62 protein-coding genes, 1 pseudogene and 1 riboswitch are annotated in these 54,988 nt (G+C 40.9%); of the genes and pseudogenes, 56 read left to right on the top strand and 7 right to left on the bottom strand.

The window, feature by feature from the left end; genetic code table 11:
• The 8 genes from AB5170_RS14590 to AB5170_RS14555 all read left to right on the top strand — a co-directional run.
• A partial coding sequence (locus AB5170_RS14590; protein WP_368365086.1) for a LysR family transcriptional regulator substrate-binding protein occupies positions 1–618 on the top strand: 618 nt, incomplete at its 5' end.
• A 55-nt stretch (positions 619–673) separates the two neighbouring features.
• The gene (locus tag AB5170_RS14585) at positions 674–1,147 is read left to right on the top strand and encodes a DUF2284 domain-containing protein (RefSeq protein ID WP_118583164.1); all 474 of its coding nucleotides are present in this window, start codon (positions 674–676) and stop codon (positions 1,145–1,147) included.
• Positions 1,148–1,313: 166 nt separating this feature from the next.
• Complete coding sequence (locus AB5170_RS14580) at positions 1,314–2,120, top strand: DUF4866 domain-containing protein (protein WP_173717572.1); 807 nt, start codon at positions 1,314–1,316, stop codon at positions 2,118–2,120.
• 27 nt (positions 2,121–2,147) lie between these two features.
• Positions 2,148–3,479, top strand: a complete 1,332-nt coding sequence (locus AB5170_RS14575; RefSeq protein WP_173770449.1) for a threonine/serine exporter ThrE family protein — start codon at positions 2,148–2,150, stop codon at positions 3,477–3,479.
• 334 nt (positions 3,480–3,813) lie between these two features.
• Positions 3,814–4,125 (top strand): hypothetical protein, encoded by a 312-nt coding sequence (locus AB5170_RS14570; RefSeq protein ID WP_368365085.1) that lies wholly within the window; start codon positions 3,814–3,816, stop codon positions 4,123–4,125.
• An 836-nt stretch (positions 4,126–4,961) separates the two neighbouring features.
• The gene (locus tag AB5170_RS14565; protein WP_195478312.1) at positions 4,962–5,957 is read left to right on the top strand and encodes a LacI family DNA-binding transcriptional regulator; all 996 of its coding nucleotides are present in this window, start codon (positions 4,962–4,964) and stop codon (positions 5,955–5,957) included.
• A gap of 41 nt (positions 5,958–5,998) precedes the next feature.
• Entirely contained in the window at positions 5,999–7,786 is a 1,788-nt protein-coding gene (locus AB5170_RS14560) for a glycoside hydrolase family 13 protein (protein WP_368361969.1), read from the top strand.
• A 3-nt stretch (positions 7,787–7,789) separates the two neighbouring features.
• The gene (locus tag AB5170_RS14555) at positions 7,790–8,143 is read left to right on the top strand and encodes an extracellular solute-binding protein (RefSeq protein ID WP_368361968.1); all 354 of its coding nucleotides are present in this window, start codon (positions 7,790–7,792) and stop codon (positions 8,141–8,143) included.
• Positions 8,144–8,299: 156 nt separating this feature from the next.
• On the opposite strand, the gene AB5170_RS14550 is transcribed toward AB5170_RS14555, so the two are convergent.
• On the bottom strand, positions 8,300–9,580 hold the full coding sequence (locus AB5170_RS14550) for an IS4 family transposase (RefSeq protein WP_055052401.1): 1,281 nt from the start codon (positions 9,578–9,580) through the stop codon (positions 8,300–8,302).
• Between the two features lie 192 nt (positions 9,581–9,772).
• On the opposite strand from AB5170_RS14550, the gene AB5170_RS14545 reads away from it, so the two are divergent.
• The 17 genes from AB5170_RS14545 to AB5170_RS14465 all read left to right on the top strand — a co-directional run bounded on the left by AB5170_RS14545 (position 9,773) and on the right by AB5170_RS14465 (position 22,451).
• A complete protein-coding gene (locus AB5170_RS14545; RefSeq protein WP_368361967.1) occupies positions 9,773–10,681 on the top strand; it encodes an extracellular solute-binding protein in 909 nt (302 codons plus the stop codon).
• A gap of 34 nt (positions 10,682–10,715) precedes the next feature.
• Entirely contained in the window at positions 10,716–11,600 is an 885-nt protein-coding gene (locus tag AB5170_RS14540) for a carbohydrate ABC transporter permease (protein ID WP_368361966.1), read from the top strand.
• A 12-nt stretch (positions 11,601–11,612) separates the two neighbouring features.
• Positions 11,613–12,458 (top strand): carbohydrate ABC transporter permease, encoded by an 846-nt coding sequence (locus AB5170_RS14535; protein ID WP_368361965.1) that lies wholly within the window; start codon positions 11,613–11,615, stop codon positions 12,456–12,458.
• Positions 12,459–12,618: 160 nt separating this feature from the next.
• On the top strand, positions 12,619–12,714 hold the full coding sequence (locus AB5170_RS14530; RefSeq protein ID WP_368361970.1) for a winged helix-turn-helix domain-containing protein: 96 nt from the start codon (positions 12,619–12,621) through the stop codon (positions 12,712–12,714).
• 130 nt (positions 12,715–12,844) lie between these two features.
• Complete coding sequence (locus tag AB5170_RS14525) at positions 12,845–13,528, top strand: response regulator transcription factor (RefSeq protein ID WP_368361964.1); 684 nt, start codon at positions 12,845–12,847, stop codon at positions 13,526–13,528.
• Positions 13,525–14,577, top strand: a complete 1,053-nt coding sequence (locus AB5170_RS14520) for a sensor histidine kinase (protein WP_368361963.1) — start codon at positions 13,525–13,527, stop codon at positions 14,575–14,577. Before AB5170_RS14525 ends, AB5170_RS14520 begins: the two co-directional genes overlap by 4 nt.
• A 118-nt stretch (positions 14,578–14,695) precedes the next feature.
• A complete protein-coding gene (locus tag AB5170_RS14515; RefSeq protein WP_368361962.1) occupies positions 14,696–15,361 on the top strand; it encodes an ABC transporter ATP-binding protein in 666 nt (221 codons plus the stop codon).
• A 13-nt stretch (positions 15,362–15,374) separates the two neighbouring features.
• A complete protein-coding gene (locus AB5170_RS14510; protein WP_368365084.1) occupies positions 15,375–17,891 on the top strand; it encodes an ABC transporter permease in 2,517 nt (838 codons plus the stop codon).
• Positions 17,892–18,289: 398 nt separating this feature from the next.
• On the top strand, positions 18,290–18,529 hold the full coding sequence (locus AB5170_RS14505; protein ID WP_368362017.1) for a hypothetical protein: 240 nt from the start codon (positions 18,290–18,292) through the stop codon (positions 18,527–18,529).
• A gap of 259 nt (positions 18,530–18,788) precedes the next feature.
• The gene (locus AB5170_RS14500) at positions 18,789–19,160 is read left to right on the top strand and encodes a hypothetical protein (protein ID WP_118583137.1); all 372 of its coding nucleotides are present in this window, start codon (positions 18,789–18,791) and stop codon (positions 19,158–19,160) included.
• A gap of 277 nt (positions 19,161–19,437) precedes the next feature.
• Entirely contained in the window at positions 19,438–19,602 is a 165-nt protein-coding gene (gene rd, locus AB5170_RS14495; RefSeq protein ID WP_148463579.1) for a rubredoxin, read from the top strand.
• Between the two features lie 76 nt (positions 19,603–19,678).
• On the top strand, positions 19,679–20,113 hold the full coding sequence (locus AB5170_RS14490) for a bacteriohemerythrin (RefSeq protein WP_019161195.1): 435 nt from the start codon (positions 19,679–19,681) through the stop codon (positions 20,111–20,113).
• 228 nt (positions 20,114–20,341) lie between these two features.
• A complete protein-coding gene (locus AB5170_RS14485) occupies positions 20,342–20,620 on the top strand; it encodes a hypothetical protein (RefSeq protein WP_173718983.1) in 279 nt (92 codons plus the stop codon).
• Positions 20,621–20,799: 179 nt separating this feature from the next.
• Positions 20,800–21,012 (top strand): DUF6219 family protein, encoded by a 213-nt coding sequence (locus AB5170_RS14480; RefSeq protein WP_005421604.1) that lies wholly within the window; start codon positions 20,800–20,802, stop codon positions 21,010–21,012.
• A gap of 3 nt (positions 21,013–21,015) precedes the next feature.
• Positions 21,016–21,471 (top strand): thioredoxin-dependent thiol peroxidase, encoded by a 456-nt coding sequence (gene bcp / locus AB5170_RS14475; protein ID WP_055060581.1) that lies wholly within the window; start codon positions 21,016–21,018, stop codon positions 21,469–21,471.
• A complete protein-coding gene (yaaA, locus tag AB5170_RS14470) occupies positions 21,471–22,217 on the top strand; it encodes a peroxide stress protein YaaA (protein ID WP_118583128.1) in 747 nt (248 codons plus the stop codon). The genes bcp and yaaA overlap by 1 nt, the downstream gene beginning before the upstream one ends.
• A 75-nt stretch (positions 22,218–22,292) precedes the next feature.
• Positions 22,293–22,451 (top strand): rubredoxin, encoded by a 159-nt coding sequence (locus tag AB5170_RS14465; protein WP_005339874.1) that lies wholly within the window; start codon positions 22,293–22,295, stop codon positions 22,449–22,451.
• 93 nt (positions 22,452–22,544) lie between these two features.
• Here the strand turns inward: AB5170_RS14465 and AB5170_RS14460 are convergent, their stop codons facing one another.
• The 3 genes and pseudogenes from AB5170_RS14460 to AB5170_RS14450 all read right to left on the bottom strand — a co-directional run bounded on the left by AB5170_RS14460 (position 22,545) and on the right by AB5170_RS14450 (position 24,295).
• Positions 22,545–22,700, bottom strand: coding sequence for a hypothetical protein (locus AB5170_RS14460; RefSeq protein ID WP_173770323.1), 156 nt, complete (start codon positions 22,698–22,700; stop codon positions 22,545–22,547).
• 13 nt (positions 22,701–22,713) lie between these two features.
• Positions 22,714–23,103 (bottom strand): annotated as a pseudogene (locus AB5170_RS14455) (transposase); the annotation flags it as partial.
• A 103-nt stretch (positions 23,104–23,206) separates the two neighbouring features.
• Positions 23,207–24,295 carry a histidinol-phosphate transaminase gene (locus AB5170_RS14450; RefSeq protein WP_148463575.1) on the bottom strand — a complete coding sequence of 363 codons (1,089 nt, stop codon included), beginning with the start codon at positions 24,293–24,295 and terminating at the stop codon, positions 23,207–23,209.
• Between the two features lie 243 nt (positions 24,296–24,538).
• On the opposite strand from AB5170_RS14450, the gene AB5170_RS14445 reads away from it, so the two are divergent.
• The 7 genes from AB5170_RS14445 to AB5170_RS14415 all read left to right on the top strand — a co-directional run bounded on the left by AB5170_RS14445 (position 24,539) and on the right by AB5170_RS14415 (position 29,506).
• Positions 24,539–24,790: a kinase gene (locus tag AB5170_RS14445; RefSeq protein WP_118583122.1), complete on the top strand. Its 252-nt coding sequence runs from the start codon at positions 24,539–24,541 to the stop codon at positions 24,788–24,790.
• A gap of 13 nt (positions 24,791–24,803) precedes the next feature.
• Positions 24,804–25,364 carry a GNAT family N-acetyltransferase gene (locus tag AB5170_RS14440; protein WP_173716727.1) on the top strand — a complete coding sequence of 187 codons (561 nt, stop codon included), beginning with the start codon at positions 24,804–24,806 and terminating at the stop codon, positions 25,362–25,364.
• Between the two features lie 45 nt (positions 25,365–25,409).
• The gene (locus AB5170_RS14435; RefSeq protein WP_118583172.1) at positions 25,410–26,168 is read left to right on the top strand and encodes a TSUP family transporter; all 759 of its coding nucleotides are present in this window, start codon (positions 25,410–25,412) and stop codon (positions 26,166–26,168) included.
• Between the two features lie 167 nt (positions 26,169–26,335).
• Positions 26,336–27,082 (top strand): SDR family NAD(P)-dependent oxidoreductase, encoded by a 747-nt coding sequence (locus AB5170_RS14430; RefSeq protein WP_173716729.1) that lies wholly within the window; start codon positions 26,336–26,338, stop codon positions 27,080–27,082.
• Positions 27,083–27,174: 92 nt separating this feature from the next.
• Positions 27,175–27,480, top strand: a complete 306-nt coding sequence (gene trxA, locus AB5170_RS14425; protein ID WP_005421612.1) for a thioredoxin — start codon at positions 27,175–27,177, stop codon at positions 27,478–27,480.
• Between the two features lie 12 nt (positions 27,481–27,492).
• Entirely contained in the window at positions 27,493–27,813 is a 321-nt protein-coding gene (locus AB5170_RS14420; RefSeq protein WP_005421613.1) for a rhodanese-like domain-containing protein, read from the top strand.
• A gap of 1 nt (position 27,814) precedes the next feature.
• Positions 27,815–29,506, top strand: coding sequence for an FAD-dependent oxidoreductase (locus tag AB5170_RS14415; RefSeq protein WP_368361960.1), 1,692 nt, complete (start codon positions 27,815–27,817; stop codon positions 29,504–29,506).
• A 120-nt stretch (positions 29,507–29,626) separates the two neighbouring features.
• Here AB5170_RS14415 and AB5170_RS14410 read toward each other — a convergent pair whose 3' ends face one another.
• Complete coding sequence (locus tag AB5170_RS14410; protein WP_368365083.1) at positions 29,627–30,361, bottom strand: Crp/Fnr family transcriptional regulator; 735 nt, start codon at positions 30,359–30,361, stop codon at positions 29,627–29,629.
• A gap of 115 nt (positions 30,362–30,476) precedes the next feature.
• Between AB5170_RS14410 and AB5170_RS14405 the strand changes: the two genes are divergently transcribed.
• The 7 genes from AB5170_RS14405 to AB5170_RS14375 all read left to right on the top strand — a co-directional run bounded on the left by AB5170_RS14405 (position 30,477) and on the right by AB5170_RS14375 (position 34,658).
• Positions 30,477–30,800, top strand: coding sequence for a co-chaperone YbbN (locus AB5170_RS14405; RefSeq protein ID WP_005330449.1), 324 nt, complete (start codon positions 30,477–30,479; stop codon positions 30,798–30,800).
• Between the two features lie 15 nt (positions 30,801–30,815).
• On the top strand, positions 30,816–31,739 hold the full coding sequence (gene trxB / locus AB5170_RS14400; RefSeq protein ID WP_243874054.1) for a thioredoxin-disulfide reductase: 924 nt from the start codon (positions 30,816–30,818) through the stop codon (positions 31,737–31,739).
• A gap of 165 nt (positions 31,740–31,904) precedes the next feature.
• Positions 31,905–32,147 (top strand): hypothetical protein, encoded by a 243-nt coding sequence (locus tag AB5170_RS14395; RefSeq protein WP_173736064.1) that lies wholly within the window; start codon positions 31,905–31,907, stop codon positions 32,145–32,147.
• Between the two features lie 413 nt (positions 32,148–32,560).
• The gene (locus tag AB5170_RS14390) at positions 32,561–32,956 is read left to right on the top strand and encodes a methylglyoxal synthase (protein WP_021926957.1); all 396 of its coding nucleotides are present in this window, start codon (positions 32,561–32,563) and stop codon (positions 32,954–32,956) included.
• Complete coding sequence (rsmD, locus tag AB5170_RS14385) at positions 32,953–33,507, top strand: 16S rRNA (guanine(966)-N(2))-methyltransferase RsmD (protein WP_118583107.1); 555 nt, start codon at positions 32,953–32,955, stop codon at positions 33,505–33,507. Before AB5170_RS14390 ends, rsmD begins: the two co-directional genes overlap by 4 nt.
• Before the next feature lie 9 nt (positions 33,508–33,516).
• Positions 33,517–34,005 (top strand): pantetheine-phosphate adenylyltransferase, encoded by a 489-nt coding sequence (gene coaD, locus AB5170_RS14380; protein WP_118583104.1) that lies wholly within the window; start codon positions 33,517–33,519, stop codon positions 34,003–34,005.
• A gap of 17 nt (positions 34,006–34,022) precedes the next feature.
• A complete protein-coding gene (locus AB5170_RS14375) occupies positions 34,023–34,658 on the top strand; it encodes an ATPase (protein WP_118583101.1) in 636 nt (211 codons plus the stop codon).
• Between the two features lie 87 nt (positions 34,659–34,745).
• Here the strand turns inward: AB5170_RS14375 and AB5170_RS14370 are convergent, their stop codons facing one another.
• A complete protein-coding gene (locus tag AB5170_RS14370) occupies positions 34,746–35,666 on the bottom strand; it encodes a nucleoside recognition domain-containing protein (RefSeq protein ID WP_368361958.1) in 921 nt (306 codons plus the stop codon).
• 171 nt (positions 35,667–35,837) lie between these two features.
• Here AB5170_RS14370 and AB5170_RS14365 point away from each other — a divergent pair, with 171 nt between their 5' ends.
• The 13 genes from AB5170_RS14365 to hisI all read left to right on the top strand — a co-directional run bounded on the left by AB5170_RS14365 (position 35,838) and on the right by hisI (position 48,537).
• Positions 35,838–37,289: an aminoacyl-histidine dipeptidase gene (locus AB5170_RS14365; RefSeq protein WP_195700302.1), complete on the top strand. Its 1,452-nt coding sequence runs from the start codon at positions 35,838–35,840 to the stop codon at positions 37,287–37,289.
• A 253-nt stretch (positions 37,290–37,542) separates the two neighbouring features.
• Positions 37,543–38,376, top strand: a complete 834-nt coding sequence (locus AB5170_RS14360; protein WP_270432397.1) for a M23 family metallopeptidase — start codon at positions 37,543–37,545, stop codon at positions 38,374–38,376.
• Positions 38,377–38,493: 117 nt separating this feature from the next.
• Positions 38,494–39,336 carry a GTP pyrophosphokinase family protein gene (locus tag AB5170_RS14355; protein ID WP_118583092.1) on the top strand — a complete coding sequence of 281 codons (843 nt, stop codon included), beginning with the start codon at positions 38,494–38,496 and terminating at the stop codon, positions 39,334–39,336.
• Positions 39,337–39,427: 91 nt separating this feature from the next.
• Positions 39,428–41,338 carry a YgiQ family radical SAM protein gene (locus AB5170_RS14350; RefSeq protein WP_368361982.1) on the top strand — a complete coding sequence of 637 codons (1,911 nt, stop codon included), beginning with the start codon at positions 39,428–39,430 and terminating at the stop codon, positions 41,336–41,338.
• A 10-nt stretch (positions 41,339–41,348) separates the two neighbouring features.
• Positions 41,349–41,960 carry a hypothetical protein gene (locus AB5170_RS14345; RefSeq protein WP_368361983.1) on the top strand — a complete coding sequence of 204 codons (612 nt, stop codon included), beginning with the start codon at positions 41,349–41,351 and terminating at the stop codon, positions 41,958–41,960.
• Positions 41,961–41,973: 13 nt separating this feature from the next.
• Complete coding sequence (locus AB5170_RS14340; protein WP_368361984.1) at positions 41,974–42,954, top strand: RluA family pseudouridine synthase; 981 nt, start codon at positions 41,974–41,976, stop codon at positions 42,952–42,954.
• 1 nt (position 42,955) lies between these two features.
• Positions 42,956–43,525, top strand: coding sequence for a signal peptidase I (gene lepB / locus AB5170_RS14335; RefSeq protein WP_173716740.1), 570 nt, complete (start codon positions 42,956–42,958; stop codon positions 43,523–43,525).
• Between the two features lie 2 nt (positions 43,526–43,527).
• Positions 43,528–44,067: a Holliday junction resolvase RecU gene (locus AB5170_RS14330; protein WP_368361985.1), complete on the top strand. Its 540-nt coding sequence runs from the start codon at positions 43,528–43,530 to the stop codon at positions 44,065–44,067.
• 281 nt (positions 44,068–44,348) lie between these two features.
• Positions 44,349–45,485: an ATP phosphoribosyltransferase regulatory subunit gene (gene hisZ / locus AB5170_RS14325; RefSeq protein WP_368361986.1), complete on the top strand. Its 1,137-nt coding sequence runs from the start codon at positions 44,349–44,351 to the stop codon at positions 45,483–45,485.
• Complete coding sequence (gene hisG / locus AB5170_RS14320) at positions 45,482–46,117, top strand: ATP phosphoribosyltransferase (protein WP_148463394.1); 636 nt, start codon at positions 45,482–45,484, stop codon at positions 46,115–46,117. Before hisZ ends, hisG begins: the two co-directional genes overlap by 4 nt.
• Positions 46,118–46,166: 49 nt before the next feature.
• On the top strand, positions 46,167–47,480 hold the full coding sequence (gene hisD, locus AB5170_RS14315; protein ID WP_368365082.1) for a histidinol dehydrogenase: 1,314 nt from the start codon (positions 46,167–46,169) through the stop codon (positions 47,478–47,480).
• A complete protein-coding gene (hisB, locus tag AB5170_RS14310; protein ID WP_195478327.1) occupies positions 47,477–48,064 on the top strand; it encodes an imidazoleglycerol-phosphate dehydratase HisB in 588 nt (195 codons plus the stop codon). Before hisD ends, hisB begins: the two co-directional genes overlap by 4 nt.
• Before the next feature lie 128 nt (positions 48,065–48,192).
• Positions 48,193–48,537, top strand: coding sequence for a phosphoribosyl-AMP cyclohydrolase (gene hisI, locus AB5170_RS14305; RefSeq protein ID WP_118583473.1), 345 nt, complete (start codon positions 48,193–48,195; stop codon positions 48,535–48,537).
• Here the strand turns inward: hisI and AB5170_RS14300 are convergent.
• Positions 48,521–48,571 carry a hypothetical protein gene (locus AB5170_RS14300; RefSeq protein ID WP_368072645.1) on the bottom strand — a complete coding sequence of 17 codons (51 nt, stop codon included), beginning with the start codon at positions 48,569–48,571 and terminating at the stop codon, positions 48,521–48,523. The two genes, hisI and AB5170_RS14300, sit on opposite strands and share 17 nt — an antisense overlap.
• A 79-nt stretch (positions 48,572–48,650) precedes the next feature.
• On the opposite strand from AB5170_RS14300, the gene AB5170_RS14295 reads away from it, so the two are divergent.
• The 4 genes from AB5170_RS14295 to AB5170_RS14280 all read left to right on the top strand — a co-directional run.
• Positions 48,651–50,081 carry a VanW family protein gene (locus AB5170_RS14295; RefSeq protein WP_368361851.1) on the top strand — a complete coding sequence of 477 codons (1,431 nt, stop codon included), beginning with the start codon at positions 48,651–48,653 and terminating at the stop codon, positions 50,079–50,081.
• Between the two features lie 103 nt (positions 50,082–50,184).
• Positions 50,185–50,358, top strand: a riboswitch (cobalamin riboswitch).
• 197 nt (positions 50,359–50,555) lie between these two features.
• Positions 50,556–53,162, top strand: a complete 2,607-nt coding sequence (locus AB5170_RS14290) for a hypothetical protein (RefSeq protein ID WP_368361850.1) — start codon at positions 50,556–50,558, stop codon at positions 53,160–53,162.
• Between the two features lie 57 nt (positions 53,163–53,219).
• Positions 53,220–54,419 (top strand): ABC transporter substrate-binding protein, encoded by a 1,200-nt coding sequence (locus tag AB5170_RS14285; RefSeq protein ID WP_302673750.1) that lies wholly within the window; start codon positions 53,220–53,222, stop codon positions 54,417–54,419.
• Positions 54,420–54,463: 44 nt separating this feature from the next.
• A partial coding sequence (locus AB5170_RS14280; protein WP_368365081.1) for a FecCD family ABC transporter permease occupies positions 54,464–54,988 on the top strand: 525 nt, incomplete at its 3' end.

The following is a 54,988-nucleotide window of genomic DNA, read 5'->3' as shown; positions in this document are numbered from 1 at the left end:
GGAAGTGTAGCCATCGGTGCCAGTGAAACTGCCCTCAATATTTTCCTGCTGGATAAATTAAAAAGTTTTCACATGACTTATCCTGGAATCCGGCTAAGGCTATACAACCATTCCACACCGGAAGCCATTGAATCAGTTAAGAGTGGAAAGATTGATTTTGCAGTAGTTTCCACTCCGGCAGAGGTGGATTTCCCATTGAAACAGATCATGCTCATGCCGTTTCAGGAGATTCTGGTTGGAGGCACTACTTTTACCGCCCTTAGCAGTCAGGAGCTTTCCCTTCGGGAGGTAAAGAACTATCCGCTGATTTCTCTTGGGCGGGAAACTATGACCTATAAATTCTACAACAGTGTATTTTTATCAAATGGTCTGGATCTTTCCCCGGATACGGAAGCTGCCACTGCGGACCAGATTCTGCCTCTGGTAAAATGCGAGCTTGGGCTTGCCTTTTTGCCCCAGCCGATGGCCGCACCTTCCCTTTTGAAAAAAGAGATCGTACAGATTCCATTAAAAGATGAAATACCGGAGCGCCAGATCTGCCTGGTGTATGACAGCCAGCATCCTATGGGAGCTGCGGCAAGGGAATTAAAAAATACCATTCTATTAGGGCATGTATAAAAACAGCGTATGGAAAAAATTTTGGTAATTAGAAAAAACTTGGAGAAAGTACTTTATGGATTACATAAAAGAAGCGAAAAAACTTGGTTTTTCAAATACGGCAATCATGGACACAAAAAAACTCGTATTCAAACCGGAATACCGAAAGTTTTGTGAAGAAAATCAGTGTGGATGTTACAACGTAAATCCAGCATGTCCACCTGAATGCGGAACGGTAGAAACTATGAAACAAAGGGTATTTGCCTATGAAAAAGCGCTTATTCTACAGACGATACAAAGTAAGGATATGGACTATAAAATGGCGAAGCTTGCGCACAATAAACTCACCGAACAGTTGGCCTCTAAAATAATGGAATCTGGAAATACCGACCTGCTGATCATGTCCGCTGGTCCTTACAGGCACTATTCCTGCCTGTCCGCCTACTGTGTTGATGCCCAGGAAATGGCAGATGCGGTGGGAATGACCTGCTGGGGGACCGATGATAAGATACGGTATTTTTCACAAATTTTATTTCATGGAAACTTATAATGGAAAACACTTACAACGGTCTGTGATATGGCAGACATAAAAATATGATATGAAAAAGAAATCTCTCATCCTATTGCGGTATGACTATAACAATGCTATAATCCCTCCCGAAAAGAGACAGGTACAGTTCTCATTATGATCCAAACAGAAAAAGAGGCGTTTTAGTATGAAAACAGTTTTACCAAGAGAACAAGCTGTAGAAGATATTTTTTCCAGAATCCTGGCTTCCCCGGAGGCATCAGGAAGGCTTCGGAAAGTGTTTTACCAATATCTGGATGATGAACATATGCTGGTGGATGAGGATCCGGACCACTTTTTGCAGGTACTCTTTCACGCTTACCAGAACGGGGATGTAAGTGCTCTTCTTCTGGAATTGTGTGGAAAAAGTATGTTTGATCTGCTCCGCGAAGCCTATCTGATTCCAAGAAAATTCCATGGAAAAGCAGGAGAGAACCCGGTTCTTCTTACTAATGTGGAAGGAGAGCTTCTTCCAGAAGCAGGGAAGATGGTTTCCGCTCATGAATACGAAAAATTTAAAGAGACATTTGACAGGCATGAGTGTGTACCCAGGTCCGGGCTTTACCTTGCAGATGGATATGACATTGTACATTCTTACACGGACGGACTGGAAATTAAAGAAGAAAAAGAAGAACGCCAGCGTGGAATCTTGATCCTTTATGCACTCCCGGATACCTGTAAGCTGGGTCTTACAGAAGCCCAGACTTATGCCGTTGTATGGAAGACTTTCCAGGAAATCCAGCAGGCAGCACCGCATGCCGTCGTATTCTATGGACAGGAGACCGGTATAAAAAAAGAAAGTCCCGATAAACCCTTTGATGAGCTTGGCGTTCTCCTTCCTATCCATGAGTTTGAGAAGAAAATGCTTCAGCGCATGGAGGAAATTGATGGAATCGTTCTTGCCTGCAGGGAACGGATGATGGAACAGGCTGGAAATGACAGCCTGAAATTATAATGAGACTTTTTTGAAGGAAGTGGCTTTATGCAGTTGGAGAGGGTCAGAAAAAATCACATGGACGTGGAGTGGCATGAATACACCGATGAAAATGGCAAAAATACTCCCGTTATAAATGCGAGCATCACGGAAAAGGCTTCCATTATAGGACGTGTAGGGATTATGTTTTTATCCTGTGGAACTGGAGCATGGAGAGTCCGAAGCTCTATGAATGCCCTGGCGGAAGCGATGGGGATTACCTGCACCACAGATATCGGGCTGATGTCCATTGAGTACACCTGTTTTGATGGGGAAAACGGATTTACCCAGTCGTTATGTCTTACCAATACAGGGGTGAATACGTCAAAGCTGAACCGGCTGGAGCATTTTATCCGCGATTTTGAAACAGAGGGGAAAAATATGTCCGGGGAAGAGCTTCATAGCTATCTGGATGAGATTGAAAGAATTCATGGCCTTTATTCCCCGGTAGCCCTGGGGCTGGCTGCCGCCATTGCATGCTGTGGATTTACCTTTCTTCTGGGCGGAGGACTGGTAGAAATGTTCTGTGCTTTTGTTGGCGCAGGACTTGGAAATTTCTTTCGCTGTAAATTAACAAAGCATCATTTTACCCTGTTTCTTGGAATTGTTTCCTCGGTTTCTCTGGCATGCTTTGTATATGCAAGACTTTTGAAATTAGGGGAAATCCTGTTTGGGATTTCCATTCAGCATGAAGCAGGATATATCTGTGCCATGCTTTTTATCATCCCTGGTTTTCCCTTTATTACCAGCGGAATTGACCTGGCAAAGCTGGATATGCGTTCTGGCATGGAAAGGCTCACTTATGCACTGATCATTGTTCTGGTAGCCACCATGTCTGCCTGGATCATGGCTATGCTCCTTCACCTGCAGCCAGTGGATTTCATAAAGATCCGTATGTCTGCTGCAATGTGGATCCTCACACGGCTTGCTGCAAGCTTTTTCGGCGTGTTCGGTTTTTCTATCATGTTTAACAGCCCAGTCAGGATTGCCTGTTCTACGGCAGTACTTGGTGCAATTGCAAATACCCTCCGTCTTGAACTGGTGGATCTCGTAGCTTTACCTCCGGCAGTAGCTGCATTTATAGGGGCACTTACAGCCGGACTTCTTGCCTCCCTTTTGAAAAATAAGGTGGGTTATCCAAGGATTTCCGTGACAGTGCCTTCCATTGTGGTCATGGTACCGGGGCTTTATTTATACCGTGGATTTTATAACCTTGGAATCATGTCCTTATCCGTTTCTGCATCCTGGTTTGCAGCTGCGCTTCTGATCATTGCATCGCTTCCGCTTGGACTAATCTTTGCAAGGATTTTAACAGATAAGACGTTTCGGTATTGTACCTGACTTGATTCGTGCTCGTAACAAAGACCGTAATAAATGTGATTGGTGAAATTGTGAAAAGGATATCTGATATTTTCTTCTGACCGGTGATTTTGACCTTACAAGCATTGACTTGGAACCGATTGGAAATATGAATGATATGGAGAATCCTCCGCCTTTAGGCGGGGATTCTCTGCGTTTATGGATAAAGTTGTGCAAAATAATAAACCTTATCATACGGAAAGGCAGAAAAGCCCGAAAATACAGTATTTGTGCGGCTTTGGGGAATTTTGTACTTATCGTATTTTATCGTAATTTATCGTATCTTGATGAAAAAATGGTGTACTAATGGTTTAAAATGGACGTAATAAATGGGAATGTGCAAATTGAACAAAGACCAGATATCAAGATTAATACTGCCGAAGCAGACCTTATAGAAATAATCATCGTAAGACTTGGCGGAGAAAATCAAGATCAAAAAGGACTCGTTGATTTTTTATATGGATTGTTTTCAGGTAATCAGGAAAAAGTATTATCATATATTCCGGACTCTGATAAACCGGTCCGACAAAAGGAGGTGGCTGATATGTTAAGTATGATTTCCTATGCCGAGGAAAATGGTATAAAAAAAGGCGAAAAAAAAGGCGAAAAAAAGCTGAAAACCGTTTAGGAACACTTATGAATATTCTTCTGAAGAACAAACGTTATTCGGATGCAGAGAAGGCCTCTGAGGATGAAGAGTATCGTGAGGAGCTTTATAAAGAATATAAATTATAAGCATATTAAGAAGTACATCGGTAGAAATTATATGCACTGTAAAAAATAATAAAATATAAAAAGGCAGGTCTTTTTTAGGCTTGCCTTTTATAAATGGAAACTCAAGAGATTATGCAATTTCTGCAACAACTTGGACAAAATGAAACTGCATGTGTTCAAGCATTTCAACGTTGTCATTATGAATATCAGGATATCGGCTTTGCACATTATGCTGGGATAAAGGGAGACAATTAGAATAAAAGAGCCATTGATTTTACTGTTGAAGGAAACATTACAGATATAACGATGTTAAAAAATATAAAATCGAAATTAAAATCTGCAGTTGAAAAAGCAATCAAACCAGCTGAATCAGCTAAGCATATAAGGCCATAATACTATATATTAAAACGATAATGTTATAAAAATCAGAACAAATTTTTGTATGTAATATACAAAATATCAATTCCTTTTAAAATTTAATTGACATTTCTAATAATAAGTGGTATTACTAAAGCATAGTTAATGCAAGCGCTTTCATAAAGGAAGCGCATATATTAAATCACATTATGCAACCGCTTGCATAATGCGTGAATGGAAGGAGGTTTTCACAAGAAAATTATTTTTTTACCATGGAATGCAACCGCTTGCATAATATCTGATATAAGGTTATAATAATGACACCAACAACACGGATAATGTAAAGAATCATATAAAGATCAAAAGAATAATCTTATATCAGGGAGGATGTATATGGGGGCAACGTTAAATGATATCGCAAAAAAAGTGGGAGTTTCTCAATCTACTGTATCAAGAGTGATCAATGGAACTGCACCAATTTCAGATGAGATGAAAAATAAAGTTTATAAAGCAATGAAAGAGCTTAATTATCATCCAAACAGCCTTGCACGAAACCTTGCGAAAGGAAAGTCCCTTACGATCGGGCTGGTGGTAGATGCAGATAATGAAAATGCATTTGCCAATACCTTTTTCACGCGAAGTGTTTATGCAATGGAAAAAGTAGCACAGAGAAATGGATACAGTCTTCTGATCACAAATGATGTGGAAGAAAAAAGTTCTCCTGCATGCGAGCTCATTTTTGGACACAGAGTTGATGGATTAATTTTGACTGCGTCAGACTTGAACCAGAATATTTTATCAGCCCTGAGAAATGAAAACATTCCATGGGTGGTAATGGGAGAAACATCAGAGAAAAATGGAACCATGAACTGGGTAGATATGGATAATCTCCAGGGAGGCGTAAAAGCAGTCGAGCATTTACTTAAATGCGGCTATCGAAAAATTGCTTATGTGGCAGATGATCTGGAAGCCATGTTTACCAAACGAAGGATCCAGGGTTATGAGAAAGCTCTGGAGGGAAAAAATACCTGTATTATTTTTAAGGAAAAGAATGAAGAAGAATTGGAAAGAAAAATTATAGAGTCAACAGAACATAAACATGTAGATGCATTTTTATGCTCCAACAATATAATTGCCTTTCAGATTCTGCAGGCATTGAAAAAACTTGGAAAGCAGGTACCCACAGAAATTGGAGTTGTAACTTTTGATAATTATCCCTTTGCAGAATATATGGATCCGCCGCTCACTGTAGTGGATATCGATACTTACAAGCTTGGGGAAATGGCAGCAGAGGTTTTGATAAATAAGATAAAAGATCAAAACTTTATACAAAGAGAGAACCTAATTTCAACTGAGTTGATTCCTAGGTTGTCTACTCGAAAGGTATAATAGAGTGAGGATATCAAAACCAATGCAGAATTGGAGAAAAAATGAATATACCGGCAGTACAACATCATGCAGGCTATCCGGATGTGTATCTTGCCAGCAGAAAGAAATTGGTGGTGACGATACATGCCGCTGCAGGTGATATTAGAACCTGCGAATTGCTGATTTTTCCAAGAACTTCACCAAAGAAGATCAGCAGTTACCTTATGCAGCGTGTTACTAGAGATGGTGTGAGAGATCATTTTACAGTAGAAGTGATTACAGAAGATACGTTAAGGTATTTGAAATATTACTTTAGATTAACTGACACCGCAGGAAAGATTTATTTCCAGAATGCATGGGAAACCAGTGAAAACGAACCAGAAGATGGATTTTATGAATTCCTCTATGCGAATGAAACTAATGTTTTAAAAGTTCCTGAATGGGCAAAAGGAGTTATTTATTATCAGATTTTCCCGGAACGCTTTGCTAATGGGGATTCTTCTAATGATCCTTCTGGCTGTCAGGAATGGGGAACAGCACCTAACAGAGAGAATTATATGGGAGGCGATCTCTCCGGAATTCTGAAAAATCTGGAATACCTGAATTCTCTTGGAGTGGAATGCCTGTATCTGAATCCCATATTCAAAGGGGATTTTAATCACAAATATGCTACAACGGATTATTTGGAGATTGATCCTTCTTTCGGAACAAAGGAAACATTTCAGGAACTGGTTGAAACCTGTCATAAATATGGGATAAAAATCGTTCTTGATGGGGTATTCAATCACTGTGGCATACATTTCGCTCCCTTTCAGGACATACTTGAAAAACAGGAATTATCCAGGTATTGTGACTGGTTTTATATCAGAAAATTTCCTGTAGAAGTATCGGAAACAGATGCAGTTTATGAGTGTGTCGGGGACTATGGATATATGCCAAAACTGAATACGGCAAATCCGGAAGTACAGGCCTATATTTACAATGTGATGGTCTTCTGGCTGAACGAGTATCATATTGATGGATGGCGCTTAGATGTCGCAGATGAAATCGATCCCTCTTTGTGGACAAGAATCAGATATCGGATTAAGTCAGCGTATCCGGATTGTCTCCTTTTGGGAGAAACATGGGGAGATGGATTTTCCTTGCTGGATGAAAAATCCGTAGACAGTATCATGAATTATGTATTCCGGGATAGTGTGAGGGATTTTCTTGCCAGGGGCAGCATTGATGCAAAAATGTTTAACCACAGAATTTGCCAGATGCGTTCCCATTATCCGGAAGAAATCAGGCAGGCGCTTTTCCAGCCGTTGGACAGCCATGATACGGAACGATTTTTATGGAATTGCAGCGGTGATATTCGCCGTTTGAAACTGGCCGCTTTGTTCCAGATGTGTTTCCCAGGGGCTCCAAGCATCTATTACGGTGATGAAATTGGCTTAAATGGTGACAATGATCCCGATTGCAGAAGATGCATGGAATGGAACCCCGCAAAACAGAATGCAGATGTATTATCTTTTTACAAAAAAATAATCCGTATCCGAAAAAAGAATCCATGTTTAAGAACAGGAAACATTGTACCACTTGTATGTGAAAAGATGACATACGGGTATTTATGCCAGTCAGACAACCAACAAATTTATGTACTCATTAATGTGGCAGAAGAAGCGACTGAAGTGCGGCTTCCCGTTCTTAAGATTGCAGAGTACAAAGATTTATTGACAGGAAAAAGTTATCAGGCAGAAAAGCGGGTAAACGCAGGATATTTTAATGAAGACATGATTTCCTGCCAGGGAGCTTTAAAGTTATCATTGAGAGCATTTGAAGGCATCATTTTAAAACAGGAGGAATGAAAAATGAGAAAAAGCAGTAAGTTATTTACCATTTTATCAGCAGCAATGTGTGTAACAGCATTAGGTGCAGCACCCTGTTATGCAGAAGAGGTTACCATCAATTTCTGGCATCATTACAGCGAACAGTCTGCCGAAAATGAGACATTGAATGATGTTTTGATCCCTGAGTTTGAAAAAGAAAATCCTGACATTAAGGTAAATGCAGTTTCCCATGAATGGTCAGACCTTCATGAAAAAATCCTGATAAGTGCCAAATCCGAAACCCTTCCAGATGTAGCACGACTCGACAGTGCCTGGGTACCTGAATTTGAAAAAATGGGAATTTTAGTACCTCTGAACCCAATGCTAGCAATATAGTGTCAACTTAAAATCGTTATGATTCTGCTTATTTAATTTCGCTCCTTGAAAACTAAATAGTAAAAATAGTATCTCGCCTTATTGCCGGATTTATGGTATAGTTAAACAGACCTATACGGGATAGGCCTTTAAAAATGGTCTTCTCTTGTGTAGGAGTTAGAGTACCGATTTTCTTGTGCGAAGATGTTTTCGGTCTCTATTCTTTTTAGAGCGTTCATAGCATCTGCCAGGATGAATCTGTGAACGCTTTTTTGATGCTTTTAGGATCAGATTTGTAATGACTGGCAGAATTTCTATGGACATAAAAAGTAATTGTGGCACCAGGGCTTTTACCTCACCGATAATGAAAGTCCGTTTTGACTGGTAGGCCCACTTGTTTTTGATAAATGCTTTCTGTTTTACTATGCTGTCTGCTTCTGTTTTAACAAGCGCAGCAAGATTGGAGAACAACAGGTTTATGTATAATTCCTGCTCAATGGAATTACAGCTTGTTCCTGTGAATTCTTCCAGTTCCCACCATTCCTTGAGTTCCCGGTATTTTGTTTCGATATTCCATCTTTCAAAATAAAGGTTATAAAGCAATGCAGGAGAAATAGACGGATCTGTGATATTAGTGACCAGATATTCCGCTTCCTCGTTTGATTGTTCTGGCAGTGGTACTCTTACAATTCGGTAAAGGACCGGTTTGCCATCTGCTGAAGCAGCAGTCCATGAAAAATCATCAGAGCCTAACCGGGTAAGATGATTCCCCTTGTTTAAACGCATCAGAACATGACAGCCATCAGAAACCAGATCCTCGTATAATTCTTTTGAATAATAACCACGGTCAAAGACGAGCAGTGCATTCTGGGCAAGATTTAATTCATGTAACCTGGTCCAATGTTCCCTCGAAGGATCACGCTCTCCAGTTCCTTTTGTATATATCTGCCCATCGACTATCTGATCAAGAAAGACATCATAGATAGTGGAAAGAAGACCCTCCACCCAGCAAATATCCTGGTTATTACAGCTTGTAATCGTTCCAAATTCAGAGGATGTGTCGTTGGATAATGGGATCTCCAGCGTAGATCCATCAACAGCGAAAACACGGTATCCAAACCAGCTTTTTGAACAAGCGGCATGTTTGTATACAGTTTCAACCTGTTCATCAAAAAGTTCCTTGAAAAGATCTGGCAGGATGCCGCGCCTGGCTTTGGAGACTGCCTGTCGTGAAACATCGGGAAACTCGATGTCAGGAATCTGCCGTTGAAGTGCGGACAATTCAATATCCATTGAGCGCTTTTTGGAATAGATAAGATAGGCAACTACCTGCTTTAATGTAAGCTTGCGGTGTCTTACAAATGCTTTTGAGCGTCGGAACTGCTCAAGAAACTGGTCTGAATTAACGTGGGTTCGCAGTTGTGTCAAAATAAGGGTAATTAAATCAGAATAATTCATAGCGTACCTCCTGAAAGTGTATATTCAAAAGGCTTCGCCGCAAATTTTGGCCACTTTGTCAAGTGTATATAGTGCCGATATTTGTCGCACAAAATTGTATATTTTTACTATTTAGTTTTCAAGGAACAGATGAGCCAATATAACTGGCTTAAGTTGACACTATATTGCTAGCATTGACCTCTGAACCAGGAGATGGGTGATTATCAGGAGGTAGCGGACGGTCTTCTGGAAAGTGCAATGAGTACCGCTCAGATTGGACAGGATACTTACGGACTTGCGTTAAATACAAATACGAAAATACTGTTTTACAATGTAAAGGCCTTCAAAGATGCCGGACTTTCTGCGCCGACTACTATGGATGAATTTATAGAGGACTGCAAGAAGCTGGCGGGCGAAAATGAAAATGGCCAGCAGATCTGGGGCTATGATGAACCAGCATTAGCAGGATGGAATTTATGTCCGTTTATCTGGAGCATGGGTGGTTCCATAACCAATGAGGATCAGACCAAGGCTACCGGATACTTAAACAGCGCTGAAACCGTAAATGCAATCCAGACACTTGCGGATCTGTATAAAGAAGGTGCAATCACTGGCTGGAACAGTGGAGATATCCCAATGACGGATGGTTTTGGAACTGGAAGATATGCCATGATCATGGATGGTCCGTGGAAAATCTCTGAAATGGAAGGCTCATATCCGGATTTTGAATACGCAACAGCTCCAATGCCAGAAGGCGAGGGCGGTTCCCATTCTGTTCTTGGTGGCGAGGATATTTCCATGTTTAATACGGCAAACAAAGATGCTGCATGGAAATTCATGAAATTTATGACTGGTGAGTTTGCGCAGGAAGAAATGGCAAAATGCAGCCAGATTCCGGTAAATAAAGCTACTCTCGAAAGCGATACCGTAAAAAATGCTGATTTTGCACCATTTATCGAGGCTATTAAATCCGCAGAATCCAGACCTACCGTATCCTGCTGGTCTGAAATCGACAGCGAACTGGCAACTGCTGTAAGCGCTGTTATGAATGATGAAAAGAGCGCACAGGACGCCATGGATGAACTGGCAGAAAAAGTAGACGCTTTATTAGCAGAAGAATAATAGAACAGATTCTTAAGTTAACGGGAGGGATTGTATGAAAACAAAGAAAAGCCAAAATATCCAGATTGGATTTCTTCTCCTTCCAGGTATTTTGATTTTTGGATTCTTTACCATTTATCCAATCGTAAAATTATTTATCACAAGCTTTTTCAAATGGGATTTTGGCTCTATGTTTGATCAGGAGTTCATCGGATTTGCCAATTATAAAGAGGTTTTAACGGATCCATATTTTCATCTGGCATTTTCGAATTCCATTGTGTATACATTGGTAACAGTACCAGCACAAATGATACTTGGACTTCTGATCGCAATGCTCATAAACAATATTAATAAATTTTCCATTAGTTATCGAGTAGCATATTACCTTCCCGTTATTACTTCATGGGTAATTGCATCCTTAGTGTTCAAGTATGTTTTTAACACGGAAGGATTGCTGAACTATTTTCTTACCAAAGTAATACATCTGACCAGTGGAAACATCCATTGGCTGGACAGTCGGTGGGGCGGCATGAGCGTTGCAATGCTTTTGGGAACCTGGAAGGGAATCGGCTGGAATATGGTAGTCTTTTTAGCTGCTTTACAGACTGTTCCAAGAGACTTATATGAGTCTGCAGCATTAGATGGTGCCGGAACCATTGCCCAATTTATCTATGTGACAATTCCTTCCATAAAAGGAACGATCCTGTTTGCACTGGTAATGCTCACCATTGGTGGATTTAATGTGTTTACATCGATTAAAATGATCACAGATGGAAATCCAGGACATAAAACAGAAAGTGTGCTGACCTGGATGTATTATAAGGCATTTAGTACAGGTGAATTTGGTTATTCCGCAGCACTTTCCTTTATTATTGCTGTGGTATTAGGAATATTGGCAGTTGTTCAATTCCGGATGATGGATCACAGTAAACTGGATTAGGGGGTGGGGAACTTGAAGATATCCAAAAAAGCTGTTTATAAAGGAATTACATACATAATCCTCACTCTCGGTCTTATCATTGTTGTTCTTCCAATGATCTATATGCTGAGTACTGCATTGAAGCCAAATGGTGCATTATATGAATATCCTCCCAGATTTTTTCCAAAAATAAAAGAAATTACCTTGGAAAATTTCCAGTATATTCTGCACCAAAAGAAGTTCGGAAACAATTTTATTAACAGTATTTTTGTTTCCACTGTGACGGTAACAATAGCAGCAATTGTTGCGGCAGCAATGGCATTCTGTATTGCGAGGTTTAAATTTCCGGGACGTAAGTTCTTATTCACGTTTATCATGCTGACCATGATCATACCTGGGACTACTTTGATTGTTCCCCAGTATGAGTTAGCGGTCAAACTGAAGGTGATCAATAAATTAAGCGGGTTGATTCCGTTTTATGTTGCATGGGTTATTCCCTATTCTACTTTCATGATAAAAGGGTTTGTAGAGAACATTCCCAGGGAGTTGGATGAAGCAACCTATATAGATGGTGGAAGTGTATTTACTGTTTTTTTCCGAATCATTCTTCCATTAACGAAACCAGGAATTGCTTCTGTATCTATTTTTAATTTCCTTACTGCATGGGAAGAATTTCCATGGGCCAATACAGTCATTAATGACGATCTGAAAAGAACATTGCCCATCGCTATTTCCGGATTTTTCGGACAGCATCAGTTTACACAGTGGGGATATGTTTTTGCACTCTCTGTACTGAGCTTAATTCCAATACTTGTAGTTTTTATTTCCTGTCAGAGATTCTTTATTGAAGGATTAACAGCAGGAAGTGTAAAAGGTTAAATATGAAAATAGAAGAATCGGGTAGAAAGTGATTAACAATAGGCTTTCTGCTCGATTTTTCACGTTATAGGAAAGACCGCTTGCGGTGCTCTCCTAAATTGAAAAATGAGGATGTGAAGAAAACAACAATAAAAAGGAATTATTTCGAAAGCAGGAAAAAATAGATTTATTTTTTATAGAATTTGAAATTTTGCATTTATTAATGCGAAGTCCCGGAAGAATGTTTAGCAAAGAACAAATATATGATATCATATGAAATGAACCTTATTCCGGTGATTATAATGTGGTTATGCGACATATCTGCAACATTAGAGAAAAGAAAACAAATGTCAGTGAGGTTTCTGTGACATTTGGATGCTACACTGAAAATGAAGGAGTGTGATACCATGCGAATTTTAGTAGTCGAGGATGATCGACTTTTGAATAATACTTTATGCTATAACTTGAATACTGCGGGCTATACGGTTGATTCTGCACTGACAAAATCAGCGGCCGGTAGTTTCTTGACGAAGCAGGACTATGACCTGATTGTGCTGGATGTAAATTTGCCGGACGGGAACGGTTTTGACTTCTGCCGGGAGGTAAAAGAGCGCCGCCCCGATACCGCTATTATCTTTCTGACCGCAAATGATATGGAAAGCGATATGCTCAAAGGGTATGAACTGGGCGCAGAGGATTATGTGACAAAACCTTTCCCTATGAGCGTCTTTCAAAAGAAACTGGCGGTGGTGCTGGGGCGGCTGACAAAACAATATGGTGGTGATACTTATGAGAATGGCACACTGACCATCAATTTTTCAGAGATGAGTGCTGCCCTGTCAGGAAAGCCACTTACATTCCCCCCACTGGAATATCGACTTTTGAAAATCCTGATGAAAAATCCACAGATTGTTTTGACGCGGCAAGTCTTGTTGGAAAAACTGTGGGACGCAGACGGAAATTTTGTGGATGAACACGCTCTGACTGCGGCTATCAGCCGGGTACGAAACAAAATCGAAACACCCGACCGTCAGTACATCAAAACGGTATATGGTATGGGCTATATGTGGATCGGAGGGGCGCTGAAATGAATGTGCGAAAACTTTCCGTCAACAAAGCCTGTATCTTTTTAGCTGTTCTCCTGCTAGCAGCAATGGTGACAGTTTCAGTGGCTTTATATGCGTTGATCCAAGATATAACCGCTGTTTGGTATGTACTATTGTTCGGCATCTTTGTGCTGTTTTGCTCTATTTGTTTTATGGTGCTGGTTCGCCGCAAATTGGCGATGTTCTCTGATGCTTTTTGCAGTTTGATGGATGATATGTTGTCCGGGAATATGCAGCCGAAACAGACTGTGGAAGAAGAAAGCCTTTTCTATAAAATTGAATATCGGCTGAACCGTTTGTATGAAGTCATGCAGGAAAACAAGAACAGCATTGCACAAGAGCGGGCTGACTTGCAAGAACTAATTTCCGATATTTCCCATCAGGTCAAGACCCCGATTGCGAACTCGAAAATGATTAACAGCACCCTGCTTGAAAATGAAGTCCCTTTGCAAAAGCAAAAAGAGTTTCTTACAGCACAGGCCACCCAACTTGATAAACTGGATTTTCTCATGCAGGCTATGATTAAAACCTCGCGTCTGGAAACAGGTGTCATTTCTCTGGAAAAGAAAAGCCAGCCGCTTTATGACACGCTTGCCGCCGCATTGGGAGGTATCCTTCTTAACGCCGAGAAAAAACAGATCAATGTTCAAGTGAACTGCCCGGAGAGCTTGATCGTTTCTCATGACAGAAAATGGACAGGTGAAGCGCTGTTCAACATTTTGGATAATGCGGTGAAATATACGCCGGAGGGTGGTCAAATCCGGGTTTCGGTTGAAAGTTGGGAAATGTATGTGAAAATTGACATTGCTGATACAGGCATTGGCATCTCAGAACAGCATCAGGGGGCAATTTTCAAGCGGTTCTATCGGGAGGACATCGTACATGATGTAGATGGAATTGGTATTGGTCTGTATCTGGCTCGTGAGATCGTAACCTTGCAAGGCGGTTATATTCGGGTAACATCCGAGGTTGGGAAGGGGTCAACCTTTTCTGTTTTCCTGCTTCGAGAACAGAGTAAGTACGCCGAAGAATAAATGTCACAGGCTTATGACATTTAGAACCGAATTGTCCAGAAATAATTTATAGCTCGTGACATTCCTGTGAGGTTTGGTCGTTACAATGGGCTTAACGAAAGAAAGGATGGTGTTCTTTATGAGCATTTTGCAAACGACTGAACTAAAAAAATATTATGGTTCAAAGCCCAATATTACGAAAGCACTGGATGGCGTAACCCTCTCCATTGAGGATGGGGAGTTCATGGCTATTGTTGGTACTTCTGGCAGTGGAAAATCCACACTTCTGAATATGATGGGAGGTTTGGATACTCCAACTTCCGGCAGTATCAAAGTAAAAGGAAAAGAATTGTCGAAATTCAAGGATGAACAGCTTACCATCTTCCGCAGACGCAACATCGGTTTTATCTTTCAGAATTACAATCTTGTTCCTGTGCTGAACGTCTATGAAAATATTGTTTTGCCGGTGGAGCTGGATGGTGATACCGTTGATAAGCATTTCATGAATGAAGTCGTGAAAATGCTGGCTCTCGATGAAAAGCTGAACAGTATGCCTAACAATCTGTCCGGTGGTCAGCAGCAGCGTGTAGCGATTGCCCGCGCCCTTGTTTCTAAACCGGCTATCATCCTGGCCGACGAACCTACTGGAAACCTTGACAGCAGAACCAGCAGCGATGTATTGGGTCTTTTGAAAATGACCAGCCAGAAATTTCATCAGACCATTGTGATGATTACTCATAACAATGAGATCGCCCAGCTTGCCGACCGCATTATTCGTATTGAGGACGGCCGGATTTCCGAGTAAAGGGGGCGAAAACATGACAGATATTTTATTTGGGAATAACAACAGACTTGTCTTGAAACTTCTGGCAAAGCGCTCGTTGAAAGCTCAAAAAAATACGATTGCGGTATTGGCAATCATGCTTGCTACGTTGCTTTTTACCAGTTTGTTTACGATTGCCATTAGCTTGCAGACTGCTATGCAGGAAAGTAATATGAGGACAACCGGCACTTCTGCCCATGCTGGTATCAAGCGTTTATCCTGGGAAGAATATGAGAAGCTATCATCGGATACAGGAATAAAAGACATCGGATATTCAATTATCATAGGAAATGCCGTGGGAGATGATTTCAATAAGACGCCGACGGAACTGCGATATGGTGATGAAACTTATTTGGAACTGACCTTTAATACTCCTGATACCGGACATCTGCCGGAACAAAAAAATGAGATCGCCACCAGTCGTATTGTTCTGGATGCGATGGGACTGCCGGATAAAGTCGGCACACAAATGGAGTTGACCTTTACAACTGATACGGATACATTTACCGATACCTTTACGCTTTGCGGCATTTGGGATGGGGATGCTGTGGCGTACCGTCAAACAATGCTATTATCCAAAGCATATGCGGAACAGGTAGCTCCGGTCATCCACGGGGAAACGGACGGAACAACCCCACCTGTGGGAACCGGTTATATTGATGCTGTTATGATGATGCCTACGGCATGGAATATTGAAAAGCAAGCATTAGAGGTGACTTCCAAATACGGTTTAGATGAACGGGTAAGTATTAACGACGCTTACCAAATGGCAACGGTCAATCTTTCTTCCATGCTGCCCCTTGTGGCCGGTATTGCGGTTATCTTTATCGCAGGTTATCTTCTAATCTACAATGTGTTTTATATTTCTATCGCGCAGGATATTCGGTTTTATGGAATGTTGAAAACACTGGGAACCACCGCAAGACAAATAAGGAAAATCGTTTATAAAAAAGCAATTAAGCTATCTCTTATGGGTATTCCTATTGGACTATTGTTGGGATGGCCGATTGGTCGGTTGTTGTTGCCTGCGATTGTAAATATGCTAACTGATGATATAAGGGTCATTACTACGGTAAATCCATTGATCTTTTTGGTAGCGATTGTCTTTTCTGCAATTACAGTTTTCATTAGCTGTCAAAAACCTGCGATATTGGCGGCTAAAATTTCTCCGATGGAGGCACTGCACTATATTGAACAGACTGGTGGAAAGAAAAAGCAGCGGCGCAGTAAGCATATCAGCACAATGATGATGGCAAAGAACAATCTGACTCGAAACAAGAAAAAAGTAATGATCGTTACTTTGTCTTTTGTCCTTAGTATTGTTCTCTTGAATAGCGTTTATACCTATGTGACCTCCTTTGACTTTGATAAGTTTGTGGCTGATTTCAGCCTTACAGATTTTACAGTTTCCGATACAACAGTAATTAACAATTATGCGCCATATAACACAGCGAATGTAAGCCAGGATTTTATTAGCCAGACAGAAAGTTTGCATGGTCTTGAAGATATAGGAAATATCTACTTATGGACTTCCAAACAGCCGCTTTCTGAAAACGACCTCGCCCGATTACAGGAACTCTCTGCTTCTTCCAGTGATATTGCAAATGAACTGGAAAATTATAGGGTTCGACAGGAACATGGTGTGAATGTATATGGCTTGGATGATTTTCCGACAGAATATGTACAGGTGTTAGACGGTGAACTAAACACGGAACAGTGGAAAGCCGGAACCGGCGTGTATGTAACTCCATTGCGAATGATGGGTGATGGTTCTCTTTGCTTGTATAAACCGGGCGATCAAATTAGCGTGACACAGCTTGATGGTACAAATAAAGTGTATGATGTGCTGGCTGTGGTACGTATTCCAAGCGCATTACAAACTCCTTTGCAGGTAGACATGGGATTGGACTATATTTTCCCGACCAATGAACTTTTGGGAAATATGGTACCCGCCGATCAGCCGGCCATGAAAACAATCTTCAATGTGGATCATGAACACCAGCTTGCAACCGAAAACTGGCTGAAAAACTACACTAAAAATACGGACACCTCTTTGGATTATCTTTCAAAAGTGACCCTGCGGCAGAACTTTGACAGGATGATCAATATGTTCCGTCTTGTGGGCGGCACTCTTTGTGCGATATTGGCTCTGATCGGCATACTGAACTTTATTAACTCCATAACAACGTCTATCTTGTCTCGATACAGAGAAATTGCAATGCTACAATCGGTAGGTATGACAGGATGGCAGGTTAAGCAAATACTGATATATGAAGGGATTGGTTATTCTATCTTGGGCCTTTTAGGTTCTCTGATACTTTCCGTTATAGCAAGTCTAACGGTGGTTCGGATGATGGGTGTGGAATTAACCTATTTTACATGGCATTTTACCCTGCTTCCGGTATTTCTCTGTATTATCCCTCTGCTCCTCATTACAGCCATTGTTCCTTTGGTCTGCTATAACAAAATGGCACAAAAAACTGTGGTAGAGCGGTTACGTATTGCCGAATAAAATACGCAGATACGAAACGGTCATCCAAAAGGGGTGGCCGTTTTCAAATGTCACAAAATTTGGGCAACGAGTGAAATCACTGCCTTACCTGTATTGTGTTGAAAAATTTCGCCTAACCTTAGAAAAAGTTGTTTTGTTGATTGCTGAAAACTCTATTAACTTATCATACAGAAAGGCGGAAAAGCCCAGAAATACAGTATTTGTGCGGCTTTGGGAAATTTTGTACTTATCGTATCTTGTCGTAATTTATCGTATCTTGATGAAAAAATGGTGTACTAATGGTTTAAAGATCAACATCATCTGCTTTTTCCAGAATCAAACAGTTGGAGTTAAATGGATATATCCGCAGAATCCCGGCATCGCCAAGAGCAATTGAGATTTTATAGTGGGGTGTCGGCATGAACAAAGTATATGTAGATGTAGTAGCAGAGTTTCGGAAAGACGGACAGCTGATTCCCATATTTTTTACATGGGAGGATGGAAGAAAGTATAGCATTGACAGAATTTTGAAAATCGAGCGGTGCGCCAGCAGAAAGGCAGGCGGTGTAGGAATGATGTACACCTGTATGATACAGGGGCAGGAAAGCCACTTGTTTTACGAAGTGGATAAATGGTTTATGGAGAGAAAAACAGCATAAGGAGAGATTGGTATAGACGATATTATTTGGATTATTAATCGGCAGGGATAGTCACTTTCCCTTTATATTCCTGCAGGTTTTACATAAGAAGATGGATTTCGGTCAGCAAAGGCAGCTCCCACAATGCCTTTTGGATATCCGCTTCTGCAAGTTGTAGTAAGTAATTGCTTCCCATCAAAATCATGAGATCGTGGTACCGCAGGCAAAGGATAAAAGATTTAAACCGTCACTGGGCGTTGAGGAAGAGTAGGGGAGTAATATGAGATACGAAGATTCGATGAAAGGTGTAGCTGATCAGATAATCAAAGAACAGCAGCGAGCCAGTAAAATTAAAAACAATCCAGAAGAGTTCCATTGGCATGACGAATATGCAACGTTGAATTTCTTTCGGTTTATCTGCAAAAATATCGGTAACTTGAGAAATGGAGAAATTGAAAAAATGGTCACACGTTTAAAGTACATAGATCAGAAAGCAGTGGAAAACCATGTGAATGGTGCTGTTTGGGCATTTGATTATGATAAGATGTTCTGTGTATTGATGGAAAATGAAATTTGTCGAAAGGTGTGTGAAAAGAATAAATATAACAGTTGGATGAATCTGATTGGACAGTATTGTGTTTCAAGGACTTAAAGACGAAGAAAGTTGTTGGAGAGAAATAATTTCCAGCAACTCTGTCTTTAATGAATAGAGTTCATTTTTTTATTCAACTATTCCCATGATATATACAATATGTAAATGTGCAATTCAAATATCAGTTTATGCTAAGTGTAAAAAATAATAATAATTACTATTATTGACAAAAGAATAATTATCATGTATAATACAGATACATAAGAAACAAAGTGTTAGAAAAATTGCTAGGAACTTGGTAACAAAAATAAATCGACATTGAAAAGGGAAAATGACTATGAAAAAATATGAATGTGAACCATGTGGCTATATTTATGATCCGGCAGTAGGCGATCCAGACGGAGGTATCGCTCCAGGAACTGCATTTGAGGATATTCCAGATGACTGGACATGCCCAATCTGCGGATTAGGAAAAGATGTTTTCGTTCCTGTAGAAGACTAAGCAGAAAATGCAGGTACGAAACTGCCAGACATTAAAAGAGCCTAAGAGAACATATAAAAGAAATGGAGGTCAAATTATGACTTACGATTTAAACATTACCTTTGATGACAATTTAGTAACAGGAAATAAAACAATCGATACACAGCACAAAGAATTGATTGACCGTATTCAGAACTTTGTAATTGCCTGTCAAAATGGCGACAGCAAGGTAAAGGCGATCAAACTTCTGGATTATCTTAACGAGTATACTGACTTTCATTTTAAAGAAGAAGAAGCACTTCAGGAAAAAGCCGGTTATCCAGAGCGTGAAAAACATTATGAAAAACATGAAGAGTTTAAAAAGACAATTCAGGAACTGTATGAATACCTTCAGGAGTATGAAGGACCAACAGATCGGTTCAGTGAACTTGTACAGAAAAATGTAATCGACTGGCTGTTTGGACACATTAAAACATACGACCGCTCTGTGGCAAAATTTATCTTTATGAAACAAAATCCAGATCGATGCTAAAATAAACCAGGGAACGAGTTCACTCAGAATGTAGACAACGTGATGAAGTAAACTAGGGGCTGTCACAATGCAGCCCCTTTCCTGTTATAGCGATATTCTAGGTAATATATTGCGCTGGCATGACATATTATTTTACTACTACTATATGGGAAATTTGAATCCAGTCATAAAGAAGGCGAACCAGATGTAGTTGGAACTTTTTCTGTAAATCGGGATGAAAATATAACCGTGGTCGCAAATAGGGAAGATATTGAGGATAGAGAAGCGTTTGCAAGAAAACTTTTGCAGATGTACAAGGATGATTCTTTTCATTCGACAAAATTCTCTACAGACAGAGGATATGCGACGAGCATTGATATGAACATCTATTTATGGAAAGAAGATATTGAAGACGGGGAATCGGTAATGACGGCCGAATATAGACCTGTAGAATACGGAAAGGACTATGATGTTGTCAATAATCCTGATAAATTTCAACTATATATAGATGGAAAAGAGATTAAATAGTAATCTCCTGAAAGCAAGCTTTTTGTCAATTATTTCAAAGAAAAATTAAAGGATAACAATACATAGTTTTGACAATGATATTTTGAAAAATTTTATAGGAATGTTCTATTATCAAATTGACATAGGAATATGGTAGCGTATAATTAGAATTGAATACACTGAAAAAATGGAGGAATTACATGAAAGCACATAAATATTGGTCAGTAGGAGCATTGATCACAATGCTTGGGACTTTTTACACTGGATATAAAAAGCAAAAATCAAGTCACAAATACTTTGCTTTAAGTTCTATGTTATGTATGGTAATGGCGATATATACAGGTCATAAAATGATTACCGGGAATAGGAAGAAAAAGGCGAATAAAGAGAAAGATACAGAAAGGGAGGGATAAATAATGTTGGAAGTAGGGGTTAAGGCACCGGATTTTGAGTTGCCAGATCAAAATGGGAAAATACATAGATTATCGGATTATACAGGAAAAAAAGTGATTTTATATTTCTATCCCAAGGATAATACAGCGGGATGCACGAAACAGGCATGTGGGTTTTCTGAGCGATACCCTCAGTTTACCGAAAAAGGTGCAGTTATTCTTGGAGTCAGTAAGGATTCTGTATCCTCTCATAAGAGATTTGAGGAAAAATATGGATTGGCATTTACACTTTTAGCAGATCCAGAGCGGAAAGTTATTGAAGCATATGATGTATGGAAAGAAAAGAAAAATTATGGAAAAGTCTCTATGGGAGTAGTAAGAACCACATATCTTATTGATGAACAGGGGATTATTATAAAGGCAAATGATAAAGTCAAGGCTGCAGATGATCCTGAAAATATGCTCAAGGAATTAGATTAATGAAGATAATATTATCCCCTGCTAAAAAGATGATTACAGATACTGACAGCATAGCGCCGGATGGATTGCCTGAATTTATTGAAAAGACGACAGAGATACAAAGTTGGTTGAAAAGTAAGTCAAAAGAAGAACTGAAGACTATCTGGAAATGTAATGACAAAATTACAGAACAGAACTTCAATAGATTGGAAAACATGGATCTTTATCATTTACTTACCCCAGCTGTCTTATCATATGAAGGAATTGCTTTTCAATATATGGCTCCATCCGTGTTTGAGGACAGTCAGTTCGAGTATGTACAAAAGCATTTGAGAATAATATCTGCATTTTATGGTGTGTTAAAACCAAGGGATGGTGTGACGCCTTATCGTTTGGAAATGCAGACGAAGGTTGGAATAGGAGAAACAAAAAATCTGTATGAGTACTGGGGAGATTTATTATACCGCTCAGTGATTGATAACAGCAGGATTATAATCAATCTGGCATCGAAAGAATACTCTAAGTGCATAGAAAAATATCTGACACGACAGGATAGATACATTACGATTACATTTTGTGAGTTATCAGGAGATAAACTGGTGACAAAAGGTACATATGCTAAGATGGCCCGTGGTGAAATGGTTAGGTTCATGGCTGAAAACAGAATTGAAAATCCTGAGGATATTAAGAAATTTGATAGACTAGGCTATTCATTCCGCTCTGATTTATCATCAGATGCAGAATATGTTTTTGAACGGAAAAAATGATGATTGAATGATTATTTTAAATAAAAGGTAATCAGTAATATTGATTATTATAATAATAGAAGGAGGAACAAACTAATGAAATATGTATGTGACGTTTGCGGATGGGAATATGATGAAGAGGAAGGTTATCCTGAAGGTGGTATTGCACCAGGAACAAAGTGGGAGGACGTTCCAGAAGATTTTGAATGCCCATTATGTAATGTTGGAAAAGATCAGTTTTCAGAAGTTGAATAAAATTCTGATTATTTAAATACGGATAGATAAACAAAAACCCTGGTGCGTGTGAGCAACAGGGTTTCAGACTGTAGACAAACTTGGTGTTGGGTGTTATGCCCAGCACCATTTTTCTTTTAAAACTTCTTTTCTTTTTATTTTCTTCAAAATCAACAAAAATCTGGCTGTGTTCCAACCTCGTTTTTCCAGGATCTTTGCCAGTTTTTTCAGATTCATGCATGCAAAGGTAAGCCCGGCTTTCATTTCCATCCGTGCTTTTTTCCAGAATCTTTGAAAAGATATGCTCAAAAAGGTCTGTATCTTTGAAACGGCGGGTATAATTCTTTCCAAATGTAGAGAAATGAGGTACTGGATCTAACATGTCTAGTCCGAGAAACCAACGGTATGCAACGTTTACCTCGATCTCTTTCATGGTCTGACGCATGCTTTTTATCCCATAGAGATACTGAATGAATGGTATCTTTATCAGCATGACGGGATCCATACTGGGACGGCCGTTATCCGGACAGTATTTTTCTTCAACCAGATCATAAATAAAATTCCAATTGATTGCTTTATCAATCAATCGCAGCATATGGTTTTGAGGTACCATGTCATCCATGGAAAACATCATCATTTGTTCTCTGTTTTTATCTGCATTTTTCGTCATCATAAAAAACACCGCCCTTCTGATATTTATTATATCAGAAAAGCGGTTCCAACAATAGCAAAACCCTGCAAAAGCAGGGCTTTGTCTACAGTCTGAAGCAGCTGGATTACAGCTGCTTCAGTACGTTTAAGAGTTTTGTATTATCGTCGTGCATCATGATGCAGAAGCGGACAAATTCGCCGTCCAGGCACTGGAAGGAAGAACAGTCGCGGATCATCAGGCCTTTTTTGATGCAGGCCTCAAAGACATCGGCGGAAGTCAGACCGTCCCGGCGGATTTTTAATAAGATGAAATTGGCATAGGCAGGATAAACTTTAAAAGTAGGGATATTTTGAAGTTCCTGCTCCATGCGGTCACGCTCATCGAGGATCAGATCACGCGTTTCCTGAATGTAGTCGTGGTCACGGAGCATCAGCTCTCCGGCAAAGGCACCAAGACTGTTCAGTGACCATGGCGTCTGTTTTTCTCGCATTTTGGAAAGAAATTCCATATTTCCGGTAATTCCGTAACCGAGACGCATGCCCGGTGCAGCATAAAATTTAGAAACACCACGCAGTACCATAAGATTGGTAAATTCTCTGGTCAGAGGAATTGCAGTTATTTCTTCGACATCTGGTGCGAACTCTACGTAAGTTTCATCGATCATGACAAAAATATCTTTATCTGCACAGAATGCGATCAGTTTGCGGAGATCTTCCTGCATGATCGCAGAGGAAGTCGGATTATTCGGATTGCAGAGAATCAAGAAATCATAACCGTTTTCCAGAGTTTTGCACAGATCCTCTACATCGAGAGTGAAATTTCGTTCTTCTCGCAGATGATAATATTCCTGTGTGCTTCCGGAGAAAGAAAGTTCTCTGGAATATTCGGAATATGTCGGTCCGAGAATCAGGGTGTGTTTCGGCGCACGTTCCTGAATCAGAAGTGAGATCAGTTCACTGGAACCATTTCCCGGTAAAATAAATTCAGCGGGAATCCTGCAGTATTCTGAGATCGTATTTCTGAGAGATACATAATCTCTGTCCGGATAAGAAGAAAAAAGATCGACATTTTCTGCAATTTCTTTTTTTACAGAGGCGGAGAGGCCAAGAGGATTGACATTTGCCCCGAATTTAACGATATCTTCTTTATTTAAATGATAGTAGTCACATATTTTTTCTATGTCACTTCCATGAAAAACCATTTTTGTAGTCATAAGGTTACACTCCTCATTATTTCGCTATTTACTATAATAAATCATCGAAGCGTTTTTTACAATAGACAACCGCCGAAGATGTGTTATACTAGAAAAACAGGTGTTGCTGTGAACACAGGCAGTATTCCGCGAGGTGTTTTGGAATGGATTTTGACCAAGTTGCTGTGAACGGAGTGAACAGTAACAAACAGGTGTTGTTGTGAACAGCAATAACTAATAAATATGCAAGACGGGGGAATGAATATGAGATTGCAGACAGTACAGGATGCATTGAATCAAAAAAATATCAGGTTTGAATATACCGAAGAAGACGGATGCGGAAGTCTGGATTTTATGTTCCGCGGACTGAAATTCCATGTGTGGGAATATCACGATGGAGTCTGGGGTGCAGAGACAAATATCTATGAGGCAGGCAGAAGTGAGGATATTGAGGGCGATTATGAAGAAAAGATTGCTGGAGAAATTCTGTCATGGCCGGATATGATCAATAATTAAGCAGGAGAGAAAAATGAAACTTGTAAACATTGCCGATGAAGGCGCAAAATATAAATGGCAGCTTTATGATCTGTATGATAAAGCATTTCCGGAACAGGAGAAAAAGCCTCTGCAGGTAATGGAAAACCTGGTAGCAGATGGAAAGATGGAGATGCTTGCAATGGTTGACGAAGATGAATTCGTAGGACTGGCAATCAATCTGATCGATGCGGAGCAGGATAGGGCGCTTCTGGATTATTATGCAATTGTACCGGAGAAAAGAAATTACGGATATGGAAGCAGGGGACTGGAGGCATTACTTAAAAAGTTCAAAAATCATAAATATATTTTTGAAATAGAAACACAGGATGAAAAAGCAGAAAATGCTGAAGAACGCAAAAAAAGAAAGGCTTTTTATCTTCGGAACGGACTTCAGGAGACGGGATTGTTTGTAAATGTGTATGATACAGATTTTGAAATCCTTACACCGGACGGTGAGCTGACTTTCTGGGAATATGTAGATTTTCTGCGAGAAGTAATGTATGAAGAATACGTACAGATTCTTCGCCCGACATTGATTGCGATGAAAAAATAATAAAAATACAAAAGGAAATTAAGGACAGGGAACGTGGGAGAAAATGTGGTTTTAGTTTATCTGGTAGTATGTTTTTTTGTATTTCTGGCAGGATTTGTGGATTCGATTGCCGGAGGAGGCGGACTGATCTCACTTCCGGCATATATGATTGCGGGACTGCCGGTACATACTGCAATTGCAACAAATAAAATGAGCAGCTCCATGGGAACTTTCGTGGCATCTTTTCACTACATGAAAAAGGGCTTTATGAAATGGAAAATCTGTATTCCGGCAGTTTTTGGTGCAATTGCCGGATCCTGGATAGGATCTCATCTGGCTCTTCTGATTTCGGAGAAAGCTTTAAAGATCGCCATGCTGGTTGTGCTTCCGGTCATTTTGTTTTATGTACTGAGAAGCAAAGCACTGAAAGGAAAAGACGAAAATGCAACAGAAGTAATCAATGGAATGCTGATTTTTAAAAGTATTCTGATCGCAGCTGTAGTTGGTATTTATGATGGGATTTACGGACCGGGAACAGGAACATTTCTGATGCTTTTATTTACCGGTTTCTGTCATATGACATTAAACGATGCAGCAGGTGCCACAAAGGCAATCAATCTGACAACCAATATCACAGCACTTGTCGTATTTCTGATCAATGGCAAAGTGCTTTTGCCACTGGGAATTGCAGCAGGAGTTTGTAACATGGCAGGGAATTATCTTGGAAGTCATAGCTTTACTTCAAACGGTCACAAGATCGTAAAACCGGTTATGATTGTGGTGATCGTGATCTTCTTCATTAAAGTATTAACAGAACTGATTTGAAACACACAAAAGGGGACTTATTTCACATCCCCCTTTGTCTACAGTCTGAAACCCTGGTGCGTGTGAGCAACAGGGTTTTTTATTGCGATAGTTTGTGATGATATCACAGAAAATGATTTACCTTTTGCTTATAATGTAACTACAAACAAAGTAAGGAGGTAGTCTAAATGAGATTAAAAGATAAAGTTGCAATCATTACGGGTGGAAGCCGTGGTATAGGATTTGCTACATCTGATAAATTCTTGAAGGAAGGTGCTTCAGTTGTGTTGGCAGCAAGTTCACAGGAATCGGCAGATGTTGCTGTAGATAAATTAAAAGAAAAATATCCCAATGCAATAGTTGCTGGAATTAGTCCAAATCTGGCAAGCATGGAGTCTGTCAGAAAGGCTTTTAAAGAGGCAACTGAAAAATATGGATGTGTCGACATACTGGTAAATAATGCAGGGATTTCAGAAAACACCTCATTTATGGATTATACAGAGGAGACTTTTGATAAAGTCATGGATCTAAATGTAAAAGGAGTATTTAATACTACTCGTGTAGCAGCAGAATGTATGGTGGCAAGAGGCAAGGGGGTCATTCTCTCAACTTCTTCCATGGTGAGTATTTCGGGACAGCCAAGTGGGTTTGCTTATCCGGCATCGAAGTTTGCAGTAAACGGATTGACTGTATCATTAGCAAGAGAACTAGGACCTAAAGGTATTCGTGTTAATGCTGTTGCACCTGGGATTACAGAAACTGATATGATGAAGGCCGTGCCAAAGGAAGTTATCGAACCTATGATTGAAAGAATTCCATTGCGTCGTCTTGGACAGCCAGAAGATATTGCCAATGCGTTTGTGTTTCTTGCTTCAGATGAGGCGAGTTACATTACAGGTGTTATATTAAGTGTAGATGGTATGGCAAGAAGTTAAGTTAATGAGGTATGGTGATGTAATCACGGAAAATAAATGAAATTAAGATTATAATAAATCTACAAAAAGAAAAAGATAAGGAGGACTGTAAAATGTCTGCTATTAATATCAATAAAAATAATTTTCAGAACGAAGTACTGAATTCCGATAAACCCGTTCTTTTAGATTTTTGGGCATCTTGGTGTGCGCCTTGCCGCATGGTAGTACCTATTGTAGAGGAGATTGCAAGTGAGCGTAGAGATATTAAAGTTGGAAAGATTAATGTAGATGAAGAGCCTGAACTGGCAAATAAGTTCAGTATTATGAGCATTCCGACTTTAGTGGTTATGAAGAATGGGAAGATTGTACAGCAGGTTTCAGGGGCGAGACCTAAGAATGCGATTTTAGAAATGCTTTAGGGAGGTGTGCTAATGGGATTTTTTGATCTCTTTAAACAGTCGAATATTAATCAAGGCATAGAAGAATATAAAAGGACTGATGATGCAGTTCTGCTGGATGTACGTACACCGCAGGAATATCAGGAAGGACATATACCAGAAAGTAAAAATGTGCCGTTGCAGCAACTTGACAATATTGCTTCTGTAGCGAAGAATAAGGATATCCCACTGTTTGTATACTGTTATTCCGGTTCACGAAGCCGCCAGGCAACTGGGATACTGCAACGAATGGGATATTCTAAAGTAAATAATATCGGTGGCATTGCAGCTTACTCAGGAAAGGTGGAAAAATAAGATGAAGGTAATAATTGTAGGAGGTGTAGCCGGAGGAGCTACAGCCGCAGCAAGAATACGCAGACTGAATGAACATGCTGAAATTACTGTGTTTGAAAGATCCGGATACATATCCTATGCAAATTGTGGACTTCCATATTATATTGGAGACGTGATCACAGATCCGGAAGAACTTACATTACAGACACCAGAGAGTTTTTTTAAACGTTTCCATATCAATATGAAAATTCATCATGAAGTTATCTCCATACATCCGGATCGTAAAACAGTTTCAGTGAAAAATTTAGAGAATGGTGAGATATTTGAAGAAAACTATGATAAGCTGATCCTCTCTCCAGGTGCAAAGCCAACACAGCCGAGACTTCCCGGAGTAGGTATTGATAAGCTTTTTACACTTCGTACTGTAGAAGACACTTTTCGGATAAAGGAATATATAAATAAGAATCATCCAAAATCGGCTGTATTGGCAGGTGGCGGTTTTATTGGTCTGGAACTGGCAGAAAATTTGAGGGAGCTTGGCATGGATGTTACGATTGTCCAGCGGCCTAAGCAGCTGATGAACCCTTTTGACCCGGATATGGCATCCATGATCCATAATGAAATAAGAAAGCATGGGATAAAACTGGTACTGGGCTATACAGTAGAAGGATTTAAAGAAAAAGACAACGGAGTGGAGGTCCTGTTGAAAGATAATCCATCCCTTCAGGCTGATATGGTAGTTCTGGCAATCGGAGTCACACCAGACACAGTATTAGCAAAAGAAGCCGGTCTGGAACTTGGCATCAAGGAAAGTATTATAGTGAATGACAGAATGGAAACCTCTGTACCGGATATTTATGCTGCAGGTGATGCAGTTCAGGTAAAACATTATGTTACGGGTAATGATGCGCTGATTTCTTTGGCAGGACCAGCCAATAAACAGGGCAGAATCATCGCTGATAATATTTGTGGCGGTGATAGTCGTTACCTGGGCAGTCAGGGAAGCTCCGTTATAAAAGTGTTTGATATGACAGCAGCCACTACAGGTATCAATGAAACCAATGCCAAAAAGTCAGGATTAGAGGTAGATACAGTAATTCTTTCTCCTATGAGTCATGCCGGTTACTATCCTGGTGGAAAAGTGATGACAATGAAGGTGGTTTTTGAAAAAGAGACCTATCGTTTGCTTGGTGCTCAGATTATTGGATATGAAGGAGTTGATAAACGTATTGATGTGCTGGCAACAGCAATCCATGCAGGGCTGAAGGCAACCCAGCTGAAGGATTTGGATCTCGCATATGCACCGCCTTATTCCTCTGCCAAGGATCCTGTAAATATGGCAGGATTCATGATAGACAATATAGCAAAAGGTACCTTAAAACAATGGCATCTGGAAGATATGGATAAGATTTCTAGAGATAAAAGTGTTGTGTTGCTGGATGTGAGAACTGTAGGTGAATTTAACAGGGGGCATATGGATGGATTCAAAAACATTCCTGTAGATGAACTAAGGGAACGTATCAATGAAATTGAGAAGGGAAAGCCTGTTTACCTGATATGCCAGAGTGGGCTGCGAAGTTATATTGCCAGTCGTATTCTGGAAGGAAATGGATATGAAACATACAACTTCTCCGGCGGATTCCGCTTCTATGATGCAGTTGTCAATGACCGTGCGCTGATTGAAAAGGCATATGCATGTGGTATGGATTATTAAAAATAATCATAATATTTTTATAATTTTCTTATAGCATAAAAAGATCCCCCATTTATTAGAATGACTTTCATAATTCTGATAAATGGAGGATTCTTCTTTATATGTTACAGAAAAACAATTTTATGACCTTTGGAGTGTTTCCAGTCTTTTTGAATCAAGGATTGTGATTTGGCCGCGGGAGAGTTTGACGAGACCTTCGCCTTGAAAGTATCGAAGCATTCGAGTGATAACTTCCCTGTGGGAACCAAGATGATTAGCAATCGTCTCATGAGTGATTTTCAGCTCGTTTGTTCCTTCGATAGAGGTCTCTTCTAAAAGAAATGAAGCAACACGCTTATCCAAACTCTTCCACATGATTTGTTCAATCAGCCACATGACATCAGAAAAACGGGTGGCTATTAACTCATTGGTATAGTTTGCGACGGGAGCAGATTCCTTCATAATGCCCTTATAGATTTCAGCAGGGATGATCCAAAGATCAGTATCTTTTTCTGCTTCAATGGTTACTTCAAATTGAATGGAGCGTATGATACATGAGGCGGATAAAAGACACATATCCATATCGAACAGACGGTAAAGTGTAATCTCTCGTCCTTCATCTGAAAGTATGTAGGTTCGAAGCTGCCCGGATTTAACCAGTAATAATCCAGTGCAATCCAGGTTTCCATTGTGAATGATTGTCCCTTTTTTTACATACTGTGTGATTAAATTGTCTGAAATTATTTTTTTCTGTGTTGTATTTAAGTCATTCCATAGTGGAAAACAATTTTCGAAGTTCATAACCGTTATCTCCTTTACGAATATAGTATACTTGCTTTTTTTAGATGCGTCAATTATGTAACTGGCATATGCCACAAATAGAAATAAAAAGAAGTGTAATAAAGTAAATTATCTTTTCTGTGATATCATCACAGAAGCAAGATCTTTTATGCGATATATTAAGTTCAAACAGGAGAAGGAGTTGAAAAATATGACATCAATAAATATAAATAAAGAAAAGTTTGGACAATTAATTCATAAAGAAAAACCGGTTTTGGTTGATTTCTGGGCACCTTGGTGTGGTTATTGCCGTAGAATTGGAGCGGCTTATGAAAAAATAAGTGAAGAATACAGCGATATTCTTATTGCTGGAAAAGTAAATATTGATGAAGAACCACAGATTGCAGAAGCTGAAAAGATTGAGATAATTCCTACGCTGGTTTTATATCGGGATGGAAAGGCAATAGATTCTATTGTTGCACCTGAATCAAAAATAATGATAGAGAATTTTATTAATGAAGCATTGGAAAAATAAAAGGAGGACTGCTGTATGAATGAAAATCATGTTTACGATATGATTATCGTGGGGGGAGGACCTGGAGGGTATACTTCAGCATTATACGCAGCCAGAGCAGGATTTGATACAATTGTTTTAGAAAAATTATCTGCAGGTGGTCAGATGTCATTGACCTGGCAGATTGATAACTATCCTGGTTTTGAAAATGGAATTGACGGATTTTCATTGGCAGAGAAAATGCAAAAACAGGCGGAAAAATTTGGCGCTAAAAGTGAATATGCTGAAGTTTTTAATATGGATTTAACAGGAAAGCTTAAGAGAGTAGAAACTAGTTCGGGAATTTATATTGGGAAAACAGTAGTGATTGCTACTGGAGCAAATCCAAGAGAACTTGGTCTCGCTAAAGAAAAAGAATTGATAGGTCATGGGGTTGCTTATTGTGCCTCCTGTGATGGTATGTTTTATAAAGATAAGATCGTGGTGGTTGTTGGTGGTGGAAATTCTGCTGTATCAGATGCTGCTCTTTTAAGTCGAATTGCTAAGAAAGTCATCATTGTTCATCGTAGAGATACATTACGTGCAACGAAAATCTACCATGACCAGCTGATGAAAACTGAAAATATAGAGTTTCGATGGAACAATACAGTAAATGAACTGATTTATGGAGAACGATTGACTGGTGTGCGGTTGAAAGATACAGTTACAGGAGAAGAAAACATTATAGAATGTGACGGCCTGTTTGTGAGTATAGGAAGAAAACCGACAACAGATTTTTTAGATAATCAGATAGAACTGGATAATAAAGGATATATTGTGGCAGGTGAAAACACTGAAACGAGTATTCCGGGTGTTTATGCTGTAGGAGATGTCAGAACAAAGTTACTTCGTCAGATAGTAACAGCAGTGGCAGATGGTGCTATGGCAGTACATATGGCAGAAGAGTATGTGGAGAAATAATAATCAGAATTTGAATAGTGAACTTTTTATACTGAAATATGTACGATTTCAATAATGACATGAACTTTTGGGAACGTATTGCGGATACTTTGTGAACTTTATCCTGATACAATGATTATGCTGATGAAAGAAAGCATTCAGAATGGAATTACACTAGAAATACTTATGACAAAAAAACATAAGAAAACACCGGAAGAAAAAGCAGCTGTTGCGAAACAAAAGAAACAACAGATGAGAGCAAAACTGAAAAAAGAAACAAGAGATAATCTGGCTAAAGAAGAGATCTTGCAAGATGACCGATTTTTCTTTATTGCCGGTTATACCTCCGGAGGTGCACCGTATGGTATCACCTTGGAGGAAATGGGTCTGAAACCTTGGGATGATTTGGAGGAAAATAAAATGGTGTAAAAGTGGTGTAAACAAACAAAAATCAGCTGTGAAGATTATTGAAAACTATTGAAAACAATACGCTTCTCATATAAATATGCAAAAAAAAGTGGGTTGTTATATTTTTTTACATATAAAAAGAAATTGTGAAATTTTTATCTTTAAATGTGCGAAAATTATGAAAATTGTGCGTATTCATATACTTATACAGAAGAATTTTCATGTAATAAGGCTAAAAAATGAAGCGTAGCGGTAGAATACGGAGCTGATTTGCACAATAAAATATAAAAAAACCAAATAAATCAATACGTCATTTAAAAACAAATTCTTAACAAATAATGAATTTTGTATATATTCAAACGTTTTTGTTGCACTTCTTTTGTCAATTTGCTATAATTGGTACAATAAACAGAAAGAAATGGGAGAGGTGAACTATGAATTTAGGTATCATTGCACATAATAGTAAAAAAGTTCTCATTGAAGATTTCTGTATCGCTTATAAGAACATCCTGGCCAAGCATGAAGTATATGCTACCGGCACTACAGGAAGAAGAATTGAGGAAGCCACCGGTCTTCATGTCCATAAGTTTTTACCGGGCAGTATCGGAGGCGATAAGCAGTTCATGGAAATGGTAGAGCGGCAGGATCTGGATATGGTAATACTTTTCTATAATCCTGTTATGATAGATCCAAAGGAGCCAGACATCACAGCTATTGTAAAGCGCTGTGACCAGTATAATATTCCGGTGGCGACCAATATCGCTACTGCAGAACTTCTTATTCTTGGACTGGCCCGTGGTGATCTGGATTGGAGACTGAATCTGAAATGAGAGTCATCGCAGGAAAAGCAAGACGACTGAACCTTAAGACTGTGCCGGGTATGGACACACGCCCGACCACAGACCGCATCAAAGAAACTCTTTTTAATATTCTTCAGCCTGAACTTCTGGATTGTCACTTCCTTGATCTGTTCAGCGGAAGCGGTGCAATCGGCATTGAGGCATTAAGCCGCGGAGCAGCTCGGGCTGTTTTTGTTGAAAAAAATCCCAAGGCATGCACATGCATAAGAGAAAATCTGACATTTACAAAACTTGCAGATAGTGGTACACTGCTGAATATGGACGTGATGCAGGCCCTTCGTTCCTTAGAAGGAAAGGGCGTTTTCGACTGCATATTTATGGATCCCCCATATAACCATGAGCTGGAGCGTCAGGTTCTGGAATACCTTCAGGACAGCAGTATTCTGGATGAGAATACACTGATCATCGTGGAAGCTGACCTTACTACAGATTTCGGTTATGTGGAAGATCTTGGCTACAGACAGCTGCGTTCCAAAGAATACAAAACTAACAAGCATATCTTTTTATGCCGGGGAAAGTGAGAAAAATACATGGTAATAGCTGTTTATCCAGGAAGTTTTGATCCGGCCACTTATGGTCATCTGGACATAATCAAGCGTGCAAGCGTATCTTTCGACAAAGTAATCGTAGGAGTTTTGCATAATTCTGCAAAAAGTCCGTTGTTTTCTGTTGAAGAACGTGTTAATATACTAGAAAAGGCAACAAAAGACATGGAGAATGTAGAAATCAAGGCATTCAAGGGTCTTTCTGTGAACTTTGCCAGAGAGAATCATGCACAGGTGATCGTGCGCGGGCTTCGTGCAGTTACAGATTTTGAATTTGAACTGCAGATGGCACAGACAAACCGAGTGCTTGCTCCGGATATTGACACCGTGTTTCTGACGACAAGCCTGGAATATGCATATCTTAGCTCTACTATTATGAAAGAAGTAGCAGGCTATGATGGCGACCTGAGCAAATTTGCTCCGCCGGAAATTACCGAAGCTGTTAAGAAAAAAATGCACGATTTGAAGAAATAGAATAAGGAGAGTTTACTATGAGCAGCAGAATTGAACAGATCATTGAAGAAATCGAAGAATATGTAGACAGTTGTAAATATCAGCCACTTTCTACAACTAAGATTGTAGTGAATAAAGAAGAAATCGAAGAGCTTCTTCGTGAACTTCGTCTTAAGACTCCAGACGAGATCAAACGTTATCAGAAGATCATCAGCAATAAGGATGCCATCCTTGAGGATGCACAGACAAAGGCAGATGCACTGATCGCAGATGCACAGAATAAAGCTCAGGAGCTTGTTACCCAGCATGAGATCATGCAGAAAGCATATGCGCAGGCAAACGAGACTATCAATGCAGCGAATCGTCAGGCTCAGGAGATTCTGGATTCCGCTACACAGGATGCTAACAGCATTCGTCTCAGCGCGATCACATACACAGATGACATGATGGCAAACATCGGTTCCGTACTTACCCAGACTCTTGAGGATGCTGGCGGCAAATATAAAGGATTCATCGATGCTCTTCAGGCATGCATGGATGTTGTAAACCATAACCGTCAGGAGCTTGCGCCACAGACTGCTCAGGCAGCTGCAATGTCCGGCTCTTATCAGCCGGCTGATACAGAGGCTTCCAAGGAAGATGAAGCTCTTCTGGACGAGATTGGCGATAACTAATTTTGCTGCGCGAAATATAGCAGACTTTATCTGATTGTGATTCACTAAAACTATTCTATAAATGTTTTATGTGAGCAGGGATCATGTTTATAAGAATATAAGTATGAGAGCAGCAGTAACTGCTGCATTCATACATTTGGCAGAAGCGTACGGATGAAGGGAGAGTTCCTTTCCAAGTACGCTTTTTGTTTGCGCCATAATACAGAATCCTCCGAATGCACTCATACACAGTGCAAGAAGTACACGAAGTGAATAAGAAAACCCGGACAGCAGGAGCCCATGGAGACCAGTGGTAACTTCTATCAGTCCGAGAAGAATATATTTTCCCTGTGCCGGAAGATACCAGAAATGACTTATGGCTGCGGACAGAATAGAGAACATAAGAATATAACCCCCCAGTTTTGCCATAGTTTCAAAACTATTCATAATGACAAAATCCAGGAGCCTGGCAGAAGTATATTCCTGCTCAGATGTTTTTTGCGTACAAAAGGAAAGCAGTGAGTTTTTTCTATAGAATGTAAAGCGAAAAAAACACATGCAGATCATGTCTGATAGAAACAGAATCCCCACAAGAAAACCAATATGTAATTTTCCCTCCAGACAGATATGTCCCACATAAGTAATAAGAAAGGCCGGACTTGGATTATTGCAGAAAGTTAACAAATATTCAGCCTCCTGCCGGCTGATTTTTCCAGCATAATACAAATCTGCGGTTAATTTTGCCCCCATAGGGTAACCGGTGAGAAGTCCCAGAAGAAATACATAGGCTCCTCCCGGAGAAAGCCCAAAAACGACCTTGAAAAAAGGAGCAGTTGGTTGTAAAATTTTTGTAATCCAATCTGTGTGCACCAGAATTCCTGTAAGGATCATAAACGGAAGAAGGGTAGGCAGTAAGGTCTCCAACCACAGTTTCAGTCCGTTTCTTGCCGCAGCAAGAGCTTCGGCCGGGTAACACAGAAGGAAGAGTAAAAGCAGGATAACAGAAAGCAGGATTATTTTTTTCTTCATTTTGACCTCGTTATTAAAATAAAAGCCCAACATGTGAAGTTATAGTCAGGTTGTGTTCAGCAGCCTGAAGTATGTTTAAAAAATCATTATATAAAATTTATATTCTGTTTCTGTCTCAAAATGCCGAAAAGATAAATACAAACCATATATAAAATTTTGGAGGTAACCCATATGGCAATTTTAGAAAACTTCGAACCCAAAAATGTGTTTCACTATTTTGAGGAAATCTGTGGTATTCCACATGGTTCAGGAAATACAAAACAAATCAGTGATTATCTGGTGAATTTTGCAAAGGAACATGATTTGAAATATGTTCAGGATGACATGAATAATGTTGTGATTTATAAACCTGCAACACCTGGCTACGAAAACGCGCCCACAGTCATCCTTCAGGGACATATGGATATGGTTTGTGCGAAATGCCCGGAAATCGAACATGATTTTACAAAGGATGGACTAAAGCTGGTTGTGAAAGATGGCTTTTTATCAGCCGAGGGCACTACTCTTGGCGGCGATGACGGAATTGCAGTGGCTTATGGCCTTGCGCTTTTAGACAGCACAGATTTGCCGCATCCGGCTTTGGAGGTTGTTTTCACCGTCGATGAAGAGACGGGGCTTCTGGGCGCTGACGGATTCGACTGCAGCCTTTTGAAGGGAAGAAGAATGATCAATCTGGATTCTGAAAAAGAGGGCTGTCTGTGGGTAAGCTGCGCTGGTGGTGTTGCTGGAAATTCTTATCTGCCAGTCCGGCGTGTGGACGCTTCCGGCAGAAAAGTTAACGTAAAAGTCTGTGGACTTGTGGGAGGCCATTCCGGAGCTGAAATACACAAAAACCGCGCAAGTGCCAATATTCTTATGGGACAGTTTCTTTATGAACTTTCCCATGTCTGTGGCTATGCATTAAAAGAATTAGAAGGTGGTCAGCAGGACAACGTTATTACAAAAGAATGCGAAGCGGTTCTTCTTGTGCTTCCGGAAGAAATTTCTCAGATCACTTCCCTTGCAAAGAAAATGCAGAAGGATTTCCGGGCAGAATACACTGGTACAGATGATACTATTACAATTCAGATAACAGAAGAAGGGGATATGGATGCACAGGTTCTTCATCCCACCAGCCAGGAAAAAGTGCTTTTTTATCTGATGAACATGCCATTTGGTGTTAAGAAAATGAGTGGTACCATAGAAAATCTGGTGGAAACCTCCTGCAATCCCGGAATTCTGAAGCTGTATGGGGACGAGTTGTTTGTACAGACCAGTATCCGAAGCTCTGTAGGAACTGCCAAAGAGGCTCTTTCCCATAAAATTCAATATCTGACAGAATTTCTGGGAGGCGAATATGAGACTGAGGGGGCTTATCCTGCATGGGAGTATCGTAAAGCTTCTCCTCTTCGTGACAAGATGGTAGAAATTTATAAAAACATGTACGGTAAAGACCTGGAGGTAGTTGCCATTCATGCCGGTCTGGAATGTGGTATTTTTTATGAGCGAATGGAAAACCTTGACTGTACCTCTCTTGGACCGGATATTCTGGACATCCACACCAGCAAAGAACGCCTTGATATGGCTTCTGTGAAACGGGTTTGGGAATATCTGACAGAAGTATTGAAAAATTTGAAAGACTGATAATTACATGTATATTTAAAAGCCTGTTTTTCATAAAGCTTTTGGCATACCCCCATTAAATAGTAACTGTGGCTGCCATAGCCTTTGATCATTCGAATCAGCTGTATTTGGAAAAATATTTTCCATACAGCTGATTTTTTGTTCTAATTTTTTTGATTTTCCATATATTATCTGAGGGTGAAAAAATCGTTACTATTTACTGGTAACAAAAAAATCATCCACCTTTTCCCATATATTAAAGAGAGGAAATGCCATGAAAAGAAAGACCGGGAAACACTTACTCCTTCTTCTTTTTCTTTTGCCGCTGCTTATCTTGCTTCAGAATTTTATTCAGCAAAGAAGCCAGGCCTCCCTGTTAAAACCGGACACCTGTTTTACAGAAAGCTTCCGGGAACAGGCTTTGTCGTCTGCGCTATATGCAGAGTTAGAAGAAAGAGTACATTCGGATGGAGAATTTGCCGATCTTCTTACAACAACTATGCTGAATGGAAAATTTTTTCCAAAATATCTTTCCGGGAACAGGGAAGCATATCTCCGCTTCAAGCCCAAAGCCTATTATGACCTGAGAAGCTGTTATCTGGCTGTCTGGAAAGATCTGGAAAATTTTCCCATTCCGATCAGAAACGATAGAGAAATATGGCAAGAGATTTTTTATGAAAACACCTTTGGCGCTGCTCGAAGCTATGGTGGAAGCCGGACGCACGAAGGCTGCGATCTCTTTGGCAGGGTTTCTCAATCCGGATTTTATCCTGTGATTTCCATGACTGATGGCAAAATAGAAAAAATCGGATGGCTTCCTCTTGGCGGATACCGGATCGGAATCCGTTCTCCTCATGGAGGGTATTTTTATTATGCCCATCTTGCATCCTATGAAAAATATTTTCAGACAGGTGAAGCAGTGGAAGCGGGGCAGATTCTTGGATTCATGGGAGATACCGGATACGGAGAAGAAGGAATGTCCGGAAAATTTCCGGTTCATCTTCATCTGGGAATCTACATAAATCCACAGGGAAAAGAGGAACTGAGTGTAAACCCTTACTATGTCTTACAGGCAATGGAGAAAAAAGTAAAAAAATACACTTATTGATAACAAATTTTTTGAAATATATGCTATAATAATTAAACATATGGGCAGACACACTTAAATTTAACTGCGGAATATTTTTCATAATACAATGCCCATATTCTGTAAGGAGCGATTTATATGGAAATACAGTTATGGAGAAGCATTTTATGCCCCTACGAACTGGCAGTCAGGGAACTGATTGTCAAATTTGAACACATTATCAGCGAACATCGAGAAAATGATCTGTATTCCCCTATTGAGCAGGTAAGCGGACGAGTGAAAAGTGTATCCAGCATTCTGGAGAAAATGCAGCGCAAGCATATTCCTATGGAACGCATGGAGGAAGAAGTAGAAGACATTGCTGGAATCCGTATTATCTGTCAGTTTGAGGAAGATATTGAGACAGTAGCATCCCTGATCCAAAACCGGTCAGATATGACCATTAAGAGTGAGAAGAATTATCTGAAGCATGTGAAACAGAGTGGTTACAGAAGTCTCCATCTGATCATTTATTATACAGTAGAAACATTAAATGGTCCCCGGAAGCTGCAGGCGGAAATTCAGATCCGCACCATGGCTATGGACTTCTGGGCAACGATCGAACATTCCCTTCAGTACAAATATAAAGGGGACATGCCACCGCATGTGGCAGAGCGTCTGACGAATGCCGCGGATGCTATTATTTTGCTGGATCAGGAAATGTCTTCTGTGCGCGATGAAATCATGGATGCCCAGAATTCTTCCCAGATGCAGTCCAATCTTGTAAAAGATATTCTCAATAATATAGAGAATCTTTACCGCGTATCAAGCGAACGGGAGATTACCAAAATTCAGACAGAATTCCTTCGTGTTTTCCATACCAAGGATTTGAAACAGCTGGAGCGTTTTCACAGACAGCTTGATATTATCGCGGAAGGTTACCGCGCCCAGGCTGTTTACCATAATATCGGACATCAGCCAGGCAAGAGCTGTATTTCATAAATCTGTCCGAAAATACGTTACTGTTCATTTTGTTCACACCATTCTTGGAACACGCCTTACAGAATGAGCAGTGCATAGGAGAAAAATATAGATGTCACAATTTTTACCAGTTACAAAAAAAGACATGGAGGACAGAGGCTGGGATCAGGTGGATTTTGTCTACGTGACAGGAGATGCTTACGTAGATCATTCCTCTTTTGGTACTGCTATTATCAGCCGCCTTCTGGAGAGCCGGGGCTATAAAGTGGGAATTATCCCACAGCCCGACTGGCGCAGGAAGGAGAGTATTGCCGTATTTGGAGAGCCTCGCCTTGGCTTCCTTGTAAGTGCCGGCAATATGGATTCCATGGTTAATCACTATACCGTTGCAAAAAAGCACCGCCAGAAGGATTCTTATTCTCCTGGCGGTAAAATGGGTTTGAGGCCGGACCGTGCTGTTATTGTATACAGTAATCTGATTCGTCAGACTTTTAAGAAAACTCCTGTAATTCTTGGTGGAATCGAGGCAAGCCTCAGACGTATGGCACATTACGATTACTGGGAAAATAAGGTGAAGCACAGTATCCTCATAGATTCCGGCGCAGACCTGATTTCTTACGGAATGGGAGAGCATTCTATTATTGAGATTGCAGAGGCTCTTGACAGCGGAATCCCTGTCAGCGAAATTACCTATGTGGCAGGAACCGTCTATAAATGCAGGGATCTGTCCCGCACTTACGAGCCGATCATACTTCCTTCTTTTGATGAAGTACAGGCGGATAAGCAGGCTTATGCCAGAAGCTTTGCCATCCAGTATCAGAATACAGATCCTTTTACAGCAGGAACCATGGCCGAATTCTACGGAACAAAGGGTTACGTGATCCAGAATCCACCTGCATTACCTCTTACACAGGAGGAGATGGACGATGTATATGATCTTCCTTATGCGGGAAATTATCATCCCATGTATGAGAAAGACGGCGGAATTCCTGCATTAGAGGAAATTAAATTCAGCCTTACCAGCAACAGGGGATGTTTCGGAAGCTGCAGCTTCTGTGCATTAACTTTTCATCAGGGGAGAATCCTGCAGACCAGAAGTCATGAATCAATTCTGAAAGAAGCGGTCCACATGACCGAGGAGAAAGATTTCAAAGGATATATCCACGATGTAGGCGGACCTACAGCAGACTTTCGCCAGCCTTCCTGCCAGAAACAGCTGACCAGAGGCGTTTGCAAGAACCGTCATTGTCTGTTTCCGGAGCCATGTAAGAATCTGACCGCGGATCACAAAGATTACGTTTCTCTTCTTCGTAAGCTCCGGGATCTTCCAAAAGTAAAAAAAGTATTTGTCCGTTCCGGTGTGCGTTTCGATTATGTGTTGGCAGACCCGGACAAGACTTTTCTTAATGAACTTGCCAAATATCATGTAAGCGGACAGCTTCGTGTAGCTCCTGAGCATGTTTCCAATCAGGTGCTGAAATATATGGGCAAACCGTCCCACGAAGTGTATGAGAAGTTTTTGAAGGAATTTGACAAGGCAAATAAGAAGGCTGGCTTACAGCAGTTTGCCGTGCCATATTTTATGTCCTCCCATCCGGGATGTACCATGAAAGAAGCTGTGAAACTGGCAGAATATGTCCGTGATCTTGGCTTTACTCCGGAGCAGGTGCAGGACTTTTACCCAACACCTTCTACACTGTCTACCTGTATGTATTACACGGGGATCCATCCTCTTACAGGCGAAGAGGTTTATGTGCCGAAGAGCGCCCATGAAAAAGCCATTCAACGTGCACTTATGCAATATAAGAATCCGGTCAACAGAGAACTGGTTCTCGAAGGATTGAAAATTGCAGGGCGTATGGATCTGGTTGGGTATGGAGAAAAATGTCTGATCCGGCCTGTCAGAAAAGGGCATGGTGACAGCAAATATACAGAGAATGCCGGGCGTAACAGAGAATCAAAGCATGGTCCGGCACCAAAGAAAACCATCCGTAATCATCACACAAGAAAAAAGCAGAAATAGGAGTGTTTTCATGAAATTAATGCAGACAAACAAAGGAGAATTCGGATATCTGAAGCGTGAACGAAAGCGCAGGATTATAATTGCTGCCATTATGCTTGGTGTCCCCGTTTTTATTTTTATCAGTATGTGGATTTACCTAGGTACCAGAAATTCTATCTGGACTATCATTGCTCTGGTAGGATCTCTTCCAGGCTGTAAGGCTGTGGTAGATGTGATCATGGTCTATCTGGCAAAGCCTGTAGATCCGGTCCTGTACAAGAAGATCCATGCACATCAGGGTGATCTTGTCATGGCGTACGAGATGTATATGACTTTCTATGAAAAAAAATGCACCATAGATGCCATTGCAGTATGCGGAAATACCGTAGTCGGTTATACCAGTGATCCGAAGGCAGATACAAATTTTATGGCTGCAGAAGCCCAGAAGCTGGTTCGTAAAAATGGTTATAAAGTAGATGTAAAAATTCTTGGAGAGCTTCGCCCTTTCCTGGAACGGCTTGATTCTATGAATGTACACAAGGAATCCTTAGAAGAGGGGCTTCACTTTACACCAGATCCAAGATATCCGGATTTTACCAGAGATGAAATGGTGAAGCATGTGATCCTGAATTTGTGTATCTAAGGGGATATCCAGCATGAAAGAGTTTATTATTAATGAAAATGAAGCGGGACAGCGCTTTGACAAATATTTAGGAAAGCTTCTCCGTGAAGCTCCAAAAAGCTTTTTTTACAAAATGCTCCGCAAGAAAAATATTACCTTAAACGGCGGCAGGGCCACTGGAAATGAGAAGCTTTCCACTGGTGACCACGTAAAGCTTTTCCTTTCGGATGAGACTTTCGGGAAATTTGCAGGAGTACAGGAAACGGTAGCAAGAGCTCATCAGAAGCTTGATATTGTATACGAAGACGACAATATCCTTCTGATTAACAAACCTGTTGGAATGCTTTCCCAGCCTGCAGATGATAAGGAACCATCACTGGTAGAATATCTGACGGGGTATCTTCTGGAAAGCAGAGCGGTTACGGAGGCGTCTTTACATACCTTTCGCCCATCTGTCTGCAATCGTCTGGACCGCAATACCAGCGGACTTGTGGCTGCGGGGAAGTCCCTGGCAGGACTTCAGGAGCTTTCTTCATTGTTTCATGATCGAAGCCTTCACAAATTTTACCGCTGCCTGGTAAATGGTGTTATAAAAAATGAAAAATATGTCAAAGGATATTTGCATAAAGACGAAAAATGTAATAAAGTAACAGTACAGGAAACGGAAACATCCGGAGCACTTCCCATTGAGACCAGATACCGTCCCCTTGAAGATAACGGAACCGTTACCCTTCTTGAGGTGGAGCTGATCACCGGACGCACACATCAGATCAGGGCACACCTTGCAGGAACTGGTCATCCCCTTATTGGAGATTACAAGTACGGCAGGCGTACCTTAAACGATGAATACCGCAGAAAGTATGGTCTGAAATCGCAGCTGCTTCACGCACACAGGTTGGAAATTCCGGAAATTGAAGGGCGTCTTTCCTATCTGTCTGGCAAAGAGTTCACGGCCCCTTTGCCTTATCTGTTTCAAAAAATCCTGAAAGAAGAACACGTAGAGGAGAATAAATAATATGAAAATCTGGCATGAAGTATGGGACTATATAAAAATGATCATCATTGTAGTTGCTATAGTCCTGGTTATCAACAATGTAGTACTGATCAACGCAAAAATCCCTTCTCCATCCATGGAGAAGACTATTATGACCGGCGACCGTATCTTTGGATTCCGTCTTGCATATGGTATCAATCTGGATCTGTTTGGACATGAGATTTCCAAAAAAGTAAAGGATCCCGAGCGCTTTGACATTGTAATTTTCAAGTATCCGGATGATGAAAGCCAGCTTTTCATCAAACGTGTGATCGGACTTCCGGGAGAGACTGTTGAGATCAAAGACGGAAAGGTATACATCGACGGTTCTGAGACTGCTCTTGATGATTCCTTTATTCCAGAGAAAATGCAGGGAAGCTTCGGTCCATATACCGTTCCGGATAATTGCTATTTTATGCTGGGTGATAACCGAAATGATTCTAAGGATTCCCGCTTCTGGAAGAACACGTTCGTCCGCTTTGACCAGATCGTAGGGAAAGCAGTTGTAAGATATTATCCTTCCATCAAGCTTCTTGGCTACGAGGAACCGTAAGAATGGCGACATGGAACAGCAGAGGGCTCCGGGGTTCTACCCTGGAGGACCTTGTAAACCGAACAAACGAGCAGTACAGGGAGAAGGGACTTGCTCTGATACAGAAGATTCCCACTCCCATCACTCCGGTACGCATGGACAAAGAAAACCGTCACATTACTCTGGCATACTTTGACCAGCGAAGTACTGTTGACTATATAGGTGCAGTACAGGGAATTCCTGTCTGCTTTGATGCAAAGGAATGCAGCGCCCAGACGTTTCCTCTGGCAAATATTCATCCTCACCAGGTGAAATTTATGGAGGACTTTGAAAAACAGAATGGCGTGGCATTTTTTCTTATATTTTTCAGTCAGTTGAACTTATTTTATTATCTGCCTTTTCGGGAACTGTTGATATACTGGAGACGGATGGAAAAGGGCGGACGGAAAAGCTTCCGTAGGGAGGAACTGGATGAAAAGTATTACCTGCCGAAAAAGAGCGGATTTCTGGTTCCTTATTTAGAGGGATTAAAATTGGATCTGGAAACACGCGTGTTGCCATAACACACGCAACGTTACTGTTCACTCCGTTTACAGTAACACGCTTCGCGATGCACAGAAATCATGCTTTGCATGATTTCGCGCCGCAACTCTCGGGTTTTCTGTGAACTTTGTTCACAAAAAACATCTCGCGGAATGTTACCAGTGAACAGTAACCACGCAACACTTCGTCTTGACAATCTTGGAATATTCCACTATAATCAACATTGATTTTGCATTATCGTAGTAGTGTGATAAAGTGTTATGTAATTAACAAGCAAGAAACAACATGGAGGAAACATGATATGCAGAGAATTTTTCATACGCCGGAGGGTGTACGGGATATTTACAGTCAGGAATGCAGCCGAAAACAAAAGCTTCAGGAAAAGCTTCACCGTGTATTCCATCAGTATGGCTTTGAAGATATAGAAACTCCCACATTTGAATATTTTGAAGTGTTTAGTAAAGAAGTGGGAACCATTCCCTCCAGGGAGCTTTATAAATTTTTTGACAGAGAAGGCAATACCCTTGTTCTTCGACCTGACTTTACACCGTCTGTTTCCAGAGCCTGTGCCACCTATTTTAACCCTGAAAAAGAGGTAGTAAGTCTGTGTTATACAGGCAACACTTTTATCAATAATTCCAGCTTTCGCGGAAGATTGAAAGAGACAACCCAGATGGGCGTTGAGCGTATGGGCGATGATTCACCGGAAGCAGATGCAGAGATTCTGGCTATGACGGTAGAGTGTCTGCTTGCGACAGGACTTACCGAATTTCAGGTAAGCGTTGGGCAGGTTGATTATTATAAAGCGATTTTTGCCCAGACAGGCATGAGCCAGGAAGAGGAAGAAGAGCTTCGGGAGCTGATTTCCCAGAAAAACTATTTTGGTGTGGAAGAGCTTGTAAAGAATAAGAACATGGATAAATCCCTTGCAAGAGTTCTTTCCCAGCTTCCTCAGATGTTCGGATCGACAGAAGTTCTGGAAAAAGCAAAATCACTTACGGACAATCCACAGGCATTAAAGGCGGTTGCGCGTCTGGAAGAAATCTATGAGCTTCTGAAGGTTTACGGCTATGAGAAATACGTTACTTTTGATTTTGCAATGTTAAGCAAATATCATTACTATACCGGAATCATTTTCCAGGCTTATACCTATGGTACAGGAGAAGCGTTGATCAAGGGCGGACGCTACAATCAGCTGATGAAGCATTTCGGCAAGCCTGCTGCATCCATCGGGTTTGCCATTGTAGTAGATAACCTTCTGATGGCTCTTTCCAGACAGAAAATCGAAATGGAGGGAGAGGAGGGCGTTACGGTTATCACTTACCGCAAAGAAAACCGTATCCAGGCAATCCAGAAGGCCAAAGAGCTTCGCGCCCAGGGCAGAAATGTAGCCCTTCGCCCAGAGAAAGTAACTAAGGTTTGTGAGGTGGAATTATGAGATATCTGACTTTTGCCCTTACCAAGGGAAGACTTGCAGACAAAACCCTTGCCATGCTTGAGAAAATCGGGATCACCTGCGAAGAGATGAAAGATAAGGATTCCCGTAAACTGATTTTTGTAAATGAAGAATTAAAGCTTCGTTTTTTCCTTGCCAAAGGACCAGATGTACCTACATATGTAGAATATGGCGCAGCTGACATCGGAATTGTCGGAAAGGATACGATCCTGGAAGAAGGCCGTAAGCTTTACGAGGTAATGGATCTTGGATTTGGAGCCTGCCGCATGTGTGTTTGCGGACCTGAAAGTGCCAAACCCCTTCTGAATTCAAATCAGCTAATTCGTGTGGCAACCAAATATCCAAACATTGCCAAAGATTATTTCTATAATAAGAAGCATCAGACTGTGGAAATCATTAAGCTGAATGGTTCTATTGAGCTTGCACCTATTGTAGGTCTTTCTGAAGTGATCGTAGATATCGTTGAGACCGGAAGCACACTTCGCGAAAATGGACTGAAGGTGTTAGAAGAAGTTTGCCCTCTTTCAGCAAGAATGGTTGTGAATCAGGTAAGCATGAAAATGGAAAATGAAAGAATCAGTAAGCTGATTGAAGATTTACGAAAGGTAATCTGAAATTACTGTTTTTTTCTGGAATAAAATAAAATTGGAAGGATCGATCACAATGCGTACAGTAAGATTAACAAAAGAATCTACCAAAGATATCCTGGAAAATCTTTTAAAACGGAGCCCTAATAATTACGGCAAGTTCGAAGCAGCAGTAGCAGATATTCTTGCAAATGTAAAAGAAAAAGGGGATGAAGCTCTTTTTTCTTACACAAAAGAATTTGATAAAGTAGAGGTAACTCCGGAAACCATACGTGTAACCGAAGCGGAAATTGAAGAAGCCTATAAAGCAGTTGATGCATCCTTATTGGAAGTTATCCGCAAGGCACTTGTAAACATCCGCAGCTACCATGAGAAACAGCGTCAGAACAGTTGGTTTACCAGTACCGAAAATGGCACCATGCTTGGTCAGAAGGTAACACCATTAAATCGTGTAGGTGTTTATGTTCCAGGCGGAAAAGCAGTTTATCCTTCTTCTGTATTAATGAATATTGTGCCGGCAAAAGTGGCAGGAGTACCTCACATCGTTATGACCACACCTCCTGGGAAAGACGGTAAAGTAAATCCATCCACTCTGGTTGCTGCCAAAGAAGCAGGCGCTGATGAGATCTATAAAGTTGGTGGTGCACAGGCAATCGGAGCACTTGCTTATGGTACTGCAAGCATCCCAAAGGTAGACAAGATCGTAGGACCTGGCAACATTTTTGTAGCCCTTGCAAAAAAGGCTGTTTATGGACATGTGAGCATTGATTCCATCGCTGGTCCAAGTGAGATCCTTGTCCTTGCAGATGAAACTGCAAATGCACACTATGTAGCAGCAGATCTTCTTTCTCAGGCAGAACACGATGAGATGGCTTCTGCAATCCTCATTACTACCAGTACAGAACTGGCACAGAATGTAGAGAAAGAGATTGAAGGCTATCTGAAGGTTCTTTCCAGAAAAGAGATCATCGAAAAATCTCTGGAGAATTTTGGATATATCCTTATTGCAGAAGATATGGATGAAGCAATTGAAGCAGCGAATGAGATTGCTTCGGAACATATGGAAATTGTCACTAAGAACGCTTTTGAGGTAATGATGAAGGTACGAAATGCAGGCGCTATTTTCATTGGAGAGTACAGTTCTGAACCTCTTGGTGATTATTTCGCGGGACCGAACCACGTTCTTCCTACCAACGGAACAGCCAAGTTCTTCTCTGCACTTTCCGTTGACGATTTTATTAAGAAATCCAGTATTGTATATTATTCCAGGACTGCATTACAGGAAATCCACAAGGACATCATCCAGTTTGCATCCTCAGAGCAGCTAACTGCACACGCCAACTCCATTGCAGTCCGCTTTGAAGAGGAAGATAAAAAGGAGCAGTCATGACAAGAGAAGCTACTGTTGAACGAAATACAAAGGAAACTAAAATTGCCATAAAGCTGAATCTGGACGGAACCGGAAAAAGCAGTCTGGATACAGGTGTGGGATTTTTCGATCACATGTTAGATGGCTTTACCCGCCACGGACTTTTTGATCTGGATATAAAGGTGAAGGGTGATCTTCAGGTTGACGATCATCATACCATTGAGGATACGGGAATTGTTCTTGGCACAGCTATTAAAGAAGCGGTTGGAGACAAGAAAGGAATCAGGCGTTACGGAAGCTGCATCCTTCCAATGGATGAGTGTCTTGTGCTTTGCGCCATTGATCTCGGGGGACGCCCGTATCTTTCCTTCGAAGGTACGTTTACCAGTGAAAAAATTGGAGATATGTCCACAGAAATGGTGAAGGAATTCTTTTACGCCATTTCTTATGCGGCAGCCATGAATCTTCACATTAAGGTTCTAACACCGGGAAATAATCACCATATGGCAGAAGCCATGTTCAAAAGCTTTGCAAAGGCGCTGGATATGGCGGTAGCTTATGATCCTCGTATTACAGATGTGCTTTCTACGAAGGGAAGTCTCTAAAGGCAGAACAAACAGAATTACAATTAAGACGATATGATATATGCCACTTGTTTTCATTTTTTTTGAATTGAGCATGAAAGCAGGTGGCATAATTGCAGAAGAATTTTTCATAAAGGAGTATTAAAAATATGGAACAGAACCAATTAAAGTCCAAAATGTCCTGGTCAGATTTCAAATTAAACAGTGACGGCATGGTTCCGGTTATTGTGCAGGATTACAAAACAGACGAAGTTCTTATGCTTGCGTACATGAACGAGAAAGCATACCTTACCACTCTGAAGCTGGGAAAAATGACTTACTGGAGCCGCAGCCGCAACGAGCTCTGGACCAAAGGACTAACCTCCGGTCATGTTCAGTATGTGAAATCATTGACTATAGACTGTGATAATGATACAATTCTGGCAAAAGTAGAGCAGGTAGGGGCTGCATGCCATACCGGAAACCGGACATGCTTTTTTACCCCATTGCTCTAAAGCCTGTTTGAAAAATCATTCCTGCAATCTGCACGCCCCACTTTGCGATATATTTTGCAGAAAGCCTTTTTCAAACACGCTCTAAAAAAGACTGCAAAAGGTAAAATTATTACATGAAAAAACAAATGAAAAACGGTGTGATCAAAGTTTTGTTCCTGGTTCTGATTCTGGTAGGCGCGTATGGGCTGTGGTGTCATTTTCTTACAGATAATGTAATCTGGAAGAAGCTTAAAATAAACGGTATAGCCATTCAGGGAATGACCAAAGAGGAAGCCATTGACGCAATTTCAAAAGATTTTCAGGAAAAATATGAGAACACACAGATGACTATTACCCTGAACGGAAAGAACTTCAAGGTGTCTATCTATCCTGTTCTCGGCCTTAATGTAAAGTCAATTGTAGAAAGTGCCTATGCTCTTGGGCATAGTGCCTGGTTTACTCATGGAACCGACCGCATCGAACTGATGAACAGCAAGACAAAGGAAGAAGTCACCCTTATGCCGGAAGCCAGAAATAAAGACGAACTGGACAAGATTCTGGATGAGGCCGAAATTTCAAAGGGATCCACCACAATACAGACTTCCTGTGAACTTACAGATACAGAGCTGGTTATCACTAAGGGAAAAACCGGAATCGGTCCGGATATGGATGCATTGAAAGAAGCGATTCTAAAAGCAATTTCCATAGAAGATTATGAAGCTGTTATCGAATGTCCTACTATGAAGACACCGCCAGAGGAACTGGATCTGGAAGCCTATTATGAAAAAGTACATACAGATGCCACAGATGCTTCTCTGGGGGAAAATAATGAAATTATTCCGGCAGTTACCGGAATTTCATTTGATGTGAGGTCAGCTGCAAAGAAGCTGGAAAAAGCAAAAGAAGGGGCAAAGATTACCATCCCCCTTGAAATAACCCTGCCCGAAGTTTCTACAGAAGAGATAGAAGCCCTTCCTTATCTGAATCTTCTTGGTACTTATACTACATATGGCGGCGGTACCGAAAACCGTGTTGCCAATTTGAAGCTTGCCGTGGAAGCCTGTGATGGAGTGGAACTTCAGCCAGGACAGATTTTTTCCTACAACGATACTTTAGGTCCACGTACTGAGGAACGAGGGTACAGGGAAGCAACTGTAATTGTAGGAGGCGAACATGCCCAGGATATCGGAGGCGGAATCTGCCAGATTTCCACTACGTTGTTTATGGCATGCCTGCAGTCTGATCTGACCATTGTTGAGCGTCATAATCACGCTGCCCGAATTGATTATGTTGAGGATGGTCTGGACGCAGCAGTGGTGTGGGGAGGTCAGGATTTCCGTTTTCAGAATAATACTGCTTATCCAATTAAAATTGAAGCCTCTTACGATGAAAAAGAGGAAGCCGTAACGGTATCCATTTACGGAACCAAAACTGACAATAATACGGTAGAGATTACTACAGAGCATTCCGATCCAAACACCTGTAAAACCTACCGCAGTGTCTACGATGAGAATGGAACACTGCTCCGCACAGATGAAGTCGGGTACAGTAAATACAAGCAATAACCCTATAAATCTATTGATTTCGACATAACGGTCTGCTATAATGAGGTGAATTGAATAAATCCGTTTTCAGTGCCAGACATATCTGTCTGCTACAGCGTGCAGATTGTGGGAATATTTTTTCAACACGCTCTAAGAGGGAATCAGGTGAAAGTCCTGAACGATCCGGTCACTGTAAACAGGGAGTAGAATCCAGTGAAACCATTGGTATATTGCTGAGAAGGATGGATTCTGTGTTGATCTGTAAGTCAGGAAACCTGCTGAATTCGTTTAATGAAAGCTTCCGAAGAAAGTACTTCATTCTTATTAATATATTTGATAATACAATATATTGAATTTTTAGTGCCTGTTTTCTCAGAGGAAGCAGGCATTTTTTTGAAATAATCCTGTCAGGATTGCCCATTGTACAAACAGGCTCCAGAAGCAATTGGGATTTATTCAGATTATAAAATAATAGGAAGAATCGAGGAAAAAGAAATGAAAAGAAATTCAAAACGCTTTCTTGCACTGTTCCTTTCCGTCGCGATGACGGTCACTCCTGCTGTACTTACACAGGCAGAAAATGAGGATGCAAACGTACAGGTTTCTGTTACACCAACTCCAGAAACAGAGGCGGAGAAGACTGCTGTTGCTGCTGAGACTCCTGTGCAGGAGAACGCAACAGCTGAGGAAGAAAACACTGACACTACAGTAACTCCGGCAGCAGTGGATGCCTCTGCTGTGAAAGAGACACCTGCTGCTACAGAAACACCTGCCTCTGAGACCACTCCTGAGGTTACTGCATCACCTGCTGAAGAAAGCAAAAATGAAGAAGCAGAAACTCCACAGCCTACAGCTGCACCAGAGCCAACTGCTACTCCAGAGCCAACTGCAACCCCGGAGCCAACTGCCACTCCACAACCAACTGCAGCTCCAACCCAGGCACCATCTCAGAATGAAATTACAGACGCCGGAATCAAGCTTGAAAAAGAAAACGGTAATGAATTTGCAATGTTCGTAATCACCGGTTCCACAATAAAGGTTTCTGCGGACAAATATATAGTCACACTTTCTACTGCAAAACAGAATTATGACATGATCTATCTTGGCAGTTTCAATGACTCCGATAAAGAAGCAAATGCCATCAAAGGAGTTGAAAACAGTGCAGGAGGCTATACCTACACTTTTGAAGTTACTGCAAGCAAGGAAGCTCAGACAATAGCAGTCGTTCCTCATTCCAAGAAGAGCCAGAACTGGTACAAGGGTATATTGACGATTACCGTACCGGCAGTTCCAGGATATGGAGAGGCTGTTCCAACACCGGAACCAACTGTTTCTCCGGCGCCTACCGGAGCACCAGTTGAGACTCCGGCACCAACTGAAACTCCAGTGCCAAGCACAACTCCGGAAGCAACCACCACCCCAGAGCCAACAGCAACCCCTGCTCCAGGCAGCTGTGCAAGCGGAATTTATAATATTACAGTAAACTCCAGTTCATCTATGTTCCGTGTAATTGACTGTGTCCTTACTTCCAAAAACGGAAAAATGACAGCTGTTCTTACTTTAAGCGGAACTGGTTACGACTATCTATGTCTGGGAACAAAAGAAGAAGCTGCCGCAGCAGATTCCTCCACCTGGGTTCCATATGTGGCAGACGCAAATGGCAAATATACATATGAGATTCCTGTTGAAGCCCTGGACAATGGAATTGCAGTTGCTGCTTTTTCCCACAAAAACCAGATCTGGTATGACAGGATCCTGACTTTCCAGTCCAGCACTTTGAATAAGATAGGTGACGTACAGGATGATCCGCAGCCAGACACTGCTCCTGACACAACAATCACAGCAACTCCTGCACCCACTGCAAAACCAAATAAAAAACCGACAGCAACCCCTACACCAACAGCAACTCCAAAGCCAGACAAGAAACCGGAAGAGGAATCCAAATACGAATCTGACTTAAGCGGCGGAACAGTATCTGTAAACAGTTCTACTACATTAGCAGATGGAACCTATACTCCTGACAGCTTCTCCTGGTCTGGTGGTTCTGGAAAGGTCAGCATTTCCTGTAACAAAGTTACGGTAACAAATGGTCAGGCATATGCGACTATTGTATTCAGCAGTGAATATTACGGTTATGTAAAAGCCAATGGAAATAAATACTACGGTGCATGCGGCGGCGGAACTTCTACTTTCACAATTCCGGTAGCACTGAACCAGAATAATACGATCATTGGTATGACAACCAGAATGTCCCAGCCTCATGAAATCACTTACACCATTTATATCGCTTTAAAGGGTGCAAACGATCCGAAGAAAACAGACAAGGATAACCCGGCAGATGACAACAGCATGCTTTCCACAGGAAACAAGAAGCTGGATGATTCTGCACCAGAGATCACAGGTCTTGAGTATAAAGACGAAACTACTCTTGAGCATGCAAAATACTTTAAGCTTTATCACTACGCAAAGGGCATTACCCTTCTTGAAGTAGATATGACAACAGATACTGCAAGAAAACCGGAAACTGTTGATTCCGGAAAAGAAAATGCAAAAACAGAAGCTGCTGATTCCCAGGAACTTACAGGTACAGAAAAGCTCTACATGGGCAATGTTGTAAAATACCTGATCGTACCTGAGGGTGCTGTTATCCCTGCAGGACTTGATAAAGATGTAATCGTGATCAACCAGCTGGTAGAATCTGCTTATGTGGCTTCCACAGATGCTCTTAACATTTTGGATAAGCTTGATCTTACAGACAAAGTTACTGCTCTTGGAATGGAAAAAGAGGACTGTACGGTAGACAGCCTTACAGCTGCTCTGGAAGATGGTTCCGTAACTTTTGCAGGAAAAGATGAAGATACAGATTACAAAGCTCTTGTAAAGAGTCAGTGCGGTATTTCTATCCTTTCTTCTGATATTCTCCCGACAAAGGAAGCAGACACAGAAGCAAAAGAAAACCTTCTGAAAGATTCCGCAGAGAAATATTCCACTCTGAAAATCCCGTTTATCGTGGACCGTTCTGCAGATGAAAAGGATGACAATGCAAAAGCTGAGTGGGAAAAAGCTTACGAAGCAATTTTTGTAACTGATGAGGAAGAATAAATTATTATTCTTCACCATATGCACAGTAGCAAGAATAATCAGCAGGAGAAAATAAAAATGTATGACAAAAAGCTGAAATATAAAATTTTAAGTATTTTTGCAGCAACAGTTATGACATTTACTGCCATTACTCCGGTATGGGCAGAAGAGGAGAACCTGGAAGCAGATGCTTCCGGGGAGACTTCTTTTGACACATCAGAAAAAAATGCTGCACCTGAAATTGCAGGTCTGACCTATGAATCCGCCATGGATCTGTCTTTTGCAGAATGCTTTGATGTGTATTATTATAATGACGGTTACAAACTTCTGGACATCCATGATGATGCCAGATATCTGATCGTCCCAGAGGGCAAAGAGGCACCCGATGATCTGGATCCTGAAATCCAGATCCTTCAGCAGCCACTTGACACCATCTACATGGCAGCCACTTCCCCAATGGCATTGTTCGATGCAATCGGAAGTGTAGACTCCATCAAGCTGTCAGGTCTCGATGCTTCCGGCTGGTATATCCAATCAGCAGCTGATGCTATCAATAACGGCGAAATGACTTTTGCGGGAAAATACGATGAACCGGATTACGAACTTCTGGTAGGTGACGACTGTGATCTTGCAATAGAGTCTACCATGATCCTTCATGCACCGAAGGTACAGGAGATGATCGAAACTCTTGGAATTCCTGTTTTCACCGACCGCTCCAGCTATGAGAGCCAGCCCCTTGGACGTACAGAGTGGATCAAGCTTTATGGCGCAATGATGAACAAAGAAGAGGAGGCAAAGACCTTTTTTGACCAGCAGGCACAGGTTATTGAGAAGCTAAAGGACTTTACAAATACGGAAAAAACAGTTGCGTTTTTCTACATCAATACCAGCGGTTCTCCTGTAGTACGTAATCCTAAAGATTATATTTCCAGTATGATCGAGATTGCCGGTGGAAGAAATGTATTCGCAGATCTTCAGGATGACAGTGGAAAAACTTCCGTTGCCATTACCATGGAGGAATTCTATAATACTGCGGCAGATGCAGATTATCTGATCTACAACTCCAGTATTGATGCGTCTGTAAAAAGCATAGACGATCTTCTTGCAAAAGAAAGTCTGATGGCTGATTTTAAAGCCGTAAAAGAGGGAAATGTCTGGGTAACTGATGATTCCATGTACCAGCATACAGATACAATTGGTGAACTGATCACAGATCTGAACCTGATGCTTACCGGCGGAAGTGAAGAGGATATGACTTTTCTTCATAAGCTGAGCTGACAGCAGGTTCTGTTGTAAATGAAACAAAAATGGAGAAAAATAAAATGAGCAATCAATCCGCTGGAACCAGCTTCCACATGGAAAATTTTAAGAGACGATCTCGTTATGCTATGGTTTTCATTCTGCTGATCCTGGCTTTTGGCCTGATCACAGTTTTGAATATCAACACAGGAAATGTTCATATTTCTCTGTCTGAGATTATAGATATCCTGCTGAAAAAAGCCACAGATACAAAAGAATACAGCATCATCTGGAAAATCCGTCTTCCCAGGATCCTGATGGCTGCCATTCTTGGAGGTGCCTTATCCCTATCTGGTTTTCTTCTCCAGACCTTTTTTGAAAATCCCATTGCAGGACCTTTTGTTCTGGGAATTTCTTCCGGTGCGAAAATGGTAGTAGCTCTTACCATGATTTATTATCTTGGCAGAGCCGTAAACGTAACTTCTTACACTCTGATCATTGCAGCTTTTATTGGTTCCCTGATTTCCATAGGTTTTATTCTTCTGATTTCAAAAAGGATCAAGCACATGGCCACCCTTCTGGTTGCCGGAATCATGATTGGCTATATC

The sequence above is a fragment of the Ruminococcus sp. RTP21484sp1_RTP21281st1_A8_RTP21281_210402 genome (assembly GCF_040914025.1).
GTDB classification, from domain to species: domain Bacteria; phylum Bacillota; class Clostridia; order Lachnospirales; family Lachnospiraceae; genus Blautia_A; species Blautia_A faecis.
This window is presented reverse-complemented; position numbering and strand designations above follow the sequence as displayed.

Bases quoted from the DNA above. Each gene is read 5' to 3' on its own strand.
- AB5170_RS14565 (WP_195478312.1), top strand. From the start codon at position 4,962: ATGGGGGCAACGTTAAATGATATCGCAAAAAAAGTGGGAGTTTCTCAA.
- AB5170_RS14450 (WP_148463575.1), bottom strand. From the start codon at position 24,295: ATGACTACAAAAATGGTTTTTCATGGAAGTGACATAGAAAAAATATGT.
- AB5170_RS14555 (WP_368361968.1), top strand. From the start codon at position 7,790: ATGAGAAAAAGCAGTAAGTTATTTACCATTTTATCAGCAGCAATGTGT.
- AB5170_RS14290 (WP_368361850.1), top strand. From the start codon at position 50,556: ATGAAAAGAAATTCAAAACGCTTTCTTGCACTGTTCCTTTCCGTCGCG.
- AB5170_RS14375 (WP_118583101.1), top strand. From the start codon at position 34,023: ATGAGCAGCAGAATTGAACAGATCATTGAAGAAATCGAAGAATATGTA.
- AB5170_RS14440 (WP_173716727.1), top strand. From the start codon at position 24,804: ATGAAACTTGTAAACATTGCCGATGAAGGCGCAAAATATAAATGGCAG.
- AB5170_RS14350 (WP_368361982.1), top strand. From the start codon at position 39,428: ATGTCACAATTTTTACCAGTTACAAAAAAAGACATGGAGGACAGAGGC.
- lepB (WP_173716740.1), top strand. From the start codon at position 42,956: ATGAAAATCTGGCATGAAGTATGGGACTATATAAAAATGATCATCATT.
- AB5170_RS14575 (WP_173770449.1), top strand. From the start codon at position 2,148: ATGCAGTTGGAGAGGGTCAGAAAAAATCACATGGACGTGGAGTGGCAT.
- AB5170_RS14515 (WP_368361962.1), top strand. From the start codon at position 14,696: ATGAGCATTTTGCAAACGACTGAACTAAAAAAATATTATGGTTCAAAG.
- AB5170_RS14490 (WP_019161195.1), top strand. From the start codon at position 19,679: ATGACTTACGATTTAAACATTACCTTTGATGACAATTTAGTAACAGGA.
- rd (WP_148463579.1), top strand. From the start codon at position 19,438: ATGAAAAAATATGAATGTGAACCATGTGGCTATATTTATGATCCGGCA.
- coaD (WP_118583104.1), top strand. From the start codon at position 33,517: ATGGTAATAGCTGTTTATCCAGGAAGTTTTGATCCGGCCACTTATGGT.
- AB5170_RS14430 (WP_173716729.1), top strand. From the start codon at position 26,336: ATGAGATTAAAAGATAAAGTTGCAATCATTACGGGTGGAAGCCGTGGT.
- yaaA (WP_118583128.1), top strand. From the start codon at position 21,471: ATGAAGATAATATTATCCCCTGCTAAAAAGATGATTACAGATACTGAC.
- AB5170_RS14445 (WP_118583122.1), top strand. From the start codon at position 24,539: ATGAGATTGCAGACAGTACAGGATGCATTGAATCAAAAAAATATCAGG.
- AB5170_RS14330 (WP_368361985.1), top strand. From the start codon at position 43,528: ATGGCGACATGGAACAGCAGAGGGCTCCGGGGTTCTACCCTGGAGGAC.
- AB5170_RS14415 (WP_368361960.1), top strand. From the start codon at position 27,815: ATGAAGGTAATAATTGTAGGAGGTGTAGCCGGAGGAGCTACAGCCGCA.
- hisZ (WP_368361986.1), top strand. From the start codon at position 44,349: ATGCAGAGAATTTTTCATACGCCGGAGGGTGTACGGGATATTTACAGT.
- AB5170_RS14285 (WP_302673750.1), top strand. From the start codon at position 53,220: ATGTATGACAAAAAGCTGAAATATAAAATTTTAAGTATTTTTGCAGCA.
- AB5170_RS14585 (WP_118583164.1), top strand. From the start codon at position 674: ATGGATTACATAAAAGAAGCGAAAAAACTTGGTTTTTCAAATACGGCA.
- trxA (WP_005421612.1), top strand. From the start codon at position 27,175: ATGTCTGCTATTAATATCAATAAAAATAATTTTCAGAACGAAGTACTG.
- AB5170_RS14345 (WP_368361983.1), top strand. From the start codon at position 41,349: ATGAAATTAATGCAGACAAACAAAGGAGAATTCGGATATCTGAAGCGT.
- hisI (WP_118583473.1), top strand. From the start codon at position 48,193: ATGGAACAGAACCAATTAAAGTCCAAAATGTCCTGGTCAGATTTCAAA.
- AB5170_RS14360 (WP_270432397.1), top strand. From the start codon at position 37,543: ATGAAAAGAAAGACCGGGAAACACTTACTCCTTCTTCTTTTTCTTTTG.
- AB5170_RS14390 (WP_021926957.1), top strand. From the start codon at position 32,561: ATGAATTTAGGTATCATTGCACATAATAGTAAAAAAGTTCTCATTGAA.
- AB5170_RS14505 (WP_368362017.1), top strand. From the start codon at position 18,290: ATGAACAAAGTATATGTAGATGTAGTAGCAGAGTTTCGGAAAGACGGA.
- AB5170_RS14500 (WP_118583137.1), top strand. From the start codon at position 18,789: ATGAGATACGAAGATTCGATGAAAGGTGTAGCTGATCAGATAATCAAA.
- AB5170_RS14465 (WP_005339874.1), top strand. From the start codon at position 22,293: ATGAAATATGTATGTGACGTTTGCGGATGGGAATATGATGAAGAGGAA.
- AB5170_RS14540 (WP_368361966.1), top strand. From the start codon at position 10,716: ATGAAAACAAAGAAAAGCCAAAATATCCAGATTGGATTTCTTCTCCTT.
- AB5170_RS14550 (WP_055052401.1), bottom strand. From the start codon at position 9,580: ATGAATTATTCTGATTTAATTACCCTTATTTTGACACAACTGCGAACC.
- bcp (WP_055060581.1), top strand. From the start codon at position 21,016: ATGTTGGAAGTAGGGGTTAAGGCACCGGATTTTGAGTTGCCAGATCAA.
- AB5170_RS14365 (WP_195700302.1), top strand. From the start codon at position 35,838: ATGGCAATTTTAGAAAACTTCGAACCCAAAAATGTGTTTCACTATTTT.
- AB5170_RS14395 (WP_173736064.1), top strand. From the start codon at position 31,905: ATGACAAAAAAACATAAGAAAACACCGGAAGAAAAAGCAGCTGTTGCG.
- AB5170_RS14295 (WP_368361851.1), top strand. From the start codon at position 48,651: ATGAAAAAACAAATGAAAAACGGTGTGATCAAAGTTTTGTTCCTGGTT.
- AB5170_RS14510 (WP_368365084.1), top strand. From the start codon at position 15,375: ATGACAGATATTTTATTTGGGAATAACAACAGACTTGTCTTGAAACTT.
- AB5170_RS14340 (WP_368361984.1), top strand. From the start codon at position 41,974: ATGAAAGAGTTTATTATTAATGAAAATGAAGCGGGACAGCGCTTTGAC.
- AB5170_RS14525 (WP_368361964.1), top strand. From the start codon at position 12,845: ATGCGAATTTTAGTAGTCGAGGATGATCGACTTTTGAATAATACTTTA.
- AB5170_RS14570 (WP_368365085.1), top strand. From the start codon at position 3,814: ATGGACGTAATAAATGGGAATGTGCAAATTGAACAAAGACCAGATATC.
- AB5170_RS14355 (WP_118583092.1), top strand. From the start codon at position 38,494: ATGGAAATACAGTTATGGAGAAGCATTTTATGCCCCTACGAACTGGCA.
- trxB (WP_243874054.1), top strand. From the start codon at position 30,816: ATGAATGAAAATCATGTTTACGATATGATTATCGTGGGGGGAGGACCT.
- AB5170_RS14580 (WP_173717572.1), top strand. From the start codon at position 1,314: ATGAAAACAGTTTTACCAAGAGAACAAGCTGTAGAAGATATTTTTTCC.
- rsmD (WP_118583107.1), top strand. From the start codon at position 32,953: ATGAGAGTCATCGCAGGAAAAGCAAGACGACTGAACCTTAAGACTGTG.
- AB5170_RS14405 (WP_005330449.1), top strand. From the start codon at position 30,477: ATGACATCAATAAATATAAATAAAGAAAAGTTTGGACAATTAATTCAT.
- AB5170_RS14560 (WP_368361969.1), top strand. From the start codon at position 5,999: ATGAATATACCGGCAGTACAACATCATGCAGGCTATCCGGATGTGTAT.
- hisD (WP_368365082.1), top strand. From the start codon at position 46,167: ATGCGTACAGTAAGATTAACAAAAGAATCTACCAAAGATATCCTGGAA.
- AB5170_RS14460 (WP_173770323.1), bottom strand. From the start codon at position 22,700: ATGGAAATGAAAGCCGGGCTTACCTTTGCATGCATGAATCTGAAAAAA.
- hisB (WP_195478327.1), top strand. From the start codon at position 47,477: ATGACAAGAGAAGCTACTGTTGAACGAAATACAAAGGAAACTAAAATT.
- AB5170_RS14370 (WP_368361958.1), bottom strand. From the start codon at position 35,666: ATGAAGAAAAAAATAATCCTGCTTTCTGTTATCCTGCTTTTACTCTTC.
- AB5170_RS14420 (WP_005421613.1), top strand. From the start codon at position 27,493: ATGGGATTTTTTGATCTCTTTAAACAGTCGAATATTAATCAAGGCATA.
- hisG (WP_148463394.1), top strand. From the start codon at position 45,482: ATGAGATATCTGACTTTTGCCCTTACCAAGGGAAGACTTGCAGACAAA.
- AB5170_RS14480 (WP_005421604.1), top strand. From the start codon at position 20,800: ATGAAAGCACATAAATATTGGTCAGTAGGAGCATTGATCACAATGCTT.
- AB5170_RS14545 (WP_368361967.1), top strand. From the start codon at position 9,773: ATGGGTGATTATCAGGAGGTAGCGGACGGTCTTCTGGAAAGTGCAATG.
- AB5170_RS14520 (WP_368361963.1), top strand. From the start codon at position 13,525: ATGAATGTGCGAAAACTTTCCGTCAACAAAGCCTGTATCTTTTTAGCT.